Origin of the sequence: Mycobacterium shottsii, from assembly GCF_010728525.1 — a bacterium.
Taxonomy (GTDB): domain Bacteria; phylum Actinomycetota; class Actinomycetes; order Mycobacteriales; family Mycobacteriaceae; genus Mycobacterium; species Mycobacterium marinum.
Genome location: NZ_AP022572.1, coordinates 3,517,344 through 3,575,014, shown reverse-complemented (window position 1 = coordinate 3,575,014; position 57,671 = coordinate 3,517,344). Strand labels below are relative to the sequence as shown.

General features: G+C 65.0%; 48 protein-coding genes and 4 pseudogenes (2 of these 52 cut by a window edge). 18 read left to right on the top strand and 34 right to left on the bottom strand.

Annotated elements, in window-relative coordinates; translation table 11 throughout:
* Positions 1-1,416, bottom strand: partial view of a pyruvate kinase gene (gene pyk / locus G6N41_RS16465; RefSeq protein WP_198965144.1) — the 5' portion only. 3 nt of this gene lie to the left of the window's left edge; the window shows 1,416 of its 1,419 coding nt (coding positions 1-1,416); it begins with the start codon at positions 1,414-1,416; its stop codon lies beyond the left edge, outside the window.
* 509 nt (positions 1,417-1,925) lie between these two features.
* On the opposite strand from pyk, the gene G6N41_RS16460 reads away from it, so the two are divergent.
* Complete coding sequence (locus G6N41_RS16460) at positions 1,926-2,576, top strand: cutinase family protein (RefSeq protein WP_231609019.1); 651 nt, start codon at positions 1,926-1,928, stop codon at positions 2,574-2,576.
* Positions 2,577-2,597: 21 nt separating this feature from the next.
* Here the strand turns inward: G6N41_RS16460 and G6N41_RS16455 are convergent, their stop codons facing one another.
* The 3 genes and pseudogenes from G6N41_RS16455 to istA all read right to left on the bottom strand — a co-directional run bounded on the left by G6N41_RS16455 (position 2,598) and on the right by istA (position 5,452).
* Entirely contained in the window at positions 2,598-3,038 is a 441-nt protein-coding gene (locus G6N41_RS16455) for a DUF2752 domain-containing protein (protein ID WP_231389659.1), read from the bottom strand.
* A gap of 85 nt (positions 3,039-3,123) precedes the next feature.
* Positions 3,124-3,935, bottom strand: a pseudogene (istB, locus tag G6N41_RS16450) (IS21-like element helper ATPase IstB).
* Entirely contained in the window at positions 3,932-5,452 is a 1,521-nt protein-coding gene (gene istA, locus G6N41_RS16445) for an IS21 family transposase (RefSeq protein WP_198965143.1), read from the bottom strand. The pseudogene istB and the gene istA overlap by 4 nt, the downstream one beginning before the upstream one ends.
* Positions 5,453-5,733: 281 nt before the next feature.
* Here istA and G6N41_RS16440 point away from each other — a divergent pair.
* Positions 5,734-6,607 (top strand): annotated as a pseudogene (locus G6N41_RS16440) (IS5 family transposase).
* A 2-nt stretch (positions 6,608-6,609) separates the two neighbouring features.
* On the opposite strand, the pseudogene G6N41_RS16435 reads toward G6N41_RS16440, so the two are convergent.
* The 8 genes and pseudogenes from G6N41_RS16435 to G6N41_RS16405 all read right to left on the bottom strand — a co-directional run.
* Positions 6,610-6,921 (bottom strand): annotated as a pseudogene (locus G6N41_RS16435) (NINE protein); the annotation flags it as partial.
* A gap of 63 nt (positions 6,922-6,984) precedes the next feature.
* Entirely contained in the window at positions 6,985-7,383 is a 399-nt protein-coding gene (locus G6N41_RS28670; RefSeq protein ID WP_231608540.1) for a hypothetical protein, read from the bottom strand.
* A gap of 49 nt (positions 7,384-7,432) precedes the next feature.
* Entirely contained in the window at positions 7,433-9,226 is a 1,794-nt protein-coding gene (locus tag G6N41_RS16430; RefSeq protein ID WP_231608539.1) for a prolipoprotein diacylglyceryl transferase, read from the bottom strand.
* Positions 9,223-10,035 (bottom strand): tryptophan synthase subunit alpha, encoded by an 813-nt coding sequence (gene trpA, locus G6N41_RS16425; protein ID WP_198967890.1) that lies wholly within the window; start codon positions 10,033-10,035, stop codon positions 9,223-9,225. The genes G6N41_RS16430 and trpA overlap by 4 nt, the downstream gene beginning before the upstream one ends.
* Complete coding sequence (gene trpB / locus G6N41_RS16420) at positions 10,035-11,312, bottom strand: tryptophan synthase subunit beta (RefSeq protein ID WP_012394160.1); 1,278 nt, start codon at positions 11,310-11,312, stop codon at positions 10,035-10,037. Before trpB ends, trpA begins: the two co-directional genes overlap by 1 nt.
* Positions 11,313-11,347: 35 nt before the next feature.
* Positions 11,348-12,166 carry an indole-3-glycerol phosphate synthase TrpC gene (gene trpC, locus G6N41_RS16415; protein WP_198967889.1) on the bottom strand — a complete coding sequence of 273 codons (819 nt, stop codon included), beginning with the start codon at positions 12,164-12,166 and terminating at the stop codon, positions 11,348-11,350.
* 89 nt (positions 12,167-12,255) lie between these two features.
* Positions 12,256-12,903: a TIGR02234 family membrane protein gene (locus G6N41_RS16410; protein ID WP_020728707.1), complete on the bottom strand. Its 648-nt coding sequence runs from the start codon at positions 12,901-12,903 to the stop codon at positions 12,256-12,258.
* Positions 12,904-12,943: 40 nt separating this feature from the next.
* Complete coding sequence (locus tag G6N41_RS16405) at positions 12,944-14,482, bottom strand: anthranilate synthase component I (protein ID WP_198965142.1); 1,539 nt, start codon at positions 14,480-14,482, stop codon at positions 12,944-12,946.
* 50 nt (positions 14,483-14,532) lie between these two features.
* Here G6N41_RS16405 and G6N41_RS16400 point away from each other — a divergent pair, with 50 nt between their 5' ends.
* On the top strand, positions 14,533-14,991 hold the full coding sequence (locus G6N41_RS16400; protein ID WP_011739714.1) for a peroxiredoxin: 459 nt from the start codon (positions 14,533-14,535) through the stop codon (positions 14,989-14,991).
* Between the two features lie 26 nt (positions 14,992-15,017).
* Here the strand turns inward: G6N41_RS16400 and G6N41_RS16395 are convergent, their stop codons facing one another.
* Positions 15,018-16,100, bottom strand: coding sequence for a calcium:proton antiporter (locus tag G6N41_RS16395; protein WP_198967888.1), 1,083 nt, complete (start codon positions 16,098-16,100; stop codon positions 15,018-15,020).
* 243 nt (positions 16,101-16,343) lie between these two features.
* Here G6N41_RS16395 and G6N41_RS16390 point away from each other — a divergent pair, with 243 nt between their 5' ends.
* The gene (locus G6N41_RS16390) at positions 16,344-17,858 is read left to right on the top strand and encodes a serine/threonine-protein kinase (protein WP_198965141.1); all 1,515 of its coding nucleotides are present in this window, start codon (positions 16,344-16,346) and stop codon (positions 17,856-17,858) included.
* 5 nt (positions 17,859-17,863) lie between these two features.
* Here the strand turns inward: G6N41_RS16390 and G6N41_RS16385 are convergent.
* Both G6N41_RS16385 and G6N41_RS16380 read right to left on the bottom strand, forming a co-directional pair.
* Positions 17,864-18,048, bottom strand: a pseudogene (locus G6N41_RS16385) (IS30 family transposase); the annotation flags it as partial.
* Positions 18,049-18,169: 121 nt separating this feature from the next.
* On the bottom strand, positions 18,170-19,663 hold the full coding sequence (locus G6N41_RS16380; protein WP_198965140.1) for an amino acid permease: 1,494 nt from the start codon (positions 19,661-19,663) through the stop codon (positions 18,170-18,172).
* A 593-nt stretch (positions 19,664-20,256) separates the two neighbouring features.
* Here G6N41_RS16380 and cphA point away from each other — a divergent pair.
* From cphA to G6N41_RS16360, 4 genes are read left to right on the top strand one after another with little or no spacing between them, the layout of a single operon-like run.
* The gene (gene cphA, locus G6N41_RS16375; RefSeq protein ID WP_198965139.1) at positions 20,257-22,992 is read left to right on the top strand and encodes a cyanophycin synthetase; all 2,736 of its coding nucleotides are present in this window, start codon (positions 20,257-20,259) and stop codon (positions 22,990-22,992) included.
* Positions 22,989-25,193: a cyanophycinase gene (locus G6N41_RS16370; RefSeq protein WP_198965138.1), complete on the top strand. Its 2,205-nt coding sequence runs from the start codon at positions 22,989-22,991 to the stop codon at positions 25,191-25,193. The genes cphA and G6N41_RS16370 overlap by 4 nt, the downstream gene beginning before the upstream one ends.
* Positions 25,194-25,214: 21 nt before the next feature.
* Positions 25,215-25,559 carry a hypothetical protein gene (locus G6N41_RS16365; RefSeq protein WP_198965137.1) on the top strand — a complete coding sequence of 115 codons (345 nt, stop codon included), beginning with the start codon at positions 25,215-25,217 and terminating at the stop codon, positions 25,557-25,559.
* A 4-nt stretch (positions 25,560-25,563) separates the two neighbouring features.
* The gene (locus G6N41_RS16360) at positions 25,564-26,655 is read left to right on the top strand and encodes a succinylglutamate desuccinylase/aspartoacylase family protein (RefSeq protein ID WP_198965136.1); all 1,092 of its coding nucleotides are present in this window, start codon (positions 25,564-25,566) and stop codon (positions 26,653-26,655) included.
* 122 nt (positions 26,656-26,777) lie between these two features.
* On the opposite strand, the gene hisI is transcribed toward G6N41_RS16360, so the two are convergent.
* Genes hisI through hisD form a run of 8 tightly spaced genes read right to left on the bottom strand, consistent with a single transcriptional unit; the run spans position 26,778 to position 33,181 of the window.
* Entirely contained in the window at positions 26,778-27,113 is a 336-nt protein-coding gene (gene hisI / locus G6N41_RS16355) for a phosphoribosyl-AMP cyclohydrolase (protein ID WP_198965135.1), read from the bottom strand.
* A complete protein-coding gene (hisF, locus tag G6N41_RS16350; RefSeq protein ID WP_198965134.1) occupies positions 27,110-27,895 on the bottom strand; it encodes an imidazole glycerol phosphate synthase subunit HisF in 786 nt (261 codons plus the stop codon). The genes hisI and hisF overlap by 4 nt, the downstream gene beginning before the upstream one ends.
* Position 27,896: 1 nt before the next feature.
* Positions 27,897-28,709 (bottom strand): inositol monophosphatase family protein, encoded by an 813-nt coding sequence (locus G6N41_RS16345; protein WP_012394147.1) that lies wholly within the window; start codon positions 28,707-28,709, stop codon positions 27,897-27,899.
* Between the two features lie 6 nt (positions 28,710-28,715).
* Positions 28,716-29,450: a bifunctional 1-(5-phosphoribosyl)-5-((5-phosphoribosylamino)methylideneamino)imidazole-4-carboxamide isomerase/phosphoribosylanthranilate isomerase PriA gene (gene priA / locus G6N41_RS16340; protein WP_198965133.1), complete on the bottom strand. Its 735-nt coding sequence runs from the start codon at positions 29,448-29,450 to the stop codon at positions 28,716-28,718.
* An 11-nt stretch (positions 29,451-29,461) separates the two neighbouring features.
* Complete coding sequence (hisH, locus tag G6N41_RS16335; RefSeq protein WP_012394145.1) at positions 29,462-30,094, bottom strand: imidazole glycerol phosphate synthase subunit HisH; 633 nt, start codon at positions 30,092-30,094, stop codon at positions 29,462-29,464.
* Positions 30,091-30,723, bottom strand: a complete 633-nt coding sequence (gene hisB / locus G6N41_RS16330; RefSeq protein WP_198965132.1) for an imidazoleglycerol-phosphate dehydratase HisB — start codon at positions 30,721-30,723, stop codon at positions 30,091-30,093. Before hisB ends, hisH begins: the two co-directional genes overlap by 4 nt.
* The gene (locus G6N41_RS16325) at positions 30,720-31,868 is read right to left on the bottom strand and encodes a histidinol-phosphate transaminase (protein ID WP_198965131.1); all 1,149 of its coding nucleotides are present in this window, start codon (positions 31,866-31,868) and stop codon (positions 30,720-30,722) included. Before G6N41_RS16325 ends, hisB begins: the two co-directional genes overlap by 4 nt.
* Positions 31,865-33,181 (bottom strand): histidinol dehydrogenase, encoded by a 1,317-nt coding sequence (gene hisD / locus G6N41_RS16320; protein WP_198967887.1) that lies wholly within the window; start codon positions 33,179-33,181, stop codon positions 31,865-31,867. The genes G6N41_RS16325 and hisD overlap by 4 nt, the downstream gene beginning before the upstream one ends.
* 111 nt (positions 33,182-33,292) lie before the next feature.
* Here hisD and G6N41_RS16315 point away from each other — a divergent pair, with 111 nt between their 5' ends.
* A complete protein-coding gene (locus G6N41_RS16315; protein WP_198965130.1) occupies positions 33,293-33,703 on the top strand; it encodes a nitroreductase family deazaflavin-dependent oxidoreductase in 411 nt (136 codons plus the stop codon).
* 61 nt (positions 33,704-33,764) lie between these two features.
* Here the strand turns inward: G6N41_RS16315 and nadC are convergent, their stop codons facing one another.
* Genes nadC through nadA form a run of 3 tightly spaced genes read right to left on the bottom strand, consistent with a single transcriptional unit; the run spans position 33,765 to position 37,251 of the window.
* Positions 33,765-34,622, bottom strand: coding sequence for a carboxylating nicotinate-nucleotide diphosphorylase (gene nadC / locus G6N41_RS16310; protein ID WP_198965129.1), 858 nt, complete (start codon positions 34,620-34,622; stop codon positions 33,765-33,767).
* On the bottom strand, positions 34,622-36,196 hold the full coding sequence (locus tag G6N41_RS16305; protein WP_198965128.1) for an L-aspartate oxidase: 1,575 nt from the start codon (positions 36,194-36,196) through the stop codon (positions 34,622-34,624). The genes nadC and G6N41_RS16305 overlap by 1 nt, the downstream gene beginning before the upstream one ends.
* Positions 36,193-37,251, bottom strand: a complete 1,059-nt coding sequence (gene nadA / locus G6N41_RS16300; protein WP_198965127.1) for a quinolinate synthase NadA — start codon at positions 37,249-37,251, stop codon at positions 36,193-36,195. Before nadA ends, G6N41_RS16305 begins: the two co-directional genes overlap by 4 nt.
* 47 nt (positions 37,252-37,298) lie before the next feature.
* Here nadA and G6N41_RS16295 point away from each other — a divergent pair, with 47 nt between their 5' ends.
* Positions 37,299-38,006: an NUDIX hydrolase gene (locus G6N41_RS16295; protein ID WP_198965126.1), complete on the top strand. Its 708-nt coding sequence runs from the start codon at positions 37,299-37,301 to the stop codon at positions 38,004-38,006.
* 356 nt (positions 38,007-38,362) lie between these two features.
* Positions 38,363-39,703, top strand: a complete 1,341-nt coding sequence (locus G6N41_RS16290) for a lipase family protein (protein ID WP_198965125.1) — start codon at positions 38,363-38,365, stop codon at positions 39,701-39,703.
* Positions 39,704-39,748: 45 nt separating this feature from the next.
* Here G6N41_RS16290 and G6N41_RS16285 read toward each other — a convergent pair whose 3' ends face one another.
* The 7 genes from G6N41_RS16285 to G6N41_RS16255 all read right to left on the bottom strand — a co-directional run bounded on the left by G6N41_RS16285 (position 39,749) and on the right by G6N41_RS16255 (position 45,566).
* Positions 39,749-40,321 carry a DUF2567 domain-containing protein gene (locus tag G6N41_RS16285; protein WP_231609018.1) on the bottom strand — a complete coding sequence of 191 codons (573 nt, stop codon included), beginning with the start codon at positions 40,319-40,321 and terminating at the stop codon, positions 39,749-39,751.
* Positions 40,322-40,443: 122 nt separating this feature from the next.
* Positions 40,444-40,683, bottom strand: a complete 240-nt coding sequence (bsaP, locus tag G6N41_RS16280; RefSeq protein WP_407663826.1) for a biotin synthase auxiliary protein BsaP — start codon at positions 40,681-40,683, stop codon at positions 40,444-40,446.
* Positions 40,684-40,686: 3 nt separating this feature from the next.
* Entirely contained in the window at positions 40,687-41,736 is a 1,050-nt protein-coding gene (bioB, locus tag G6N41_RS16275) for a biotin synthase BioB (RefSeq protein ID WP_198965123.1), read from the bottom strand.
* Between the two features lie 152 nt (positions 41,737-41,888).
* Positions 41,889-42,398, bottom strand: coding sequence for a 2'-5' RNA ligase family protein (locus tag G6N41_RS16270; RefSeq protein ID WP_198965122.1), 510 nt, complete (start codon positions 42,396-42,398; stop codon positions 41,889-41,891).
* A gap of 1 nt (position 42,399) precedes the next feature.
* On the bottom strand, positions 42,400-43,080 hold the full coding sequence (gene bioD / locus G6N41_RS16265) for a dethiobiotin synthase (protein ID WP_198965121.1): 681 nt from the start codon (positions 43,078-43,080) through the stop codon (positions 42,400-42,402).
* On the bottom strand, positions 43,077-44,246 hold the full coding sequence (locus tag G6N41_RS16260; RefSeq protein WP_198965120.1) for an 8-amino-7-oxononanoate synthase: 1,170 nt from the start codon (positions 44,244-44,246) through the stop codon (positions 43,077-43,079). The genes bioD and G6N41_RS16260 overlap by 4 nt, the downstream gene beginning before the upstream one ends.
* Before the next feature lie 6 nt (positions 44,247-44,252).
* A complete protein-coding gene (locus G6N41_RS16255) occupies positions 44,253-45,566 on the bottom strand; it encodes an adenosylmethionine--8-amino-7-oxononanoate transaminase (RefSeq protein ID WP_198965119.1) in 1,314 nt (437 codons plus the stop codon).
* Positions 45,567-45,659: 93 nt separating this feature from the next.
* Here G6N41_RS16255 and G6N41_RS16250 point away from each other — a divergent pair, with 93 nt between their 5' ends.
* The 6 genes from G6N41_RS16250 (at position 45,660) to treZ (ending at position 55,827) form a co-directional block, all read left to right on the top strand.
* Entirely contained in the window at positions 45,660-46,103 is a 444-nt protein-coding gene (locus G6N41_RS16250) for a hypothetical protein (protein ID WP_198965118.1), read from the top strand.
* Between the two features lie 345 nt (positions 46,104-46,448).
* A complete protein-coding gene (ripD, locus tag G6N41_RS16245) occupies positions 46,449-47,216 on the top strand; it encodes an NlpC/P60 family peptidoglycan-binding protein RipD (protein ID WP_198965117.1) in 768 nt (255 codons plus the stop codon).
* Positions 47,217-47,323: 107 nt separating this feature from the next.
* On the top strand, positions 47,324-49,489 hold the full coding sequence (locus G6N41_RS16240) for an acyltransferase family protein (RefSeq protein ID WP_198965116.1): 2,166 nt from the start codon (positions 47,324-47,326) through the stop codon (positions 49,487-49,489).
* Between the two features lie 99 nt (positions 49,490-49,588).
* Positions 49,589-51,766, top strand: coding sequence for a glycogen debranching protein GlgX (gene glgX / locus G6N41_RS16235; RefSeq protein WP_198965115.1), 2,178 nt, complete (start codon positions 49,589-49,591; stop codon positions 51,764-51,766).
* Between the two features lie 3 nt (positions 51,767-51,769).
* Entirely contained in the window at positions 51,770-54,067 is a 2,298-nt protein-coding gene (gene treY / locus G6N41_RS16230; protein WP_198965114.1) for a malto-oligosyltrehalose synthase, read from the top strand.
* Positions 54,064-55,827: a malto-oligosyltrehalose trehalohydrolase gene (treZ, locus tag G6N41_RS16225; protein ID WP_198965113.1), complete on the top strand. Its 1,764-nt coding sequence runs from the start codon at positions 54,064-54,066 to the stop codon at positions 55,825-55,827. Before treY ends, treZ begins: the two co-directional genes overlap by 4 nt.
* Positions 55,828-55,839: 12 nt before the next feature.
* On the opposite strand, the gene G6N41_RS16220 is transcribed toward treZ, so the two are convergent.
* The gene (locus G6N41_RS16220) at positions 55,840-57,165 is read right to left on the bottom strand and encodes an aminotransferase class I/II-fold pyridoxal phosphate-dependent enzyme (protein WP_198965112.1); all 1,326 of its coding nucleotides are present in this window, start codon (positions 57,163-57,165) and stop codon (positions 55,840-55,842) included.
* A gap of 41 nt (positions 57,166-57,206) precedes the next feature.
* Here G6N41_RS16220 and G6N41_RS16215 point away from each other — a divergent pair, with 41 nt between their 5' ends.
* Positions 57,207-57,671, top strand: partial view of a pyridoxamine 5'-phosphate oxidase family protein gene (locus G6N41_RS16215; protein ID WP_198965111.1) — the 5' portion only. 180 nt of this gene lie beyond the right edge of the window; the window shows 465 of its 645 coding nt (coding positions 1-465); its start codon is at positions 57,207-57,209; its stop codon lies off the right edge, out of view.

Sequence of the window (57,671 nt, the reverse complement as noted above, 5' to 3'; positions counted from 1 at the left end):
GACGTCGTCCTCACCGATCCGGTGCACGTGAATCAGATTGGTCGAACCCACGGTCCCCGGCGGTGCACCCGCGACGATGACCACCAGATCACCACGCTTGTAGCGGCCGAGTTCTAGCAGCGATTTGTCGACCTGCCGGATCATGCCGTCAGTCGAGTCCATCTCCGGGACGATGAAAGTCTCGGTGCCCCAGGTCATCGCGAGCTGACTGCGCACCTCGGGCCAAGCGGTGAAGGCCAGCAGCGGCAATGGGGTATGCAGCCGAGCAAGCCGTCGCACGGTATCGCCGGACTGAGTGAAGGCGACCAACGCCTTGGCGTCGAGTCGTTCACCGATGTCGCGGGCCGCATAGGAGATCACTCCCCGCTTGGTGCGCGGCACATGGGTCAACGGCGGGGCCGCCGTCGAGTTCTCTTCAACCGCGCAGACGATGCGCGACATCGTCCGGACCGCAGCAAGTGGGTACTTGCCCACCGAGGTCTCACCGGACAGCATCAGGGCATCGGCGCCGTCAAGCACGGCGTTGGCGACGTCAGAGGCCTCGGCACGAGTGGGCCGCGAGTTCTCCATCATCGAGTCGAGCATCTGGGTCGCCACGATCACCGGTTTGGCGTTCTCCCGGGCGATCTGGATGGCCCGCTTCTGTACCAGCGGGACCTCTTCCAGCGGCAGCTCTACCCCCAGATCGCCGCGGGCCACCATGACGGCGTCGAATGCCAACACGATGGCTTCGAGATTGTCGATCGCTTCGGGCTTTTCCAGCTTCGCGATCACCGGAACTCGCCGGCCGATCCGGTCCATCACCTCATGCACGAGTTCCACGTCCGAAGGCGACCGCACGAAGGACAGCGCGACCATGTCGACACCCAGATTGAGCGCGAACGTGAGGTCGTCGATGTCCTTCCCCGATAGCGCCGGCGCAGATACATTCATCCCCGGCAGGGAGATTCCCTTGTTGTTGCTGACCGGGCCGCCTTCTACGACTGTGCAGACCACGTCGTTGCCGTCGATGTGATCGACGATCAATCCGACCTTGCCGTCATCAACGAGCACCCGGTCACCGGCCACGGCATCCTGGGCCAGCCTCTTGTAGGTGGTAGATACCCGGTCACGGCACCCTTCACACCCCTCGACCGTGATCCGGACCGTGTCCCCGTCAGCCCAATAGGTCGGGCCATCAGCGAAGCGGCCCAACCTGATCTTCGGGCCTTGCAGATCGGCGAGCACGCCAACCGCGCGCCCCGTGGCGTCAGAGGCAGCACGCACGCGCTCATATGCGGCTTCGTGATCCGGGTAGTCGCCGTGGCTGAAGTTCATTCGGGCGACGTCCATTCCGGCTTCGACCAGCTCTTTGACCAAGTCGTCCTGTTGCGTAGCCGGCCCGAGGGTGCAGACGATCTTTCCGCGTCTAGTCACGCCGTCAAAGCATAGTCGTGGTTGTGAGTCGCCGGTGTTTCGCAATGATATCGGCCCGGATTGGATCCGCGGATCATCAACCGTGGCTTCGCTCACCGCTAGTGCAACGGAGTCCTCTGGCGGGGCACCAAAACGCGCGGTGACCAAGGCACATCGTCACCGCGTCCACCGCCGCCAACCTCAGATGCGGGGCTGGTGGGGCGCTGGAAGTCTGCGCTGCCCGGGCAACTTTGGGATCCGGGCCAGCGTGGCGCGGGTAGACGCACGCGCGGGGCTTCCGCAAGCTGAACGCGAGTTTCATCTCAACGGCCTCGCGGGCAAGGGCGTGCGCGGGTCCGGCCGAGATGCCGGACACGCCTCTTGGAAAAGGTGCCGAACAATTGCCAGTTTGAGAAACTGGTCACATGGGCAACTACAGCGGCATGAATGCATCTCACATCGTCCGTTTCCTGGGGCCGGCGGTGATAACGGCTTGCGGCCTCAGCGCTTCCGTGTAATCTACCGTCGCCATTCCGTCTGCATCCGCCGAGCCATGCCCCGATGTCGAGGTGGTGTTTGCCCGCGGCACCGGCGAACCGCCCGGCCTTGGCCCCACCGGCCAGGCATTCGTCGACTCTCTGCGTTCGCACATCGGTGGGCGATCACTCGACGTGTACCCGGTCAACTATCCGGCCAGCGACAACTGGGACACCGGCCTGGACGGCATCAGAGATGCGGGCACTCATGTCGTTTCGATGGCGGGACAATGCCCCCAGACCAAGATGGTGCTGGGCGGCTATTCACAGGGCGCGGCGGTGATGGGCTTTGTCACCTCTGCTGCGGTGCCAGCGGGAGTCGATCCCGCGACCGTCCCCAAGCCGCTGCAACCGGATGTGGCTGAGCACGTCGCTGCGGTGGTCCTGTTCGGCATGCCGAATGTGCGGGCCATGGACTTTCTGGGTGAACCCGCCGTCGAAATCGGCCCTGCCTACCAGGCGAAGACCATCAAGGTCTGCGTCCCCGAGGATCCGGTTTGTTCCGACGGCCTCAATTTCGCCGCGCATAATGCCTACGCCGACGACGGGGCCGTGGTCGATCAGGGGGTGGCGTTTGCCGCCAGCCGACTCGGTGGAGACCCAGGCGGGCCGGTGCCGGCTCCGTCGTCCGGTTTCGGCAACTGAGGACAGTGCCCTCGACCGCGGTCAAGGACCATAGACGGCGGGCACCAGCGGAAATCCGGGCAGGTTGCGCAGCACCGTCCATACGATCATCGCTACCCCGACCACGATCATCGCCGCTAGCGGCAGCGATGTGCGGCCCCGGCGTCGGCGCAGCAGGGCCCACGCTCCCAGCACAGGGATCCCGACAAGCAGGAAGACGTTGTCGTTGATGCTGGCCACCAGGTCACCGTGCAACAGGTCATGCACCATCCGTAGGCCGCCACAGGCGGGACAATCCCAACCGGTGAGCCACTTGAACGGACACGCTGGGTAGGCCGAATTCGCGCCGTGCGGGTCGACCAAACCGATGTAGCCAAGGGCCGCGGCCAACAATCCGGCCGACGCTACGGCGCCATAGCGGCCGGGGCGCTGGCTATGTACATCGCGCCGCCCCGGCTCAGCGGAGCCCTGACTAGGTTCCATCACGCAACGGGCGACCCCATGTCAATGGCCAAGTTGAAGTATCCGCTGGTGGCCAGATAGAAGTATCCACCCCGGGCGGTAGTTCCTAGGTTGGTGTGGGTTGCTCCTTCCGGTGCTGGGCGTCCTTCATGCGGTAGGAGTCGCCGTCGGTGATGACGAGGGTGGCGTGGTGTAGCAGGCGGTTGAGGATGCTGACTGCGGTGGTCTGCTCGGGCAGGAACCGGCCCCATTGTTCGAAGGGCCAGTGTGACCCGATGGCCAGGCTGCGGCGTTCGTAGGCGCCGGCGACCAAGCGGAACAGCAGTTGGGTACCGGTGTCATCGAGTGGGGCGAAGCCGAGTTCGTCCAAGATGATCAGGTCGACCCGCAGCAGCGATTCGATGATCTTGCCGACGGTGTTGTCGGCCAGGCCGCGGTAGAGGGTCTCGACGAGATCAGCGGCGGTGAAGTAGCGGACCCTGAGCCCGGCGTGGATCGCCGCGGTCCCCAACCCGATCAGGGTGTGGGATTTGCCGGTGCCGGCCGGGCCGATGATCGCCAGGTTCTGTTGGGCCCGTATCCATTCCAGACTTGACAGGTAGTCGAAAACCTTCGGCGGGATCGACGAGGCGGCCACGTCGAAGGACTCCAACGTTTTCGAGACGGGGAACGCGGCGGCCTTGAGCCGGTTGACGATGTTGGAGGCATCCCGGGCGGCCAGTTCGGTCTCGACGAGCGTGCGCAGCACTTCCTCAGGAGTCCAGCGTTGGGTCTTGGCGGTCAGCAAGACCTCGGTGCGCTGCGCCGCACCGCGGCCAACTTCAACCGCCGCAGCCCGGCATCCAGATCAGCGGCCAGCGGCGGCAACGACGGCGGCGCCACGGGTTCGACGGCAGTCGTTGGTGATGTCGTGGTCATGAGATCACCTCGTCATCGGCTCCGACGGGTCCGATCTTGTAGGCGTCCAGGGAACGCATCGGGGCGACCGGTAGGTCCAGAATCAGCGCATCCCCGGCAGGGCGGGGTTGTGGGGTTCCGGTGCCCGCGGCCAGGATGGAGCGCACGTCGGCGGCCCGGAACCGGCGAAACGCCACCGCCCGGTGCAGCGCCGCGATCAGCGCGTCGGTGCCGTGGGCGGCCCCCAGGGCGAGCAGGATCTCCAGCTCTGCGGCTAGGCGGGTGTTGCCGATCGCCGCGGCGCCGACGAGGAATGCCTCGGCGTCCGCGCCGAGGGCGCAGAACTGCTTCTCCACGCTGGTCTTGGGCCGCGGGCCCCGACTCGGTGCCAGCCTTGGCCCGTCGTAGTGCTCATCGAGGATCGACGCTGAGCCTGGGGCGACCAGTTCGTGTTCGGCCACGATCATCCCGGTAGCCGGTTCGACCAGGCAGACCGCGCCGTGATCGACCACCACCGCCACGGTGGTGCCGATCAGCCGGGTGGGTACCGAGTAGCGGGCCGAGCCGTAGCGCACACAGGAGAGTCGGTCGACCTTGCGCAGCACCGTGGGCGCCCCGATCTGTAAGCGCAACGATGGAAGTGGTTGCAGTACTTGGCGTTCGGAGACCAACCGTTCGTCGGGAATCGCCTGAATCTCCGAGTGCGCCAGGGCATTGACCTCGTCGCACCACGCCGCCGCAGCGGCGTTGGCGGCCCGGATGTCGATCGGCACGCCGTCGACAGCGGACTGGGTCAGCAGCGGCACCGCCAGGTCGCGTTGGGCATAGCCGCACAGGTTCTCCACGATGCCCTTGGATTGTGGGTCGTTGGCGTGACAGAAGTCCGGGGCGAACCCGTAATGGGTGGCCAGTCGGATGTAATCCGGGGTCGGGACGACCACATTGGCGACTACCCCGCCTTTGAGGCAGGCCATCCGATCAGCCAGCACCCACGCCGGGACCCCGCCGATCGCCGACAGGGTTTCGGCGATCAACGCCAGCGTGGTCGAGGCCTTCTGGTCGGCGGCGAAACGCACGAATCGCCACCGGGAGAATGCCAGCACCGCGCAGAACAGGAACAATCCCGGTGCCGCTTGGGCCCAGTCGATCACCAGGTACTGCCCTGGTGACCATACCGCTGGACGGCGCCCGCAGTGATTGGCGCTGCGCCACAACGTCTTCGCCTCGGCAACAAGACGCCGGAAGTTGCGATCCGAGCCTTGGTAGCCTGCGGTGCGGGCGATCGGCAGCAGCCGCTTGGCCGAGATCCGGCCTCCAGATTTCTCGACACGTTCGGCGACCAGCTCGGCCACCGAATCGTAGTTGTGCCCTCGTTCGGCCCGCCGTGCCGGCGGTATGCCGGCCTGGTCGGCCTCGAATTTGTCGATGATCTTCTTGACGGTGCGATGCGTGGTGCCGCACGCGTCGGCGGCGGCCCGGTACGACCCGAGCTGTTGATCGGCAGAAATGATGTCCATGCGGTCCTTCACAGACTTCAATGGAACTCCCCGGTGGTGATGGCCATTGGTTGGCGCCTTCACCGTCACCATCGGGGCCCACAGTTCCTGATCGACACGACGAACACGGGGTGGATACTTTTATCTGGCCAAAACTGGATACCTCGACTTGGCCACCAGTGGCTACTTTTTCATGGCCACGGACAACCCACGGGTCGCTGACTTTGTCGGTCAATATCAGCACCGCGTCAATGACATCCCAGACCAAGGCGCCTAGGGCGTGTCTGCTTAATGTGAATGGCGTTTTGGCTGATGCTGTTTGGGTGATGCGGACGCATGCGATTTCTGATGATTTGTGGTCGCTGATCGTGGCGGTGTTGCCTGCGGGGCGGCGGCGTGGCCGGCCGTGGAACGATCATCGACGTACTCTGGAGGGCATTATCTGGCGTTACCGTACGGGATCTCCGTGGCGTGACCTGCCCGAGCACTTCGGTCCCTGGCAATCGGTGGCCGAGAGGCATCTACGCTGGTCGGTCGATGGCATCTACGCGCGGATCTTCGCGGCGATCGCCTCTGACCTCGACGCCGAGGACGCCGACCTGGGCGCACTGTTGTCGGTCGATTCGACCAGTGTGCGCGCCCACCGACACGCAGCCGGAGCGCGCTCCGGGCGCCGCACAGGGGGATCTGTCGAATTACAAGAAATATCTCGATGAGCCCGATGACCACGCCATTGGGCGTTCCCGCGGCGGGCTGACTACCAAGATCCACGCCTTGACCGACCAGCTGTGCAGTCCGGTCACCCTGGCACTGTCGGCCGGTCAAGCCGGTGATAATCCGATGCTTTGGCCATTGCTGGCCGCCCGGCGCAGCAACTCATACGCCCCGTTTCACCTGCTGGCGGACAAGGCGTACTCCTATGACTCGACGCGGGCACAGCTGCGCCGGCTCAAGATCGCCCATACCATCCCCGAGCGCAGCGACCAGATCACCCGCCGCAAAGCCAAAGGCCGCAACAGAGGACGGCCTCCGGGGTTCTCAGGCCGAATTTACAAGCACCGTAACACCGTCGAGCGAAGCTTCAACCGGCTTAAACACTGGCGCGCGGTCGCCACCCGCTACGACAAATACGCCCTGACCTACCTCGGCGGTGCCACCCTGGCCGCCATCACCACCTACCACCGCGTCCGCAATTAGCAGACAGGACCTAGGCCACACGTCAACCAGCCCACAAGTAATTGCGCGATACCCATCCCGGTGTGACCCATGTAGATCCGGCCGATGCCCGCGATTCCGAACAGCCCCAGTAGCTGCAGCAACCCCGCAACCGTCTTCGACTTATCTGAAAACGGCTGGCCGGTAACGGGATGCCGGCCAAAAGGCGCCGCTGGGTCGTAGTAACTGCGGGGCGCCGAGTAGTCCGGATAGTACGGCGGAGGAAATGGCGGTGGGTATCCCGGTTGCTGTCCGGGACCAGCGCCGCCGCCGACCCACGACTGGTCAGTCACCATTTCAGCATGCCAGATCCGATGAGCTGGTGCCCGAGCCGCTCGCCGAACTTGGCGGCCTGACGGCTACCGGCGCGAACGACGCATCCGGTTCCTCAGCCGGCCACGCCAACCTTGCCGGGTTCGGCCGGTATCGCCGTCCACCGCCGCGCTCGGAGGCGGGCCCTCGCCGTCTCCAGCCGAGGTTTGGTCGAAGCCCTGCTCGATAGTTTGGCTCTGCTCCAGCTCACTTTGGGTGTCGGATTCACCGGACGAAGTGTCCTCGGCTGAGTCCTTCGGTGCGGACTCGTCGGCTCCGGGCTCCTCGGAGTCTACGGCGGGCTCGGGCGACTCATCGCCGGATTCTTCGGCTTCAGTTGCCGTGGCGTCAGCGTCCTCGGCCGCGACAGCGTCGAGATCGTCGCTCGCCGGCTCGGCGGGCTCGCCATCACCCTCGTCGGCGTCCGTCGCTTCAGCGGCCGCCACCGCCTCCGCTTCGGGCTCTTGGGGTTCGATCTCTTAGATATTCGATCTCTTAGATATCTGCTTGCTCGACCACGACCTCGGGTTCTGCCGCGGTGGAGTCGTCGTCTGGCTCAGCATCGGCCTCGCCTGCGTCGTCAACCCCCGTTTGGCCACCATCTATGGCCTGCGCTGTCTTGTCCTCGGCCTCAGACCCCTCGGCCTCAGCGACCTCTGCTGCCTCTTTTGGCTCGTCCTCGCGCGCCTCAGCCTCTTCGGCCTCATCGGCCTCGTCGACCCCACCCTCGATCTCCTCAGCAACCTCTACCTCACCCGCCTCAGCCTCTTCAGGCTCAGCCGCCTCCTCAACCTCAGCCTCTTCAGGCTCAGCCGCCTCCTCAACCTCACCGTCGACCGCCTCAGCAACCTCTACCTCACCCACCTCGGGTGCCTCGGCCTCAGCCGCCTCCTCAACCGCTTCTACCTCAACCTCACCCGCCTCATCGGCCTCCTCAGCAGCTTCTACCTCACCCAGCTCAGGCACCTCTGCCTCAGCAGCCGCCTCAACCTCACCCTCGACCGCCTCAGCAACCTCTACCTCGCCCTCCTCAGCCGCCTCAACCTCACCCTCGACCGCCTCAGCAACCTCTACCTCGCCCGCCTCAGCCGCCTCGACCTCACCGTCGACCGCCTCAGCGACCTCCTCAGCAGCCTCTACCTCACCCACCTCAGGCACCTCAGCCTCAGGCGCCTCAGCCTCAGCAGCCGCGCCAACCTCACCCTCGAGCGCGTCGGACGCTTCGGTATCGGCTGTCGACTCATCTCCAGCGACCGCCGAACCAACGGTTTCTGGTTCGGCGACTTCGGCCGCCTCGGCCGTTTCTGCCAGTCCGGTTGGCTCGTCGCCTTCCCTATCGCCAGCTAGCGCAGCGGCCGTCGAGTCAGCGGTCGCGACCTCGCCGGCAGGTTCGGGTTCGGGCACTTCGTCAGCAGCGGCGGCCGTACCACGCGCGCTCGCCGGATCCTCGCGGCCTTTGGGCGCCAAGATGATGTAGACGACTGCGCCGATGAACACGAACGTCGACGTGAAAGAGTTGATTCGGATGCCGGCGATGTGTGTGGCGGTGTCGTCGCGCAACAACTCGACGCAGAACCGCCCGACGCAATACAAGGCCACATAGGACGCGAACAATCGACCGTGACCGATTGCGAAGCGGCGGTCCAGATAGATCAACGCGGCGAATACCAGCAGGTTCCAAATCAACTCGTAGAGGAACGTCGGTTGCACCACGACCGCGACCTGCCCGGTCGAGACGCCGTCGAGCGAATGAACGTCGACGAATCCGGAGGGATCACGACGATAGAAAATCTCCAGGCCCCACGGCACCGTGGTCTCGCGGCCGTACAGCTCCTGGTTGAAGTAATTCCCGAGCCGACCGATCGCTTGGCCCATCACCACGCCTGGTGCGACCGCGTCCAAGAAGGCAGGCAGTGGAATTCCGCGACGACGACAGCCGATCCAGGCTCCAACGGTGCCCAGGGTCACTGCACCCCAGATACCGAGGCCGCCATCCCAGATGCGCAGCGCCGCGCCCAACCCGGCGCCGCCTTCGCCAAAGTATGTCTGCCAGTCGGTGCTCAGGTGGTACAGACGCCCGCCGATCAAACCAAACGGGACCATCCACAAAGCGATGTCGTAGATCACCCCGCGCTCACCGCCGCGTGCGGCGAAACGCCGGTCACCGATCATCAGGCCCATAACGATCCCGATGATGATGAAGAATGCGTACGCGCGAATCGGCAGTGGCCCGAGATGCCAGACGCCACGCGGCGGACTGGGGAAATACGCAAGTACGGTCGCCGTCATGGCGAGTTCCTCTGGCGAACGCCAGCGGCAAGTTCCTCCGTCAGTGAGCTCAAACTCGGCAATCCGTCGCCCAACGCCGATACCAACGCCGATCCCACGATGACACCGTCGGCGTAGCGGCCGATCTCGGCGGCCTGTTCCCGCGACCGCACCCCCAAACCAACACCGACGGGTATGTCAGACACCGCCTTGACCCTCGCCACCAGATCGGGCGCAGCGTTCGACACAGCGTCGCGCGCGCCGGTCACCCCCATGGTCGACGCGGCATATACAAACCCCCGTGACGCCGCGACGGTGTTGGCCAAGCGTTCGGGTGTTGACGACGGCGCCACCAGAAAGATGCGGTCCAGCCCGTGCTCATCGGAGGCGGCAAGCCACTGTTGGGCCTCGTCGGGGATGAGGTCGGGAGTAATCAGCCCGTGCCCGCCGGCGGCCGCCAGATCCCGTGCGAATGCATCGACCCCGTACCGCAGCACCGGATTCCAGTACGCCATCACAACGGCACGCCCGCCGGCCTTGCTTATCGATTCGACCGCGGTCAACGCGTCCCGGACTCGCACTCCCCCGCTCAGCGCCGCCTCGGTAGCCCGCTGGATAGTCGGGCCATCCATGCCCGGATCCGAGTAGGGAACGCCGACTTCGACTATGTCGCAACCTGATTCGACGAGCTCAGTCATCGCTCGCACCGATGTGTTCACGTCGGGGTAACCGGTGGGCAGATATCCGATCAACGCCGCGCGATTTTCCGCGCGGCACGAATCGAAAAGCGGTCCCAGCCTGCTGGCTTCGCGTTGTTCAACAGTCATGATCAAACCGACTTGTTCGCGCTGCCGCCAGGCGTCAGCAGACCGAACCATTTGGCGGCCGTTTCGACATCCTTGTCGCCCCGCCCCGACAAATTCACCACAATCACCGCACCCTTTCCCAGCTCACGACCCAGCTTGAGAGCACCGGCCACCGCATGGGCGGATTCGATGGCGGGGATGATGCCTTCCATCCGGCATAGCAGGCCGAATGCCTCCATCGCCTCGGAATCGGTAATCGGCTGGTAAGTGACGCGCCCGATGTCCTTGAGCCAGGCATGTTCGGGGCCGACCCCGGGATAGTCCAGACCCGCTGAGATCGAATGGGATTCGATGGTTTGACCGTCTTCGTCCTGCAGCAAGTAGGAGAAGGAGCCCTGGAATGCTCCGGGCGAACCACCGGCAAACGTCGCCGCGTGCCGACCCGTCTCGACGCCGTCGCCTGCCGCCTCAAATCCCACCAATCGAACATCGGGATCGTCGAGAAATGCATGAAAGATCCCGATTGCATTGGATCCTCCGCCGACGCATGCCACGACCGCATCAGGCAGCTTGCCCGCCTGACCTTGGATCTGCACACGAGCCTCCATGCCGATGATCCGCTGAAAATCGCGAACCATGGTCGGGAAGGGATGGGGCCCAGCCGCGGTACCAAAGCAGTAGTAGGTGCGATCGGCGTTGGTGACCCAATCCCGGAATGCCTCATTGATGGCGTCTTTGAGGGTTTTTGAACCGGTTTCCACGGCGACGACCTCGGCTCCGAGCAGCCGCATCCTGGCTACGTTGAGCGCCTGACGCGCGGTGTCAACGGCCCCCATGTAGATGACACATTCCAGGCCCAGCAGCGCACACGCGGTGGCCGTAGCCACACCATGCTGTCCGGCGCCGGTCTCGGCGATCACCCGGGTCTTCCCCATCCGGCGGGCCAGCAATGCCTGACCGAGCACATTGTTGATTTTGTGAGAGCCGGTGTGGTTTAGGTCTTCTCGCTTCAGGAAGATTCGAGCTGAGCCAGCGTGCTCGCTGAGCCTGGTGGCTTCGTACAGCGGCGACGGCCGACCGGCGTAGTGCGTTTGCAGCCGATCGAGCGTGTCCAGGAAGTCCTGGTTTACCCGCTCTTTCTCGTACGCGACGGTGACCTCTTCGATCACCGCCATGAGCGCCTCTGGGACGTAACGGCCACCGTAGGCGCCGAAATGCCCGCCTGAATCGGGATCGTGGGAGGTCCGTTCTGCAATCGCGGAACTGGTCCGCGGCAGGTCCGGGCGAGATAGGTCAGCCATCACCGAAGCTCAACGGGCACGGTTGTCATCCCCGGTTAGCGGGCTGGTTTTGGGCAGGACGGATGGGTGCCTGCGGTGACCAGATCAGCAACCGCCGCCCGTGGGTCACCACTCTTGACCAGGCCTTCGCCGACCAACACGGCGTCTGCGCCAGCACCGGCATACGCCAGCAGATCATTGGTGCCGCGCACGCCGGACTCGGCAATCCTGATCACGTTGCTGGGTAATCCCGGAGCGATTCGCGCGAAGCAGTCCCGGTCCACCTCCAAGGTGGTGAGATCGCGCGCATTGACGCCGATGACCTTGGCCCCAGCCTTCAATGCCCGGTCCGCCTCCTGCTCGGTGTGCACCTCAACAAGCGCGGTCATCCCCAGCGATTCGGTCCGGTCCAGCATGGACACAAGCGCCGACTGGTCCAACGCGGCGACGATGAGCAGCAGCATGTCCGCACCGTGCGCCCGCGCCTCATGGATCTGATAGGGCTGAACCACAAAGTCTTTGCGCAATAACGGAATAGAGACTGCCGCGCGCACCGCATCGAGATCGTCGAGCGAACCCTGAAAACGCCGGCCCTCGGTCAACACACTGATGATGCGCGCGCCGCCATCCTCATAGGGACGCGCCAGCTTGGCGGGGTCGGTGATGGGCGCCAACGAGCCAGCAGATGGGCTGGCACGCTTCACCTCGGCGATGACACCAATACCCGGCTGACGCAGGGCGGCCATCACGTCCAGTGGCGGCGGCGCCGCCGCGGCGGCGGCCTTGATCTCGGTCATGCCGACAAGCGCCTCGCGCGCGGCAACGTCGGCCCGGACTCCCTCGAGAATGGAGTCAAGCAATGTTGCCGGACTCATGACTGTCGTTTCCTTCCGATTTAAACCAGGCTCTACAGCCGATTTACGACGACGTCCATGAAGGGTAGCGACCGTCGACGCACCCTTGTTCACCGACCCTCGGTGTCTGGCTCAGGCGGCCGATCGGTAGGGTCCCGGCCCTCGTCCAGAGCATCCCAGATCGTGCGCTCCGACACGTCCAATTCCGCGCTCTTCGACGCCTTTTCCGTCGCCATAGCCGCGTCCTGGGCACGCGCCACGGAACGACGGGAAGCGGGCGACGCGTACTTTGTGGCGTCGTCGCCGAGTGATTCGACGATCGATGCCGAGCGCATCAACAACGCTGCCGCGGCCAGAGTGCACACGGCAGCGCCCACCGCGAGTCCCGCCCCCACGTAGTGCCTCCCGCTGCCCACCAACGTGATCACCGAGACTTGAGCGAGCTCGGCCCCACGCAGTGCGACATCGGGAATCACCCACAAACTGACACCGAGATATCCGACCGCGAGGCTCACTATCGCCAGCAAGGCCGCTAGCCCCCGCAGGGGCCAGCCACGCACTGCCAGCGCCGCGACCGCGGCGGCCAACATCAGAAGCGCCATGGGCAGCAGCGCGGTGGACCACGTCGCGCCCGACAGGGTCACCTCCTTGGGCGGGCCGAGTCCGTCGAATGACCGGATGACAACCCACCCCAACCGCGAAGCAATCCACAGCACGCCGGCCGAGATCACCAGCAACAACTGGGCGATCCCGATCATCAGTCGGCTGTTCCGCCGCGCCCGGTGGTCATTCCCGGTATCAGTCACTGCACGCCGCATCCGGACGGGCCAGGGTCTCAGCGGCCGCAATCGCATTCAGTACCGCCCGCGCTTTGTTTCGCGCTTCGTTGTATTCGTAGGGCCCGTTGGAGTCGGCCACGACACCACCACCGGCTTGGACGTACGCCGTGCCGTTACGCATCAGCGCGGTGCGGATAGCGATTGCGAAATCAGCATTCCCGGCGAAATCGAGGTAGCCGACCACACCGCCGTACAAACCACGGCGAGTTTTCTCCATCTCTTCGATCAGCTCCATGGCCCGGACTTTGGGAGCACCAGACAGCGTCCCGGCCGGGAAGCACGCGGTCACCGCATCCAAAGCGCTGTGGCCCGCATCGAGCAGACCTGTCACGGTGGAGACCAGGTGCATGACGTGGCTATAACGCTCGATGTGGCTGTAGTCCTCAACGCGAACCGTGCCCGGTATACACACCTGTCCAAGGTCGTTGCGCCCCAGATCGACCAGCATCAGGTGCTCAGCCAGTTCTTTCTGGTCGGCCAGCAACTCCTTCTCCAGGAGCTGATCCTCTTCGTCGGTCTCACCACGCCAGCGGGTTCCGGCGATCGGGTGAGTCGTTGCGCAGCCGTCATGAACGGTGACCAACGCCTCTGGGCTTGACCCAACAATCGAAAACTCAACCGAGCCATGGTCATTCGGAACCTGAATCAAGTACATGTAGGGACTCGGATTGGTGACCCGCAGGATTCGGTAGACGTCGATCGGGTCCACCGTGGTGTCCATCTCAAAACGCTGCGACGGCACCACCTGAAAAGCTTCGCCGGCAGCAATCTCTTCCACCAGGTGCTCGACGATCGCGCCGTACTCCTCGACGGTGCGCTGAGCACGGTAGTGGGGCTCCGGTCGGCTAAAAGTGGCCACGGACGACGGCAAAGGCTGACTCAGGGCAGCGGTCATCACATCCAGCCGGGCGATGGCATCGTCATAGGCCCAATCGACTCGCTCGTCGGCGCCATCCCAATTCACCGCATTGGCGATCAGCGTGATCGTGCCTTCGTGGTGGTCGACCGCCGCCAAATCTGTGGCCAGCAACAACAGCATCTCGGGAAGCTGCAAATCATCCACGGCCAGGTTCGGCAGACGCTCGAGCCGGCGCACCATGTCGTAGGCGAAGAACCCGACCATGCCGCCGGACAGCGGAGGAAGCCCCGGCATCGCGCCCGTGGCAAGCACCTCCAAGGTGGACTGCAAGGCGCACAGCGGGTCCCCACCGGTCGGAGCGCCCTCGGGCGCGGTACCCAGCCACACCGCTTCGCCGTCCCGCACGGTCAATGCTGTTGGCGCCCCGGCACCGATGAACGACCACCGCGACCACGACCGGCCATTCTCCGCCGACTCGAGTAAGAAAGTTCCCGGCCGGCCGTCAGCCAGCTTCCGGTACGCCGACAGCGGAGTTTCACTGTCGGCCAACACCTTGCGCGTGACGGGAACCACCCGATGTTCCGCGGCCAATGAGCGGAAATTTTCACGAGTAATCGTGGTTGCAAGGTCTGCGCGCATCGGCCTATCCAATCAGACGCGCCGTCCGGCCCGAGCGTAGCCTGACGGCCATGAAAATTGGTGACACCGTGGCCGACTTCGAGCTTCCCGATCAGACGGGAAAACAACGCAAGCTCAGCGCTCTACTTTCCGACGGGCCGGTGGTTCTATTCTTCTACCCCGCGGCGATGACCCCGGGGTGCACTAAGGAAGCCTGTCATTTCCGCGATTTGGCCGCCGAATTCACCGCAGTCGGCGCGAGCCGCGTCGGTATCAGCGCCGACTCCGTGCAAAAGCAGGCCAAGTTCGCCGACATGCAGCATTTCGACTATCCCCTGCTGTCAGATGCCGAAGGCACCGTCGCCGGCCAGTTCGGCGTCAAGCGAGGACTGCTCGGCAAATTGATGCCGGTCAAACGCACGACGTTTGTCATCGACACCGATCGCAAAGTTCTCAACGTGATCTCCAGCGAATTCAGCATGGACACCCACGCGGACAAGGCTCTAGAGACCCTCCGCGCCCGCGCATAACGCCCCGGCGACGCGCCCACGCGCTCTCAGGGGCTGACCGCAAGAAAGATGTATGCGGCCAACACCACCAGATGCAGTTCGCCCTGTAGCCGCGTCGCCCGACCAGGCAAGACGGTGAGCGCACTGACGACAACGGTCAGCACCAACAGCACCAGCTGCAGAGCTCCCAGGCCCAGCAAGAGCGGGCCGCTAAGCCAGATGGAAGCCAGCGCGATGGTCGAAATGGTGAGACCGATGCTAGCCATTGCAGAGCCGTACGCCAGGTTCAGGCTGATCTGGAGCCTCCCCTGACGCGCCGCGCGCCCGGCGGCAAGCGTCTCCGGCAGCAGCACCAACGTTGCGATGATCACGCCGACGAAGGACTGCGGAAAACCAGCCGCCACCACCATCCGCTCGATGATGGGCGACTCCATTTTGGCCAGTCCGACCACGGCGACCAAGGCAACCAACAAAAGCGCAAGACTCGTCATCGCCGCCCGGGTACTCGGCGGATCGGCGTGCCGGTCATCGTCGACGGCGCCTTTTTGCGCCACCGGCAGGAAGAAGTCCCTATGGCGGACGGTTTGGGTGAAAACAAACAGCAGATAAAGCGCCAGCGAGGCGACCGCGGCAAAACCGAGCTGGCCAGGTGAAAACTCGGGACCCGGCTGACTAGTGGTGAACGTGGGCAGCACCAGGCTCAGGGTCGCCAAGGTAGTCACCGTGGCGAGCGCGGTGCCGCTGCCATGGGCGTTGAACAACGTCACGCCGTAGCGCTGCGAACCAAGCAGCAATGACAGCCCAGCAATCCCATTAGTAGTGATCATCACCGCAGCAAACACAGTGTCGCGTGCCAGTGTGGCCGCCTGGTGCCCGCCAGAAGCCATCAGGGTGACAATCAGAGCCACTTCAATGACCGTTACCGCGACCGCGAGCACCAGTGAACCGAATGGCTCACCGACCCGGTGCGCGACAACCTCGGCGTGATGCACGGCGGCCAGCACCGCCCCTGCGAGCAGCACTGCTTCCAGCAGACCCACCACGGGGCCGATGTGCTGGCCCCAGGAAAGTACCAACGCGACAAGCGCAAGCAGCGGGGCCACCACGATCCACGACAGGCGTTTCCACATCAACTGCCATTGTCGCTGAGGGCTCCAAACGGCCGAGCACCCCCCAAGGCCGCTGGTCAACTCCGCAGCCTGTGTATTGTGCTGCGACGCGACACCCCCCGAGCATCGGGGCACCAACGTGATTGGTGAACTTCAAGATTGCTATCCGGCTTCTGGCCGGCAGCCACAGCCCCGGCCTGGGAGTCACCACTGCTCTGGGTAGTTTCCCGATGGCCGCCTCGACGCGATCAGTAGCATGCTCACATGCCGACAAGCGCTGGCCACAGCGAAGGCCTCCAAGAAGGTGAGCTGTTCGCCGGGTACACCATCGTGCGCCGGTTAGGTGCGGGCGGAATGGGTGAGATGTACCTGGCGCAGCACCCCCGACTGCCCCGGCGCGACGCACTCAAGATCCTGCCCGCCGAGTTCACCTCCAGCCAGGAGTTCCGTCAGCGCTTCAACCGCGAGGCCGACCTCGCCGCAACCTTGTACAACCAGCACATAGTCGGCATCCACGATCGCAGCGAATTCCACGGACAACTCTGGATCTCCATGGACTACGTGGAGGGAACCGACGCCGCTCGACTACTGAACACCCAGTACCCGACCGGAATGCCGTATGCCGAGGTGGTGGAAATCATCGCGGCGGTGGCCGACGCGCTTGATTACGCCCATTCACAGGGCTTGCTCCACCGCGACGTAAAGCCGGCCAACATTCTGCTGGGCGAAGCCAATCACCGACGCCGAATAGTGCTTGCCGATTTTGGGATCTCTCGCGAAGTCGGCGCGATCAGTGGGCTGACCGCGACCAATATGTTGATGGGAACCACCGCATACTGCGCCCCCGAACAATTGCAGGGCGCGCCTCTGGATGGACGCGCCGATCAGTATGCACTCGGCTGCACCGCGTTTCACCTGCTGGCCGGTTCTGCCCCATTCCAACACACCAATCCGGCGGTGATCATCACCCAGCATCTGTCCGCACCACCGCCACTAATCAGTGCGCGCCGCCCCGAATTGGCACATCTCGATGGCGTCATTGCCAGAGCTCTGGCCAAGAACCCCGCAGAGCGTTACCCCACGTGCTCGGATTTCGCGGCCGCGCTGGCCGGTCAGCACCCTTTAGCCCCACCAGTCGCGCCGAACCCCGTCGCATTCGGGTCCGCGCCGACACAGGTGATCGCGACACCACCTGCAGCGGCGCCGACCGCACACGGGAGGCGAATCAAGCCCGCGACCCTGATTGCCGGGCTGGTCGCCGTCGCATTGGTCGCGGTCGCGGCGGTACTCGGTATTCAGCTGTTGAGCGACCGATCCAGCAGTGCGGATCGCGGTGCCGCATCCTCATCGGCACCCCCGGGCGTCGGCGCGAGACCGCCGTCAAAGCCAACCCTTCAGTTGTCTGACCACGTCACCGACCAGTCGGCGGTATTGACTCCGGCCGAGCGCGTGGTCATCGCGCGAGCGGTCACCAAGCTCTACAACCAGCGCGGCATCGGCCTCTGGGTGGTCTACGTCAAGGATTTCGGCGGCCTCACGCCAGCGAAGTGGGTCGAGAACACCATGCGCGCCAACGGCTTTGCCGACACTGAGGCGATGCTCGCGGTGGCCACCGAGACGCCGGAATTCTCCTTCCGGGTCCCGGCCGCGGTCAGTTCCGGACGGGTGGTTGCTATCGAGGTGATCCGCCGTCAGCGCATCGAACCGGCCGTGTCCCAGCGCGAATGGACTCGCGCGGCGCTGGCCGCAGCCGAAGGCCTCGCCAACCTTTCCCCCTAGCTACTTCAGCCGCAAAAAGCGCGCGCGTGTGGGTTGCGGGCTTCGGCCGACGTTTTCCAGCCGAGTGTCTTTCTGGGCCTGATGTTGTGGGCGTGAGCGACTGCTTCGATGTCTTCAGCGGATCATCGGGATAGATCGGAGCCTTCGGGAAGTACTGGCCCAGTGCGCCGTTGGTGTTCTCATTGGTGCCACCTCACCGCCGCCCGCACGGCCATAACCTGGCGGCTGGACAGGTCAAGGCCCGTGGAAGCCTGTACAGATCTTCCTTGCGTCGAGGGCGGCTGTCGGCTAGCGCCACACCCTCACCGTCGTTAGTGCTCCCGCTGCGCCAGAACGTCACTGTCGTCGGCATCGGCTGGCATGGCACCGATCACGCCGTCACCGCCATCGTTCAACGCACTGTGATGGCGGCCCCAGACGAAGTAGAACACCAGCACCACCGAGACCCATATGGAGAACGCCAACCAGGTGTACCAGGGCAGGCCGAACAGGATGTACCCACACGCCAGGACCGACAACACCGGTGTCACGGGGTAGAGGGGCACCTTGAATCCACGCGGGAGATCGGGTTCACGCACCCGCAGGATGACGACACCGACGGACACGACGATGAACGCGACCAGGGTGCCGATGGACACCACGTCCGCCAGATAGCTCAGCGGGACGAAGCCAGCAAGAATGCAGATCACCACCGCGACGATGATGGTGTTGTACACCGGTGTCATGTTGGGTGGGCGGACCTTGGCGAACACTGGGGGCAGAAGACCGTCCCGGCCCATGGCGAACAGGATTCGAGTCTGGCCGTACAGGACCACAAGTGTGACCGAGAATATGGAGATCACTGCGCCGGCTGCCAACACCGTGCCCCAGTAGTGGCCTGAGACCACTCTGTCGAGGACGGTGGCCAGGCCAGCTTGCTGGCCCTCGAAATCCCGCCAGGGCTGCGCGCCGAGTGCGGCCACGGTAACCACCACGTAGACCGTTGTCACGGTCACCAACGCGGCCATGATCGCCAAAGGCATGGTCTTCTGAGGATCCTTGACTTCGTCACCGGCGGTGGACACCGCATCCAGGCCGATGTACGAGAAGAAGATCGTGCCTGCCGCCGCGCCGATTCCGGCGACACCGAAGGACGCGAACTCAGCGAACCGATCGGCGTCGAAGGCCGTTAAGGCGATGACGGCGAACATCACCAGAACGCTCAGCTTGATCAGCACCATGATGGTGTTGACCTTCGCCGACTCGCTGGCTCCGCGGATGAGAAGGACGGCGCACAACCCGACCAATACGACAGCGGGAAGGTTGATGATTCCCGGGGATGCGTCACCCCACGGCGCAGCGGAAAGCGCCTGGGGCAGATGATGGCCGAAGAAATTGTCAAGCAGCTTGTTGACGTACTGACTCCAACCCACCGCAACCGCGGCGGTGGACACGCCGTATTCGAGCAGCAGGCAGGCCGCCACACCCATTGCGACCAGCTCGCCGAGAGTGGTGTAGGCGTAGGAGTAGGTTGACCCCGAAACCGTTACGGCTGAGGCGAGTTCGGCATAACAGACCGCGGCAAGTCCTGCCGCGATTCCGGCGATCACAAATGAGGCAACAACCCCAGGACCGGCTTCTGGAACCGCCTCGGACAGCACGAAGAAGATGCCTGTGCCGACGGTGGCACCTACCCCAAACAGCGTGAGTTGGAACGTGCCGATACTGCGTTTCAGTTGATCGGAGGCGCCGTGAGCCACGGGCGCCCCGATCACGGGCCGTCGGCGCAGCATCTGCTGGATCAGGCCGATTGTCGGGGCCGCCATGCGCTCCTCCTTGATTGGGTCCAAGCTGATTGTCGGCCCTAACCGCTACGCTTGACTGTCGAACGATTGCGCTCAACCCACCCGCGAAGGCCCGACTAATTGAAACAGTCGAATGGAATGGTTCGTGGGCTAACCCAGTTAAGCCGCGCAGCAGGACCGGCGGTTCCTGCGATGAAATCTGCCGCCGCCAAGCCGATGGCAAGACTCGCGCAGGCAATACACAAGAATGCGCGGGGCCACGATGTCGGGATTTCCGAGCAAAAACTAGCGAGCACGTTTGATCGGCGTTATCGATCCAGATACCGCAATAACCGCTGTAGCGACCTGCCAGTGGTAGCGCGGGAATACGGCCACAGCCGTGCCCCAGACTCTCCGGGCGGCGACCACCGAGCCAACACTCGGCCCCGGTCCGGTCGGGTTGCCGGCGTTGGCCGGTCACCCTCTCCCCTCACCCATAAGGAGCCAGGTTCCCTGTGATGCTCCGGTTCTGCGGATGAGCGTTCCGCATGTTGGACTATGCTCCACTGCGTTGCGCGGCTCTGTCTGACCGCGTTCTCGTGTGCAGACACCCGACGCTTGATGAGGATGCCCCATTGAATATCGATTCCATTTCGGTCTATGTCGGTCCGAACGTTCATGCGCTGGAGGCGGTAATCCGGCTCCAAGTGGACGTCAAGCCGAGCTATGCGGAAACCCTCAGGGGCCTGGGGGCGGGCGTGATCGACAGACTGGCAGCGGTGTTGCCGGGGCTTGCGCTCGAACATGCCGAGTGGGGTGCCGCATTGCACACCGGCGCGGGGCTTTCCATCGGCGATCTGGTCGCAAGGCTGGCTTTGGCGCTCGAGCATGCCGCTGGCATTGACGGCACACTGGCGTGGTCGAGATCGACGGACGATCCCGATATTGTCGAGGTGTTCTACAGCTATGGCAATGAAGACATCGGTATCGAGGCCGGCGAGGTTGCCTGCGACATGCTCGCGGCCATTGCCCGCGCCGACTCCGATGATCAAGAGGCTCCCGACCTCGACAAGAACGTCGAGGATTTCCTGACCTATGCCGACAGGCGTTCTCTGGGGCCCTCCGCCATGGAATTGGTGCGTGCGGCCCAGGCCCGCGACATTCCGGTCTACCGGCTCAACGACGCCAGCCTGATCCAGATCGGCCAGGGCAAGTACCAGCAGCGAATCGAGGCGGCGCTGACGTCGAAGACCTCGCATATCGCCGTCGAAATCGCCTCTGACAAGAATCTCGCCAACAACCTCCTTGCCGATCTCGGTCTGCCCGCGCCGAGGCAGAAGCTGGTCTACAGCGTGGACGAGGCAGTGGGGGCGGCCGAACGCATCGGCTATCCCGTGGTTATCAAGCCGCTCGACGGCAATCATGGCCGGGGCGTCACCGTCAACATCACGTCCGAGGACGGCATCGCCGAGGCCTTCGAGACCGCCGATGCCGAGGGATCGGCCGTGTTGGTGGAGACCATGCTGCGCGGCGACGACCACCGGCTTCTGGTGGTCAATGGCCAGCTCGCCGCCGCCGCGCGCCGGGTGCCGGGTCATGTGAAGGGCGACGGGCGCCACACCGTTGCCGAGCTGGTGAATATCGTCAATCAGGACCCTCGCCGTGGCGTCGGGCATGAAAACGTGCTGACCCGGCTCGAACTCGATGACCAGGCGACGCGCTTGCTCGAGGAAAAGGGCTATACCGCAGAGACGGTCCCCGCCGAGGGCGAGGAAGTGCATCTGCGCAAGACCGCAAATATTTCGACGGGTGGAACGGCGGTGGATGTCACCGACACGATCCATCCCGACAACAAGCTGATGGCCGAGCGGGCAATCCGAGCAATCGGGCTCGATGTCGGCGCCGTAGATTTCCTGACCACCGATATCACCAAGAGCTATCGCGAGACCGGCGGCGGCATCTGCGAGATCAATGCGGGACCAGGCCTGCGCATGCATATCGCGCCCTCCGAGGGCACGCCGCGCGAGGTGGGCGGGGCGATCATGGACATGCTCTTCCCGCCCGGAACCCAGGCGCGCGTTCCCATCGCCGCCTTGACCGGAACGAACGGCAAGACCACGTGCTCGCGCATGCTGGCGCACATCCTGAAAATGGCGGGTCATGTCGTGGGGCAGACCTCGACCGACGCCGTGCTGATCGACGGCAACGTGACCGTCAAAGGCGACATGACCGGGCCCGTCTCCGCCAAGATGGTGCTGCGGGATCCCTCGGTCGACATCGCAGTCCTGGAGACGGCGCGCGGCGGCATCGTCCGCTCCGGCCTGGGCTACAACTTTTGCGATGTAGGCGCGGTGCTGAACGTCGCGTCCGATCATCTGGGGCTCGGCGGCGTCGACACGCTGGATGACCTGGCCCGGGTGAAACGCGTCGTCGCCGAAGTCACGCGCGGCACGGTGGTGCTGAACGCCGACGACGAACAGACGCTGAAAATGGCGGCCTTCTCGCCCGCCAGGCAGGTCATGTATGTGACACGCAACCCGGAGCATGAACTGGTGCGCGAACATATCCGGCTCGGCAAGCTTGCGGTCGTTCTCGAGCAGGGCGTGAACGGCGACCAGATCGTGATCTACGACAACGGCACCCAAATGCCGCTGATGTGGACCCAGCTCATCCCGGCGACACTGGAGGGCAAGGCACTACACAACGTCGAAAACGCCATGTTCGCCACCGGCATGGCCTATGCGCTCGGCAAGACACTGGATCAGATCAGCGCCGGATTGCGCACCTTCGACAACAGCTTCTTCCAGAGCCCAGGCCGGATGAATGTCTTCGATGAACACGGATTCCGGGTGATCCTCGACTACGGGCACAACGAGGCGGCAGTAGGGGCCATGGTCGACCTGGTCGACCGGCTCAAGCCGCGCGGGCGCCGGATCGTCGGCCTCACCTGCCCGGGCGACCGGCGCGACGAGGACGCGACGGCGATTGCGGCGAAGGTCGCCGGCCATTTCGACACCTATATCTGCCACCGCGACGACAATCTGCGCGATCGCGAGCCAGACGAAGTGCCCGAGCTGTTGCGCGACGCCCTGATCGCCGAGGGCGTCGCGCCCGACGCGATCAGCATCATCGGTGAGGAAGAAAAGGCCCTCGACGCGGCGCTCGAGCAGGCGCAGCCCGACGATTTGGTGCTGTACTTCTGCGAGGCGATAACGCGCTGCTGGAAGCAGATCATCCACTTCACCCCGAAATTCACCGCGCCCGAACCGGAGTCCGTCGCAAAGCGTCTGGCGACGTCCATATTCGACGTTCCCGATGGCTTCGCTCTCACGTCGGATGATCGAGGTGTGCTGATCGTTCCGGCGAAATGACACGGCAGATCAGCAGAATCTCACTCACTGACCGTGGGAGCGCCACCCCGAAACTGGCAATCATCGGCGGCCGACTGGAGGACGACAATGCCGCCGTCTATCACGAGATGCACCGTCTGGCAGGCGGAAGGATCGTCGTCTTCCCGACGGCCTCGTCGGTGCCCGATGAGGTCGGAGCCGAAGCGGTCGGTGTGTTTCGCGCCTATGGTTTCGATGCCGCCCTGGCCGGGGTTTACGGCGCCGGGGCGGCGGCGGCCGCGCAGGACACGGCGATCGCCGATCTCGTCGAGGACTATGGCAGCGTCTATTTCACCGGCGGCGACCAGGCCCTGATCACCGGGGCGCTGGCGCCGAAGGGCAAGGAAAGCCGGGTGCTGAAGGCGATCCGCACAGCGCAGCTCAACGGTGCGATGGTCGCCGGGTCGAGTGCTGGGGCCGCCATGATGTCCGATGTGATGATCTCCGGCGGCACATCGCTGGAAGCTGCGACCTACGGTGTCGTCGATGACCCGGACGAGCCCGGAATGCTGCTGGAGCCGGGGCTCGGCTTCTTTCCCTGGGGCATGGTCGACCAGCATTTCATCAAACGCGGCCGATTCGGCCGGTTGGTCGTCGGCATGCAGTCGTCCGGCGCCAAGCGCGGCTTCGGCATAGACGAAAACACCGCGTTGTTCATCGAGGGCACGAGTGCGCGGGTGATCGGCGAATATGGCGCCTTCGTGCTCCATCTCGAGGAGGCGAAAGTCGATCGCCGCCGCAAGCTGATCGAAAACATCGGTTTCAGCTATGCCGACGACGGTGACAGCTATGACCTGGAAACGGGTGAGGTCCTCCCCGGTCCGGGCAAGCGGCCGGTGACCCAGCGCGACATCACCTACCGGGCCCCCGCCCGCTCGCTTCGAAACGTCTTCGCCGCCTATACCCTCTACGACCTCACGGCGCGGCTGGTGCTGGGGGACCCCGAGGCCTATCCGGCGGATCGGGCGCGCGCGATAGAGCCCAAGGCGGGTTGCGCCACCAGCGTCGAAATATCCCGCCAGGGCGGCCGTGCGGCCGCCTACATTCCCGGAGCCGGGCGTGATTTCCGCATGACGGCGGTGGATTTTCGGGCCAGCATGCGCACCCGCCAGCTCAATGCGGCGCAACTGGCGGAGAACCGGTGGGCGGCGCTGTCCCGCGACTACGGTATGAAGCCGGGACAGCAGGCGCGCATGATGATGCTGGGCTCGGCGCCACTCGACCGCGGCAGTCCGCTGCTTGCGGAACTGGCGGCGCAGTGTGAGGGGCCGGTCGGTGTGCTTGCCGCCGCGTCCGCCGAGCCCAACGCGGCCGCGCGCGAGTACATCGGCGCCTTGCGCGGCCACGGCGTCGAGGCCACCGATCTGCGCGTCACCATCGACAATGTTGATCGCCAGATGCGCGAGGAAGCGTTGGTCGAGCAGATCGCCGCCCTGCGCACCATCATCCTGACCGGCGGTAACCAGATCAGGCTGGTGGAATCCTTGCTCTACCGTGGCGATGTCACGCCGCTGCTGACCGCCATTGCGCGGGCGCGGGCCGCCGGCGCCATGATCGTCGGGGTCGGCGGTGCCGCCTCGGCGCTGTCCGGTTTCATGATCGGTGGCGGCACGTCCTACGAGGCGCTGCGCTTCGGCATCGCCTCGGATATCGGACGGCACGGATTGGTGATCCAGGAAGGGTTGGGGTTTTTCGGCGCCGCCATCGTCGACCAGAAACTGTCGTCCTCGCTTCGTCTCGGCCGCCTCGCCGTCGCCTGCGCCGAGGAAAGCGTGCGCTTCGGGCTCGGTCTTCTCGAAGACAGCGGGGTCATCGCCAACCACGACAACACCCAGCTCACCGCGATCGGCGCGCGCGGCGCCGTCCTGGTCGAGCTCGATCCGCTCAAGACCGAGCTGGCTGGGGACGATTTCATCGCGCCCGACACCAAGCTGTGTTTTGCCGGTCCAGGGGATGTCATCGATATGGTGACCGGGACCGTCACCCGGGCGGCGCCGGCCAACGCGTCCGCCGCCGCGCTGGACACGCTGGTGGACGCACTGATCAAGGATTGCGTTGGCGATGCCGGCCCGGTAACCGCGCCCGGTGCCACACACGAAGCGAATATTGCCTTGCGCTATCGCTCACACGATGATGGCACCGGCCATCTCGATATCGAAAGCATCCGTGATCGGCACGGATGAAAATCAATAGAAAGGACAGACATGTATTTCGATGGGACCACCCTGACCACACTGCTTTCCGATACGGAGAAAGCGGCTGCAAACGCCCCCGTCATTGCCGCCGCAGGGCCGCGCTACACCTCGGCGCTCGCCGTCATCGAGGCCGCCATGGAGCTGCCGGAATTGGGTGAGGCCGGCGTGACGAACTTTCTCGATGTGCAGGGAATCGAACTGCGCGACATGCCCCCCGGTCATCGTTTGATCGCAGGGGCGCTGGCGACGGAAGGCAAGCTGAACGATCGCCTGAATGCCGCCTGCGCGGCCTATTTCGAGACAGAGGTGTTCGTGCTTCCGGCCGGTGAGCCAGCTGCTCCGCCGACGGAGTGAGAACGTGCTGCGCCAGACCCACGAACTGCCGGGCTCGCCACATCGACTGACTGTGCTCAGCTTCGGTGCGGCGGGTACGGGCAGGAAAGCCTATTTGCAGGCCGGCCTGCATGCCGACGAGTTGCCCGGCATGCTGGTCTTGCGCATTCTGGCCGGGCATCTGGCCGAAGCGGAAGCTCGCGGCGCGCTCCATGGTGAAATCCTGCTGGTGCCGCAGGCAAACCCGATCGGCCTGACACAGACCGAAACCAGCTTCCTGTTCGGTCGGCTCGAAAGCGGCACCGGGGAAAACTTCAACCGGAACTATGCCGATCTGTCAGACCTTCCAAGCCTGTCACTGGGACCGGACGCGGCGGCGAACGTCGAGACGATCCGGGCCGCGATGTCCGCGCGGCTTGCGGCGATGCCCCCGGATGGAGCCTTGGCGCAGCTGCGCCACAGATTGCTGACGCTCGCCCATGACGCCGACCTCGTGCTCGATCTTCACGCCGACAACGAGGCTGAGCCGCACATGTATGTCGGCCCGGCGCTGTGGCCGGCGGCCAAGGACATCGCCGCCGCGATCGATGCGCGAGCGGTGCTTCTGGCAGAGGTGTCGGGCGGTCGCCCCTTCGATGAGGCCTGCGCCGGTCCGTGGTGGGCGCTGGCCGCGAACCATCCCGGTCTGCCCATTCCGCCGGCCTGCCTGGCCGCCACGCTGGAAATGGGCTGCAATGACGATGTCGATCCCGAACGTGCCGCCGATCAAGCCATGGCGCTGCTGCGCATGTTGGCCGGACGCGGCTTTGTCGATGGGCCGGGCGGGCAGCCGGCTTTGTCCTGCCGCGCCACGGCGTTGACGGCCATGGCGCAGCTGCGCTCGCCGGTCACGGGGCTCGTCGCCTATCGCCGCCGGCTGGGAGATCTGGTCCGCAAGGGCGATCTCGTCGCCACGGTGATCGACCCGCTTGGCGAGGAGACGGAATTGCGGGCCGAGACCGACGGGCGGCTCTTTGCTCGCCATAGCCAGCCTTATGCCTGGCCGGGACGGGTGATCGGCAAGATCGCGGGCGAGATTCCGCTGGAGGGCAGAAGGGGCAATTTACTTTCGGATTGATGCAGGTCGCGCGGAATGTGTCGCGGCAGCCCGATCCGGCGGGCCTTCACTTCCCTTGCGTCACTTCACTGTTCGCCGGAAGGCTGGCCGGTGCTGTTTCGGCTCGGCGGCACCTTCCCCGTTCAAAGCAGCACGGTGGCGTCGAAGCAGGTGTGGTCACCCGTGTGGCAGGCCCCACCCACCTGATCGACGGTGAGCAGCACCGTGTCACCGTCGCAGTCCAACCGCACAGAGTGCACATACTGGGTGTGTCCAGAGGTCGCTCCCTTGACCCACTGTTCGCCGCGAGATCGCGAATAGTAGGTCGCTTTACGGGTTTTCAAGGTTCGATCCAAAGCATCGTCATCCATCCAGGCGACCATCAACACGTCCCCGCTGCCACGCTCCTGGACCACGGCGGTGAATAATCCGTCGGCGTTGCGCTTCAGGCGGGCGGCGACGTTTGGGTCAAGAGTCATCGCACGGTGATCCCTTCTGCGGCCATCGCGGCCTTGACCTGGCCGATCGTCAGCTCCCGGAAGTGAAAGACACTGGCCGCCAATACCGCGTCAGCGCCGGCGGCAACAGCGGGAGCAAAATGGTCCACGTTCCCGGCGCCGCCGCTGGCGATCACCGGAACCGTGACCGCCGCGCGAACCGCGCGCAACATTGCCAGGTCGAATCCCGCCTTGGTGCCGTCAGCATCCATGGAATTCAACAAGATCTCCCCTACTCCAAGGTCGGCGCCGCGGGCGGCCCATTCCACGGCATCGATACCGGTGCCACGGTGGCCGCCGTGAGTAGTGACCTCCCAGCCCGAAGGTGTCGGGGCGCAGCCAACCGGCACCTTGCGCGCATCCACGGACAACACGATGCATTGGGACCCGAATTGCGTTGCCATGTCGGCCAGCAGGTCAGGGCGAGCGATCGCGGCCGTGTTCACCGAAACCTTGTCGGCCCCCGCACGTAGCAATAGATCGACATCAGCCACGGTACGCACCCCGCCGCCAACCGTGAGCGGAATGAACACTTGCTCCGCGGTGTGGCGCACCACTTCCAACATGGTGGCCCTGCCCGACGACGACGCGGTGACGTCGAGAAAGGTAAGTTCGTCGGCTCCCTCGGCGTCATATGCGGCCGCAAGTTCCACAGGATCGCCCGCATCCCGCAGATTCTCGAAATTGACCCCCTTGACCACCCGTCCGGCGTCAACATCCAGGCACGGGATGACGCGCACCGCAAGGCCGGTATCCGTGTACATATCAGTAGTCCTCCGGGTCGCCTGTCTTACGTACGATCTCAAGGATCTCTTCGTGGACTCCCGGCGCCGCGGCCAGCACCGAACGCGAGGTTGGGGTCCACGGATCACCGGTCAAGGTCGTGACGGTGCCTCCCGCGGCCCGCACCTGCGCGACTCCCGCAGCATGATCCCAAACCTGACCGCCGAAACTAATTGCACCGCCTAGGATCCCGTCGGCTACATAAACAAGGTCGATGCCGGTGGACCCATGGATACGCAACCGCGATGACACCCGACTGAGGTTCTCCAGCACCGCAAGCCGATAACGCCCCGGAAAACGGCCCCGGGAGTCGGCGCTGAATGTGCCTACACCCATGAGGCTCTCCGACAACTTCGCGGGAGCCAGCGATGCCTGCGGGAGGCCATTTCTCAGCAACGGGCCACCTGCCACCGCGGTGTAGCGCTCGCCGATGAACGGTAACCAGGTCAGGCCGGCCACCGGTTCACCCTCGTGCAGCAGGCCGAGCAATATGGCGGCCATCGGCGAGCCGGCGGCATAGTTGAAAGTGCCGTCGACCGGGTCGAGCACCCAAACCCAGGGCGAATCCACATCGGTACCACCGAATTCTTCGCCGTGTACCCCGATTCCGGTAGCAGCTTCCAGCGCCGCAACGACTTGTCGCTCAATCGCGAGATCCACCTCTGTGGCAAAGTCGTTGCCCTTCTTGGGAACTGCCGAATCGGCACGGTGGCCGCCGAGGAACCTCGGCACCGCGGCATCCAAAATTGCCGACGCCTGCTCAACCAAGGTGACCAACCGTGCAGCCAAATCCATTGCGGTCTACTCCCGTACCGCGGTCAGCGCCTGCGGCAAGGTGAACCTTCCGGCGTAGAGCGCTTTACCCACGATGGCACCCTCGACCCCCTGGCCCGTCAGGGTTGCGATCGCACGTAAGTCATCCAGGCTGGAAACACCGCCGGATGCGATCACCGGCGCCTCGGTACGACCGGCCACACCTGCCAGCAGTTCGAGATTGGGGCCTGCCAACGTGCCATCTTTGGTCACGTCGGTGACGACGTAGCGTGAACATCCTTCGCTATCCAGGCGCTGCAGCACCTCCCACAGATCACCGCCGTCGGTTTCCCACCCCCGGCCGCGCAGTCGATGCTTGCCGTCCAAGATTTGGACGTCGAGTCCGACCGCCACCTTCTCACCATGCTCGGCGATCATCCGGGCGCACCATTGTGGGTTTTCCAGCGCCGCGGTACCCAGGTTCACCCTGGCGCAACCGGTTGCCAGTGCCGCGGCCAGCGAGTCGTCGTCGCGAATACCCCCGGATAGCTCTACCGCAACGTCGAGTTTGCCCACCACCTCCGCGAGTAGTTCGCGGTTGCTCCCTCTGCCGAATGCGGCGTCGAGGTCGACCAGGTGAATCCACTCCGCGCCGTCGCGCTGCCAACCCAGCGCGGCATCCAGCGCCGAGCCGTATTCCGTTTCACTGCCGGCCTTGCCTTGGACCAATCGCACGGCGCGACCCTCGACCACGTCGACAGCGGGCAACAATATCAATGGCACAGTCTCTTCCTTCACAAGTTTTCTACCCAGTTGCTCAGTACGGCCGCACCGGCGTCCCCGCTCTTCTCCGGGTGGAACTGGGTTGCGGCCAGCGGGCCATCCTCGACCGCGGCCAGGAAAGGTACCTGATGGGTGGCCCATGTCAATCGGGCTCCGGACGACCCTTCCCAGCGCTGCGCGGCGTAGGAGTGCACGAAATAAAACCGGGCCTTGGGCTCCAAGCCTTTGAACAGCACACTGTCCGCGGGAGCGGTCACGACGTTCCAGCCCATGTGCGGGATCACCGGGGCGTCCAGCCGGGTAACGGCACCCGGCCACAGGCCACACCCCTGAGTTTCCACCCCGAACTCCACCCCGCGGGCGAACAGAATCTGCATGCCGACGCAGACTCCGAGCACCGGACGCCCCGCGGCAACCCGCGCGGCGATGATGCGTTCACCGCCGATCTTGCGCAGACCGGTCATGCAAGCCTCGAACGCGCCAACCCCCGGCACCACCAGTCCGTCCGCGGCCATCGCAGCCTTCTCGTCGGCGGTCACGACGGTGTCGGCACCAACCCGCTGCAAGGCGCGCTGCGCCGACCGCAGATTGCCGGAACCGTAGTCGAGCACGACCACCGATTTTGGCCGCGGCGTGCCGCTCATAGAACGCCTTTGGTGGACGGCACGCCCGATACCCGAGGATCCGGCTCGACGGCTTGGCGCAACGCCCGGGCAACAGCCTTGTACTGCGCTTCAGTGATGTGGTGTGGATCGCGACCGTAGAGCACCCGAACGTGCAGCGCGATGCGGGCATTCATGGCCAGCGACTCGAACACGTGCCGGTTGATCACGGTGTGGTAAGGCACCGAATTCCCGGCAATAGTGTTGTGCTGCAGGTGATCCGGCTCTCCGGTGTGCACACAGTATGGGCGCCCGGACACGTCCACCGCGGCGTGGGCCAGTGTCTCGTCCATCGGAATGAAGGCGTCTCCGAACCGCCGGATGCCTTTCTTGTCACCCAGGGCCTGCCCGAGCGCCTGGCCCAGCGCAATCGCGGTGTCCTCGACGGTGTGATGCGCCTCGATCTCAACATCACCCTTGGTACGCACCGTCAGATCGAAGCTGGCGTGACTGCCCAGCGCCGTGAGCATGTGGTCGAAGAACGGCACACCGGTGTCGACGTCGACTTGTCCGGTGCCATCCAGATCCAGGTCGATGACGATGTCGGATTCGCGGGTGCGCCGCTCGATGCGCGCCCGACGGACGGCGGTGCCTGTTTCGGTGGCTGTCATGGTGCTCCTACGGGGCTTGCTGCAGCTGGGGCCAGGTCGGTGGCAGCGATCCGCGCACTCGCCCGCAGAAACGCATCGTTTTCGTCGGCCAGCCCGGTAGTTGCCCGCAAGTAGCCTGGTATACCGACGTCACGGATCAAGACACCCTGGTCGAGGTATCGCTGCCAGGCGGCCGGGGCATCGGCGAATTCGCCGAACAGCACAAAGTTGGCATCGCTTGGTATCACCCTAAAGCCCATGCCGGCCAACTTTTTTGACACACGCTCACGCTCGGCTACCAACGTCGCGACACTGCCCAGGGTGTCCTGAGCGTGCCGTAGCGCGGCTCGCGCTGCCACCTGAGTTACCGACGACAAGTGGTAAGGCAGCCTCACCAGCAGTAAGGCATCAATCAATGCCGGCGTAGCCACCAGGTAGCCGAGCCGCCCGCCGGCGAACGCGAACGCCTTGCTCATGGTGCGGGAGACGACCAGCCGGGTCGGGTACTCCTCGATCAATCCCACCGCGCTGGGCTGCGAGGAAAACTCGCCGTAGGCCTCGTCGACAATCAGAATGCACGGGACCACGTCGAGCAGCCTGCGCAGTTCCGTCAGCGAAACGCTCTGTCCAGTGGGGTTGTTGGGACTGGTAATGAATACGACATCCGGTCTGCGGTCGGACACGACGGCGATGGCAGCGTCGATGTCAAGGCCAAAGCCATCGGCCCTGGCTGTCTCGACCCATTCCGTGTGAGTGCCGTCGGAGATGATCGGGTGCATCGAGTACGAGGGGACGAAACCGATGGCGGTGCGGCCCGGCCCGCCGAATGCCTGCAGAAGTTGCTGCAGAATCTCGTTGGAACCGTTTGCGGCCCAGACGTTCTCGAAGCCGATGCGGGTACCGGTCTGGGCGGTCAGGTAATTAGCGAGGTCGGTACGCAGGGCCACGGCGTCGCGGTCGGGATAACGGTGCAAGTCGACCGCCGCCTCACCCACCGAACGCACCACATCGTCAACGAGCGCCTGAGTGGGCGGGTGCGGGTTCTCGTTGGTGTTCAGACGTACCGGAACCGCCAGTTGTGGCGCTCCGTAAGGCGATTTGCCACGCAGATCCTCACGCAAGGGCAGATCGTCCAGGGTGGGCCGTGGCCAGGGCGCGCTGGTCATCGTTCGAACCTCCGCCTTACCGCTTCCCCGTGCGCCGGCAGATCTTCGGCCTTGGCGAGGGTAAGCACATGCCCCGACACGTCTTTGAGAGCCGCCTCGGTGTAGTCGACAACGTGGATGCCACGCAGGAAGGTCTGCACCGACAGGCCGCTGGAATGCCGCGCAAATCCCGCGGTCGGCAACACATGGTTGGACCCCGCGCAGTAGTCACCGAGGCTCACCGGCGCCCACGGCCCAACGAAGATGGCGCCAGCCGAACGTATCCTGCTGGCGACTTGTGGCGCGTCTGCGGTCTGGATCTCGAGGTGCTCAGCCGCATAGGCATTCACCACCTTGACGCCGGCATCGAGATCGTCGACCAAGATGATCGCCGACTGGCGACCCCCCAACGCGGTTGTCACTCGCTCGTGATGCACCGTCGTCGCCAACTGAGCAGCCAGTTCGGCATCGGTGGCGTCGGCGAGGTGCTCACTCGGGGTAACCAGCACACTGGCAGCCATCTCATCGTGCTCGGCCTGACTGATCAGATCCGCGGCAACGTGTGCGGGGTCGGCTGTGTGGTCGGCCAGGATCGCGATTTCGGTCGGCCCCGCTTCGGCGTCAATGCCTACCTGCGAACGGCACAGCCGCTTTGCGGCCGTGACGTAGATGTTGCCCGGCCCGGTGATCATGTCGACCGGCGCCAACTCGTGACCGTCGACGTCGGTGCCGCCATAGGCCAGCAAGGCAACCGCCTGTGCCCCTCCGACCACCCATACCTCGTCGACTCCCAACAGGCGGGCCGCGGCCAGAATGGTCGGATGCGGCAGCCCGCCATGGCTGGCCTGGGGCGGGCTGGCGACCACGAGCGAATCCACCCCCGCCGCCTGCGCGGGCACCACGTTCATCACCACACTGGACGGGTAGACCGCGTTGCCCCCCGGCACGTACAAACCGACTCGCTCGACGGGGATCCAACGCTCGGTCACGGTAGCTCCCGGGCCGAGCGTCGTGACGACATCGGTTCGGCGCTGATCGGCGTGCACCGCCCGGGTCCGCTCGATCATCACCTGCAGCGCGTCGCGAACGTCTGGGCTGAGCTCGTCCAGCGCCGCTGCCAGCGCGGCCTGGGGCACCCGGACGGCCGCGGGCCGCACCCCGTCGAACGACTCACAGAATTCCAGCGCGGCCTGCGCCCCGCGTTCGGCCACCGCCGCCACAATCGGCCGGACCTTCGGCAAGACCGCCTCCACGTCGGCTCCGCCACGCGGTAGAGCGGCCCGCAACCCGGCGGCAGTCAACTCTGCTCCCCGTAGGTCAACACGGGCCAACAGTGAACGCGGTGTACTCACGCCAACCATTGTCCCAGAGCAACTCAAGTCGAATTCCGACCGGTACAGTGCCGGTAGAGCCGCCCAGGTACGCACTTGCGAAAGGGAGCCAACATGTCGGCAAAAGACCACCCGAACAACGCTCCCGGCGTGCCGATGGTGTTCCCGCCCTGGTTCGAGCTTTTCCAGATCAAATACATCAATCGCGCACTCAAACCCATTGCGCGCTACCTTCCGGGTACGGCCACCATCACGCACCAGGGCCGCAAATCCGGCAAACCCTACAAGACAATCGTGACGGTGTACCGCAAGGGCAATGTGTTGGCCATTGCGCTGGGTCACGGAAAAACCGACTGGGTGAAAAACGTTCTGGCCGCGGGCGAAGCCGATATTTTCTTTACCCGCCGTCAGGTGCACATCGTGAATCCGCGAATTCTGCCGGCCGGCTCCCAAAGCGATGAGCTGCCGATGATGGCGCGTGTGCAATTGCGCCGCATCGGAGTATTCTTCGAGGATATCGCCTGAGGCCCGCACGCTGCCACAGCAACGGCAGCGCCGGCACGCGGATAATCCCGTCAGCCAGGGCTCACATGTCCAAACCGATGTCGAGCACCCGCACCGAATGGGTCAGCGCACCGACTGCGAGGTAGTCCACACCTGTCGCCGCATAGGTCGCCGCGGTGTCAAGGCTGAGGCCGCCCGAGGACTCGAGCAAGACGGTGGGCGCCCGCGAATCCCGCCGCTGCACCGCCGTCTGAGTCTGCCAAACCGGGAAATTGTCCAGCAGGATCAGTTCGGGATTCTCGGGCAGTACCTCGTCAAGCTGTTCGAGGGAGTCAACCTCGACTTCACAGGGCAGATCGGGCGCCGCAGCCCGCACGGCCCGCAATGCTTCAAGCACCGATCCGGCGGCGGCGACATGATTGTCTTTGATCAGCGCGGCATCACCGAGACCGAGCCGATGGTTGACTCCGCCGCCAACGCGAACCGCGTACTTCTGCAAGGCCCGCAGGCCGGGCAGGGTTTTGCGGGTGTCGCGAATCCTGGCCTTCGTTCCGTGCACCGCCTCTACCCAGGCTGCCGTTGCCGTCGCGATCCCCGACAAGTGGCAGACCAGGTTCAACATGGTGCGTTCGGCGGTCAGCAGACCTCGCGTTTGCGCCCGGATCGTCAGCACCGGCTCGCCGGTCTGCAACCGGGCGCCATCGTCGACACGGCCGAGCACCTGATAGCCGTCTTTACCGATGACCTCATCGAGCACCATCAGCGCGACGTCCACACCGGCGATCACTCCGGCCTCCCGGGGAACCATTGACGCTGTCGCGGTCGCATCAGCCGGCACCGTCGCGATCGTGGTGACATCGGGCCCGTAGCAGAGATCCTCGTCGAGGCCGCGCCGAATGGTCTCGCGGACCGCGTCGCGTTCTTGATCGGTAAGCGTCATCAGCCCACCACCGCCAACGCCTCCACACAAACCGAGTCCTGGTCGCCAGCCAATCGGACCACGATGCCGCGTCCCTGCTCAGGCACCACGTCCGGGTACTCGGCGCGGTGGTGGCAACCGCGACTTTCGTTGCGCGCCAGGGCACCAGCACCCACGACGCGGGCGGCGAGCGCCAGGGCCACATCTTCGAAGTCATTGCGGTCGGCAATGCCACGAGTCGGCCCGTCCAGCATCTCGGCCAGCCGGTGCAACCCGGCGGCATCGCGAACCACCGACGCGTCGCGACTCATCGCCCGCTGCAGGTCATCACGGCGGGGCGCGGTATGCGCAATCGGCTCGGGCATCGTCGCATGCGCAAGCCCGGCGGCCGCCGCATGCGCGGCCGCGCCCTTGCCGGCCCGGCCACCGACCACCAGTCCTTCGAGCAAGCTGTTGGACGCCAGCCGGTTGGCACCGTGCATGCCGGTGCGGGCCACCTCGCCTGCCGCGAACAAGCCTGGCAGCTCGGTGTTTCCGTACACATCGGTAATGACGCCGCCGCAACTGTAATGGGCTCCCGGGACCACCGGTATCGGCTGCAGAACGGGATCGATGCCAGCCGCCCGACACGAGGCGGTGACGGTCGGGAACCGCGACTCGAAACCCTTGATACTACGCGCGTCCAGGTAGGCGCATGGATCTCCGTTGGCCTTCATCCGCGCGTCAATGGCCGCCGCCACCACATCACGAGGCGCCAAGTCTCCCAGCGGGTGAACACCGGCGGTAATCGACCGGCCCTGCCGGTCAAGCAATCTCGCGCCTTCTCCGCGAATTGCCTCGGTGATCAGCGGACGACGGCCACCACTGCTCCCGTCGAACAGCATGGTCGGGTGGATTTGGATGAATTCGAGATCGCTGACCGCGACGCCGGCCCATAGCGCCAGCGCGATTCCGTCACCGGTGGCGCCATCGGGGTTGGTGGTCGCGCTGTACAACTGCCCCAGCCCACCGGTGGCCAAGATCACCGACGGCGCGCTGATGATGCCCACACCGTTCGGGTTGAGCACCAACACTCCCGTTACCACGGTGTCGTCGTGCAGTATTCGCAGCGCCACGTGGCTGGCGCGGATGTCCAGCAGACCAGCGGCTTGATCGAGTGCGCGCTGGACTTCGGCACCGGTCGCGTCGCCTCCGGCATGCACGATGCGCCGCCGCGAGTGCCCACCTTCACGCGTGAGAGCCCAACGACCGGTTGATGTTTCGTCGAACTTCGCGCCATCGCCGACCAGGTCGGTCACCGCGCGGAACCCGTCAGCGACGATCGAGTACACGGCTTCGAGATCGCACAGCCCGGCACCCGCGGTCACGGTGTCGGCCACGTGCGCATCGACCGAATCGTCGCCGCCCGGCAGTACCACCGCTATACCGCCCTGCGCGTAGTGGGTTGCGGTGGCTCCAACGGTGTCGGCGGCCTTGTTGAGCAGGACGACGCTGCGGCCAGCGCGATGAGCGGACAGTGCGGCGGCCAGACCGGCCACACCGGTGCCGATTACGACGACCTCGGCCGCATCCCGCCAAGTGGGACTCGTCCTCATTCGCCACCACCGGGCTGGCCGATTTCGATCATCCGCTGGACACTGAGCCGGCCCGCCGCCGCCACGTCGGGATCGACATGAACTTCGTCGGCCCCTTCGACCAGGCAACGCAGCAAGGCCGCGGGAGTGAACATCTTCATGTACTTGCACGACGCCCGGTCGTTAACCGCTTGGAAGTCGACCTGCGGTGCGGCCCGGCGCAGTTGATGGAGCATCCCGACCTCGGTGGCCACCAGCACCTTGCGCGCGCGGGTCTCGTGCGCCGCGTCGAGCATCCCACCGGTGGACAGGATCTTTACCCGCTCCGCGGGGACGGCACCTTCTCCGGCCAGGTAGAGCGCAGAGGTGGCGCACCCACACTCGGGGTGCACAAACAGTTCAGCATCGGGGTTGGCGCGAGCTTGCTCACTCAGTTCATCGCCGTTGATCCCGGCGTGTACATGACATTCACCGGCCCAGACGTGCAGGTTTCCGCGGCCGGTCTCGCGCCGCACGTGGGCGCCCAGGAACTGGTCGGGGCAGAACAGCACCTCGCGGTCCGGATCGATAGACGCGACCACGTCGACGGCGTTCGACGAGGTGCAGCAAATGTCGGTGAGCGCTTTCACTTCCGCGGTGGTATTGACGTAAGAGACAACGACAGCGCCCGGGTGCTCGGCTTTCCAGGCCCGCAATTCGTCGGGACTAATGGAGTCGGCCAATGAACAGCCGGCTCGTTTATCGGGAATCAATACCGTCTTGTTCGGGCTCAGGATTTTCGCGGTCTCGGCCATGAAGTGCACCCCGCAGAACACGATGGTACCTTCGGGCGCCTCGGCAGCGATGCGCGACAGCGCCAGCGAGTCCCCCACATGGTCGGCTACGTCTTGGATGGCCGGCAGCTGGTAGTTGTGCGCCAGCAGCGTAGCTCCTCGTAACTGCGCCAACCGGCGAACTTCCGCGACCCACTGTTGGTCACCGTCGACCCCGACGTAGCCCAGCGGCGAATCGCTGATGCGGTCGGTCATACCACTCACGTCACAAGCGAGCGTGTCCATGCTATTCAAGACCGTCACGGCGGCTCCTTTCACGCCCAGGTGGTTTTCGACTTACAATCGAAAACATGCCCAATAGTAACACCGCTCATGAAGTTCTGGCTGCGGTCTTTCAGGTTCCCCAGATCACAGCGGCATCTCGAGGGGGGAAACCGCAGCTTAACGTGCTGCTATGGCAACGTGCGCAAGATCCACAGAAAGGCGCCTGGTCACTACCGGGCGGGCGGCTGCGCAGCGACGAGGACTTGACCACCTCGGTGCGTCGCCAGCTCGCGGAGAAGGTTGATCTGCGCGAGTTGTCCCACCTAGCGCAACTCGCGGTGTTCTCGGATCCGCACCGGGTGCCGGGCGACACCCGCGTCATCGCGTCGACATTCCTCGGCCTGGTCCCCTCCCCGGCCACTCCCGAGCTGCCGGCCGACACGCGCTGGCATCCAGTGAATGCACTGCCCCCGATGGCATTCGATCACGGCCCGATGGTGACCCACGCCCACGCTCGACTGGCGGCGAAAATGTCGTATACCAATATCGGATTTGCCTTGACACCTAAAGAATTCGCACTCTCCACGTTGCGTAACATCTACGGGGCGACACTGGGCTATCAGGTCGATACGACGAATCTGCAACGGGTCCTGGGCCGCCGAAAGGTGATCACCCAAACCGGCACCTTCGCGCAGTCCGGCCGCAGCGGCGGCCGCCCCGCCGCGATGTACAGGTTTACCGATTCCCAGCTCAGAGTCACCGACGAGTTCGCGGCGCTGCGCCCTCCAGGCTGAGGCCGGCCGGGTTCAGATAGCGATCAACCACCATTTTTTCGTCACCGCCAAATACCCGAGCTCGATTCCGAATACCCAGCCTGTAGTGGCATTTTGGCGGGCCCTAGGGTGCCGTTGCGAAACAATCGACATTGCCGATCCAAGCCCGGTGCAAATTGTGACCGGGACCACGCCATGTCAATGTCAATTTCGCGGTTGAATCCTGTAGCTTGTATGACAATACTAAGAGATCGTTAAGAGATGCTGGCGCCGTTCGGCTGGCGGCACAGAACCGTAACTGGCTTACTGCGCTGCCATCCCATCTGGTTCGGGATGGATCGTGCGCGAGAATGCCGAAGGTCATGAAGGGAGCCTTAATGGTGAAGCTCGGCAGTCTGGCAGACGCGCGCGCCGCCGAATGGATCGGCCGGCCGCCGCATGAGGAACTGCAGCGCAAGGTACGTCCCCTGCTGCCGAGTGACGATCCGTTTTATGACCCGCCCGCCGGCTACCACCATGCCGAACCGGGTAAGGTGTTGCGCTCGCGCGAGGTCGAGCTGGCGTTTCTGGGCTTGATCCCGCAGTCCATCACCGGCACTCAACTGCTGTACCGGACCACGGACATGTACGGCAATCCCGAGGCCACCGTGACCACGGTGATTCTTCCCGCCGAAGTTGCGCCCGGACAGACCTACCCGCTGCTCTCCTACCAGGGCGCGATCGACGCCATGTCCTCGCGCTGCTTTCCCTCCTACGCGCTGCGCCGCGGAGCCAAAGCGATCGGCTCATTGACCCAGTTGGAGCTGCTGCTGATCACCGCCGCCGTTGCCGAGGGGTGGGCGGTCTCAGTACCTGACCACGAAGGTGTCCGGGGGCTTTGGGGAACGCCCTACGAGCCGGGCTACCGGGTCCTGGACGGTATCCGGGCGGCCCTGAGCGCCGAACGTCTGGCGCTGCCGCAATCGGCGCCGATCGGATTGTGGGGCTACTCGGGCGGGGGCCTGGCCAGCGCATGGGCTGCCGAAATGTGCGGCGAGTACGCGCCTGAGCTCAACATCGTCGGAGCCGTGCTGGGTTCGCCGGTCGGCGACCTGGGTAATACCTTCCGTCGGCTCAACGGAACCCTGCTTGCGGGCCTGCCCGCAATGGTGGTGGCCGCCCTCGGACACGCCTACCCGGGGCTGGACCGGGTGATCAAACAACATGCCAACGAAGATGGGATCGAGTTGCTCGAGCGGCTTGAGCAGATGACCACCGCCGAAGCGGTCATCCGGATGGCCAACAACGACTTGGGCCACTACCTGGACGAGCCGCTCGACGATGTTCTGTCCACACCAGAAGTTGTGCACGTCTTCGACGACATCAAACTGGGCGCCGCCGTGCCGGCACCCCCGGTGTTGATCGTGCAGGCCGTCCACGACTATCTCATCTCCGTCGATGACATCGACACGCTGGCCGAGTCCTATTCGACGGGTGGTGCCAGGGTTACCTACCACCGGGATGCCTTCAACGAGCACATGATGTTGCACCCGCTGTCCGCCCCGATGACGCTGCGCTGGCTCACCGACCGATTCGCAGGCCTGCCGCTGACCAAACACGTCATTCGAACCACGTGGCCGACGATGTTCAACCCGATGACTTATGCGGGCGTGGCACGATTGGCCGTCATCGCCGCCAAGATGATCACCGGACGCAAGATTCATCGCCGCCCGCTGTAAGGCCGCCCACCGTGGATTGTCCACTTTGAGCCGCACCGAAATCCGTTACGGCACCGGCGCTTCGGGGGCTTTTGCGGGTGCGGCCGGCCGGGGCTCGACCGGCGGGTAGCCGCCCAGATCATCACGCACGGTTCCGGCCGCCATCAGTGCGTACACCAGTGACCCGACGGCCGCGGGCAACAACAGGGTGGCCGCTATCAAAGACGCGTGGCGGGCGAAAAACACCGGCGGCGCCTCAATCACGTATGTCAACGAGTGATCGCCGCTGGCCAGCGGCACCGTGTCGAAATCCAACGCGCCATAGCGCCAGTACACCAGCAACGCACCGACGGCGGTTGCCGCCGCCGCGGCGCCCACCAGCCCGGCCGCAAAGGCGGCCACCATCGCGGGCCCTCTGTGTTCACGCCACTGCCAGATCAGCACCGCCGCCACCACGGCCACCACACCCAACAGCCCGAGCATCAAGAACGGTGCGACAAAGAAATTCTCTGACTCGCTACCCAAGTAATCGCGCACACGCTCGCCCGTCCGGGTGACGGCGACCACGGCATGAACGGCCGGAGCCACCCAGGCCCAAAGTCCGCCAACCAACAGGCCAACCGCGGTAAGACCGAGCATCACGGTGGTGATTGCGCGGGTTCGCGACGTTCGAGGGCCACCGGAATCCGGCAGCCCCACCGCGTCGACGGGCGGCTGCGCCTCGTGGGACGTGGTGGGAACAGCAGGCACCGATTCCTCGGTCACCGACGCGTCTCCAACTCCGAAGAGTCCACCTGCCCGTGCCGCGAGCATCGCGCCCACCAACCATCGGGACGAATCTGCACGATCATCCGCCGTCCGCATTCGGCACAGAACCGCGGCGGCTCCAGACCTAACTGGGCCGCTGTGGGCGTGGTCGTACCCGCCAGTTCGCCGGTGTAGACGTTGTAGACGCCGGCAGTGACCGGAACACCGAGACTTCCCAACACAATGTCCTTGATTTCCTACAAACTTGCGTTGAGCGCCTTCAACGGCATCTGTAGGTCTTCCAACAGTTCCAGGTCAGCTTCGGCCGGACGGCCGAGCGTGGTCAGGTAGTTTCCGACGATCACCGCGTTGATGCCGCCCAGAATCCCACGCTTGGCGCCCAGGTCGCCGAGGGTGATCTCGCGGCCACCGGCAAAGCGCAGCATCGTGCGCGGTAGCGCCAATCGGAACGCACCAACCGCCTTGAGCGCTTCGCCGGCCGGCAGCACCTCGAGGTCACAGAAGGGGGTGCCGGGGCGGGGGTTGAGGAAGTTCAACGGGACCTCGTCGGGGTCCAGCTCGGCCAGGTTGGCGGCGAATTCGGCGCGCTGCTCCAGCGTCTCCCCCATACCGAGGATGCCGCCGCAACACACCTCCATGCCGGCGTCGCGCACCATCGTGAGCGTCTGCCAGCGCTCCTCCCACGTGTGCGTCGTAACGACGTTGGTGAAGTACGAGCGAGCGGTCTCCAGGTTGTGGTTGTAGCGATGCACACCCATCGCCGCGAGCTGTTCCACCTGCTCGGCGGTCAGCATGCCCAGCGAGCAGGCGACGTTGATTTCGACTTCGTTTCGAATCGCCTCGATGCCCGCGGCGACCTGGGACAGCAGCCTGGCATCGGGACCGCGGACCGCCGCCACGATGCAAAATTCGGTAGCGCCGGACTTGGCCGTCTGCTTGGCCGCCTCGACCAGGCTGGGGATGTCCAACCAGGCGCTGCGTACCGGCGAGCTGAACAGGCCCGATTGCGAGCAGAAGTGGCAATCCTCCGGGCAGCCACCGGTCTTTAGGCTGATGATGCCCTCGACCTCGACCTCGGGGCCGCACCAGCGCATCCGGACGTCATGGGCCAGCGCCAGCAGTTCTTCCAGGCGGTCCTCCGATAGCTGCAGGACCTGCAGGACCTGCTCCTGATTCAAGCCCTCCCCACGCTCCAGCACCTGCTGCCGCGCCACGGCCAGAATGTCTGGTTCGGTCACGCCATCCTGGCCGGCGTCATTGCTGGGTCGAGTAGCCGCCTGAGTCACCAAGTACTCCCCTGGTCTTCGTCAAAATCTGTGGTCTGGCCCGAGCCTGTCGAGCACAGAACTGCCAACTTAGGGTAGCCGTGCACGGCTGCACAAACCTGACGCGGTAGCCCACCGCGCGCTGTGCTGTGATTTCACCTTGCTGAGCACCGTCATGTGATCGGTTGCTCAGCGCGTTTGTTCCCTTCCCAGCGGCGCAGGCCGGCGAAACTGCCATTGATTTGTGCGGGGCGGCCGGCAATCCGCAGTGCCCGCCCCAGCTGGGCCCCACCGACCCGCCGGGCCAGGGTGACATGGCCGGTCCAATGCCCGGGCAGGCTATTCGGCATCGGCGCCGGGTCCAGATAGGGAGCACACAACCGGTGTACCTCGGAGTGCAGTGCCAACAGCTCGGCTGTTGGCACCACCAGGCGTGCGAAGACCACGCTTGCCCGGCCGAACAAGACCGGCGCACCGATCGCACAACTCAGGCGAAGTGTTGCGGCAACCGGGCTCAGCAGCTCGTCCACCTCGGAGCTGATCCGATCGGCGACGGCTATTGTCACGTGCGGACGGCTCGCCGGCGCCTGGCTGGGGATCCCGGCACCGGCCAGCTCCTCCCAGATGCGGCGGACCGCGGCCTCGGTGTCGCGGTCAAAGACCAGCTCGATCGAATGCACCATCTCAACCGACCAACGTGGCTACCCATTCGCGGTCGAACGCGCCCGCACTCATGACCGCGAAGTCCGCAACGCTGAGCTGCGCGGCTCCGGCGGAAAGCACGGCCCGCATGGGAGCCAAGCGAGCCAGGGCGTCCCGATTCGAGGATTCCACCAATCCGGGATGCGCCGGCCAACTGCCGAGCACCAGACCGGAGCATGAAACCTTCTGCGCCGCAAGCGCTTCCAGGGTCAATGCGGTGTGATTGAGCGTGCCCAGTCCCGCGGCGACCACCACCAGCATGGCGGCACCCAGATCGACGGCGAGGTCCCGCAGCGTGCCGCCGGAGTCGGCGAGCTCGACGAGCAATCCGCCTGCACCTTCGACGAGCGTCAACCGGCCCGGACGGTCCAGACCCCGAATGTGCTGCACCAACTGATCGCGGCTGGGCAGCGGCTGCCCGGCCTGCTCCGCCGCCGCGACAGGCGCCATCGGCAACGGGTAACGCGCCAAGCCGACCAGCTCGGTTACCCCGGATAGCCGACCTATCTCGGACAGATCGTCGTCGCCGTTGCCGGTGCCAGTCTGAACGGGTTTGCACACAACCACGTCGATACCCGCTTGGTTCGCCTGGGACGCCAGCGCCGCGGTGACGACCGTCTTGCCGACCCCGGTGAAGGTGCCGGTGACGCACAGGACGGTCAACGGCGTGCCGCGGCAGGGCCGAGAAGAACGTCGGTCAGCACCCGCCGGGCCAGCTCCATCTCGTCAGGACTCAACGACGCGCGCGCCGTCAGTCTCAGCCGTGATGTCCCGGCGGGCACCGTCGGGGGCCGGAAGCACCCCACTTTGACACCGGCGTCCAGACAGGCCGTCGCGGCGGCCAGCGCCACCTCCGGGCCGCCCAGCAGCACGGACACCACCGCGGACTGCGGCGTCTCGGGCACGTCGCAGATGTCGGCGAGTTCACGGGCGTTCTGCAACACCGCGTCGGGCCGCCACTGTTCGGCCTTGAGCACACCCAGCGCGGCCCGCGCCGCGCCCGCTGCGGCCGGCGCCAAACCGGTGTCGAAGATGAACGGCCGGGCCGCATCGATGAGGTGCGCACGCACCGCGGCCGGCCCCAGAACGGCACCGCCCTGGCTGCCGAGAGCTTTCGACAGCGTCGTGGTCAGCACCACATCGGGCGCACCCGCCAGCCCCAGCTCGTGCAACAGCCCGCGCCCGCCACCGCGAACGCCCAGTCCGTGCGCCTCGTCGATGACGAGCAGGGCCCGGTGCCGGCGGCAGGCGGCGAGCAACTCACGAAGCGGGGCCAAGGTGCCGTCGGCGCTGAACACCGAGTCGGTGATGACCATGGCCCGTTGCTCGTCGCGCGAGGCCAGCGCCGCGTCCACCGCAGCAACGTCGCGGTGCGGCGTCACGACCACCCGAGCGCGCGAAAGGCGGCAGGCGTCCACCAGGGACGCGTGCGAGTACGCATCGGAGACCAAGAGCGAACCCGGCCCGGACAGGCCGACGACGGCTCCCAAGTTCGCCGTGTAACCCGACGAAAACAACAGGCCCGCGGCAGCGCCGACGTATTCGGCGAGTTCGGCTTCCAACTGCTGGTGCAGCTCGGTGTCGCCGGTGACCAGGCGCGAACCGGTGGCGCCTGCGCCCCAGATGCGCAGTGCCTGGACACCGCCTTCAATCACGTCGGGGTGCTGGGACAGCCCCAGGTAATCGTTGGACGCAAGGTCCAACTCGGTACCGACGGGAGGACGCGGGCGCAGCGAGCGACGCAGCCCAGCATCGCGGCGCTGCCGTTCGACAGCGTCCAGCCAGGCCAGCGGCGACGTCTCAATCGGAATCTGTGTGGGGGCGCCCATGAGCCTTCAGCCTACGAGACGCGCGACCTCGACCATCGCGGAGCTGATCTGCGCGATCTCATCCGGGGCGCAGATGTATGGCGGCATCGCGTAGACCAGGTTGCGAAACGGACGCAGCCAGACACCGTGCTCTAGGGCAACTGGGGTGGCGACAGACAAATTGACCGGTCGGTCGCATTCGATCACGCCGATCGCGCCGCGTACCCGCACGTCGGTCACCCCTGGCAATGCCCGAGCGGGTTCGAGTCCGGTGGTCAAACCGGAAGCGATCCCGGCGACCGTGCCTCGCCAGTCCTGTTCGAGCAGCAGCTCGACGCTGGCCACCGACACCGCGCAGGCCAGCGGATTCGCCATGAAGGTCGGTCCGTGCATCAGCGCGCCGGCCGCACCGGCGCTGATGGTGTGCGCGATGTCCGTCGTGCACAACGTGGCGGCCAGACTGAGATAACCACCGGTGAGCGCCTTGCCGACGCACATGATGTCCGGGCTCACCCCGGCATGGTCGGCAGCGAAGAGTTCGCCGGTGCGACCGAAGCCGGTGGCGATCTCGTCGAAGATCAAGAGCACCTCATGGCGCCGACAGAAATCTCGCAGGTCAGCCAGATAGCGCGGGTCGTGGAAGCGCATCCCGCCCGCTCCTTGCACCACCGGTTCGACGACGACGGCCGCCAATTCGGCGGCATGCTGTGCCAGTTGCGCTTCGAACGCCGCGCTGTAGGCGGGGTCGTAATCGTGTGGGACGTGCGGCGCGAACACTTGCCGGGCCAGGATGTCGGTCCATAGCGAGTGCATCCCGCCCTCGGGGTCGCAGACGCTCATCGGCGTGAAAGTGTCGCCGTGGTAGCCGCCACGCCAGGTCATCAGGCGGTGCTTTCCCGGCCGGCCACGACTGCGCCAGTACTGCAGCGCCATCTTCACCGCGACTTCCACCGACACCGATCCGGAGTCGCTGAAAAAGACCGTTTCCAAACCGGCCGGGGTGATATCGACGAGCAGTTTGGCCAGCCTGGCCGCCGGTTCGTGGGTCAACCCACCGAACATGACGTGGCTCATCGTGCCCACCTGGGCGCTCACGGCCGCGTCCAGCACTGGGTGCCCATGCCCGTGGACCGAGGTCCACCAGGAGCTCATCGCGTCGAGCACCTCGATCGGCTGGCCATCGTGGATCAAGGTCAGCCAGGCGCCGCGAGCCGAGACCACTACCAGGTTGGGTGCGGCCGTGGTGCCAATGGTGCTGTAGGGGTGCCACACGTGGGCGGCATCTATCGCACCGATTTGCTCGGGCGTCAAACCGCCCCTCGATGTGTCGGCGGCAGACATGGAATCCGAGGGTAACCGAGCCGAACGCGGCCGTACCTGGGCCCGCGCGGCTGCGGGTCGCACAAAGCCCGGACATGGGGAAGCATGCATGACATGGCTTTGCCGAACCAGCACGACCACACGACCGGTTCAGACGCCGACGCAACGCCGATCCCCGACCACACCGAGGATCGGCCACCGCAGATCCTCACGCTGCGCATTGCTCCACTGGATGTGATCCTCACGGTCGCGTTCTTGGGCGCGCTACTGGTTGTGGTGACCACGACCAGTTGGCCTTCGCAGCTATTCGCCTTCTCCCAGAACGTGTGCATTTCCGAGGACTGCCCCCCTGTGCCATTCGCCGTCAACTACTATATCTATCCGGTCATGTGGGGCGGCATCGGCGCGGCCGTGGCCGCAGCCGTGATCGGCCCGCTGGTTTCCATGGTGAAGGGCTGGTACATGTCCTTCTGGCCGATCATCGCCATCGCCGTCATCACGGTCACTTCGGTGATCGGGTACGCACTGACCGGCTTCAGCGAAACCTACTGGCACTGATCGACACGGCTCCCCGAGCGCGGCCAGCAAGGCTGCTGAGACCGAAATCACAACCGCCGATAGGCCACTGACCAGCACAGTCACTGTCCGGTCACGTTAAGACAAAAAATGACCTGGGGACCTGGCGAGCGAACACATCCGTTGTCAAAGTGGCTGTAGTGACTGATGTGAATACAGCGACCTAACCGACTGGTTCACGTTTCCAACTGTCATGCAACGGCGTTAGGTCTCGACGTAGCGGCCATCGCGCGAGTCATGGAACAGCGGCGGACGCGCGAAGTCACCGCGCTGAGGCACAGGAGGCCCACCAGAGGGCCTGGGAGAGCCTAGGAGATTGGAATCCCGATGAAACGCATCTACGCCTTCGCGATCGGTTTGGTGATGATGGCGGCCCCGATGGCGGCCGCCGCGGGCATCGCGGCCGCCGACCCCAGTGTCCGGCCGGTGGACTACCAGCAGGCAACCGAGGTCGTGGTCGCGCGCGGACTTTCGCAGCGCGGCGTGCCGTTCTCCTGGGCCGGCGGCGGTATCACGGGTCCGTCCCGCGGCAAGGGGACGGGCATCTACACCGTCGGATTCGACGCGTCGGGGTTGATCCAATACGCCTACGCCGGCGCTGGGATCAAGCTGCCGCGCTCCTCCGGTGAGATGTACAAAGTCGGCCAGAAGGTCCTGCCGCAGCAGGCCCGCAAGGCCGACCTGCTCTTCTACGGCCCCGAGGGCACCCAGAGCGTGGCGATGTACCTCGGAAACGGGCAGATGTTGGAGGTGGGCGACGTCGTGCAGGTCTCGCCGGTACGCACCACCGACATGATGCCTTACCTGGTCCGGATCCTCGGCGCTTCGCAAGCGCCGTTGCAGCAGACACCGCTGCCGCAGACCCCGCTTCGACAGGCACCGCTGCAGCAGGTGCCGACTCAGCAGGTGCCGACTCAGCAGGCACCGCTGCAACAGGCACCCGCCCAACAGTTGCCGACTCAGCAGGCACCGACCCGCCAGGCGCCGACCCAACAAGTCCCCCTACAACAGCTGCCGACCCAGCAATCCCCAGTTCAGCAGGCACCGACACAGTTGGTGCCGCTGCAGCCGGCTCCGGCCACCACCGCGCGGTAACCGACCGTCAACCTGGGTAGTTCCCAACCCACGCCACCTGCATCTCTCGCTGACATCGCTGCTCAGCGAGGGAAGCAGGTGGCTTTTCGGTAAATTGTCAGTCGACCATGCAGACGCTGACACCGCCCACATCACCGACCGCCGCCGCGGCGCCGGTCGCTATGGGGACCCGAAAAACCGGCTTTTACCGCCATGATCTGGACGGTTTGCGCGGTATCGCGATCGCCCTCGTAGCCATATTCCACGTTTGGTTCGGCCGGGTTTCCGGCGGAGTGGACGTCTTCTTGGCGCTATCGGGGTTCTTTTTCGGCGGCAAGATTCTGCGCACCGCCCTGAATCCGAGTCTGAAGCTCTCACCGATAACTGAGCTGATCCGGCTGATCCGCCGGCTGCTGCCGGCCATGGTCGTGGTCCTAGCCGCCTGTGCGTTGCTCACAATCCTGGTTCAACCGCAGACCCGATGGGAAGCGTTCGCCGACCAGAGCCTGGCCAGTCTGGGCTACTACCAGAACTGGGAACTGGCCAACTCTGCCGCGGACTACCTGCGCGCCGGCGAAGCGGTCAGCCCGCTACAGCACATCTGGTCGATGTCGGTGCAGGGCCAGTTCTATCTGGCCTTCCTGCTTTTGATCGCCGGGTGCATCTTTTTGTTCCGGCGTCTGCTGGGCACCCATCTGCGGACCATGTTTGTGGTGCTGCTCAGCGCGCTCACGATCGCGTCCTTTGTTTATGCGATCATCGCCCACCAGGCCTACCAGCCGACCGCGTACTACAACAGCTTTGCGCGGGCCTGGGAGCTGCTCCTGGGGGCGCTGGTGGGTGCGCTGGTGCCCTACATTCGCTGGCCGATGTGGCTGCGCACCATCGCGGCCACCGTGGGGTTGGCGATAGTCCTGTCGTGCGGCGCCCTGATCAACGGCGTCCAAGAATTTCCTGGCCCATGGGCGTTGGTACCAGTCGGCGCGGCGATGCTGATGATCATGGCTGGGGCCAACCGGCAGGCCCATCCGAGCACCCGCGACCGTCTTCCGCTACCCAATCGACTGCTGGCCGCCGGGCCACTGGTGACGCTCGGCGCGATGGCCTACTCGCTGTACCTATGGCACTGGCCGCTGCTGATCTTCTGGCTCTCCTACACCGGCCACCGGCACGCAAACTTCATCGAGGGTGCAGCGATACTGCTGGTATCAGGAGTACTGGCATTTCTGACCACTCGCCACGTCGAAGACCCATTGCGGTATCGCGCGCCGTCGGGCACCGCCGCCGCAGTCAAGACGCAAGCGATTCCCTGGCAGCTCCGGTTGCGCCGGCCGACCATCGCGATGGGGTCGGTCGTGGTGTTGCTGGGCGTCACCCTGACCGCTACGTCGTTCACCTGGCGAGAGCACGTGATCGTCGAACGCGCCTCCGGCAAAGAGCTCCGGGGACTCAGCGCCAACGACTATCCCGGAGCACGTGCCCTGACCGACCATGTCCGGGTGCCCAAACTGCGGATGCGCCCCAACGTGTTCGAAGCCAAAGGCGACTTTCCCGCTTCCACTCGAGACGGCTGCATCAGTGACTTCGTCAATCCGGCGCTGGTCAATTGCACCTACGGCGATGTGGACGCTTCCCGGACCGTCGCGCTCGCCGGAGGTTCGCACGCCGAACATTGGCTTCCGGCACTGGATCTGCTCGGGCGTCTGCATCACTTCAAGGTGGTGACGTACCTCAAGATGGGCTGCCCGCTGTCAACCGAAGAAGTCCCGCTGATCATGGGCAACAACGCCCCGTACCCGCAGTGCCGCGAGTGGGTGCAGAAGACGATGGAGAAACTGGTCACCGACCGTCCCGACTATGTGTTCACCACGTCGACACGGCCGTGGAACATCAAGCCGGGCGACGTCATGCCGGCCACCTACATCGGTATCTGGCAAACATTTGCCGACAACAACATTCCTGTCCTCGCGGTTCGGGACACTCCCTGGATGGTCAAGGACGGCCAGCCGTTCAAACCGGCGGACTGCCTGGCCAAGGGGGGCGATGCGCAGTCCTGCGGAATCAAGCGCTCTGATCTGCTGTCGGACTACAACACCACGTTGGATTTCGTAGACCGGTTCCCGAACCTCAAACCGATCGACATGTCAGACGCGATATGTCGGCCCGACTACTGTCGCGCGGTCGAGGGAAATGTGCTGATCTACCGTGACGCTCACCACATGACACCCACCTATGCCCGCACCATGGCCCCCGAACTCGGGCGGCAGATCGCAGCAATCACCGGCTGGTGGTGAGATCCGCCCTCGCCTGTCCGGCCGCGCCGGCCCGACAGGGCGCCGGGCTTGTCAGCGCGAAATACGCGGACCAACCCCCAACGCGGATAAGGTCATACGATGTCGCCGAACAACGCCGTGGACTCTGGCGTAACGCCACCTCCGCTGCCCACCGTATGGCCGGGCAGCGCGTATCCACTGGGAGCCACCTATGACGGCGCCGGCACCAACTTTTCGCTCTTTTCCGAAATCGCCGACCGGGTCGAGCTCTGCCTGATCGCCGACGACGATAGCGAATCGCGGATCTCTCTCGAGGAGGTCGACGGATACGTCTGGCACGCCTATCTCCCCAACATCAGCCCCGGCCAGCGCTACGGCTTTCGGGTCTACGGGCCATTCGACCCCGCGGCCGGGCACCGCTGTGACCCGAGCAAGCTGCTGCTCGACCCGTACGGGAAGGCGTTCGACGGCGATTTCACCTTCGGGCAGGCGCTGTTCTCCTATGACATGAAGACTGTCGACCTGGGCTCGGCCGACCCCGGTATCCCTCCCATGGTCGACTCCCTGGGTTCCACCATGACAAGTGTGGTGATCAACCCGTTCTTCGACTGGGGTTATGACCGGGCTCCGATGATTCCCTACCACGAGACCGTCATCTACGAAGCCCACGTCAAAGGCATGACCCAGACCCATCCGGACATCCCCGAGGAACTTCGCGGCACCTACGCTGGGCTGGCCCACCCGGCGATCATCGACCACCTGAAGTCCCTCAATGTCACCACCATCGAACTGATGCCGGTGCACCAATTCATGCACGACTCGCGACTGCTGGACCTAGGCCTACGGAACTACTGGGGCTACAACACCTTTGGATTCTTCGCCCCGCACAACCAATACGCAGCCAACCGCCAAGCCGGCAGCGCGGTGGGAGAGTTCAAGTCCATGGCGCGCAGCCTGCACGAAGCAGGCATCGAGGTCATCCTCGACGTCGTGTACAACCACACCGCCGAAGGCAATCGCCTCGGCCCAACGATCAACTTCCGCGGTATCGACAACTCCGCGTACTACCGGCTGGTTGACTCCGACCTGCGCTGGTACAAGGACTACACCGGCACCGGCAACAGCCTCAACGCCCGCCACCCCCACGTGCTGCAGCTGATCATGGACTCGCTGCGCTACTGGGTGATCGAGATGCACGTCGACGGATTCCGCTTCGACCTGGCCGCGACTTTGGCCCGCGAGTTGCACGACGTGGACCGACTGAGCGCGTTTTTCGACCTGGTGCAGCAGGATCCGGTGGTCAGCCAGGTCAAGTTGATCGCCGAGCCGTGGGACGTCGGCGAAGGCGGCTACCAGGTCGGCAACTTTCCCGGTTTGTGGACGGAGTGGAACGGGAAATACCGCGATACTGTGCGTGACTACTGGCGGGGCGAGCCCGCAACCCTTGGCGAATTCGCTTCCCGGCTGACCGGGTCGTCGGATCTCTATGAGGCGACCGGTCGACGGCCGAGCGCCAGCATCAACTTCGTCACCGCTCATGATGGGTTCACCCTCAACGACCTGGTCTCTTACAACGAAAAGCACAACAGCGCCAACGGCGAAGACAATCGTGACGGGGAAAGTCACAACCGCTCCTGGAACTGCGGCATCGAGGGCCCCACCGACGATCCCGACATCGTGGCGCTGCGCTACCGCCAAATGCGCAACTTCTGGGCCACCTTGATGGTCAGCCAGGGCACACCGATGATTGCCCATGGCGACGAAATCGGGCGCACCCAACAGGGCAACAACAATGTCTACTGCCAGGACTCCGAAATATCGTGGATGGACTGGTCATTGGTTGAAGCGAATGCCGACCTGCTGGCATTCGCCCGCAAGGCGACCACGTTGCGCCGAAACCATCCGGTCTTTCGTCGGCGACGGTTTTTCGAGGGTGAGCCGATCCGAACCGGCGACGAGGTGCGAGACATCGCCTGGCTGTCCCCGAGCGGCCAGGAGATGTTGCACGACGATTGGAACCGCAGCTTCCACAAGTGCGTTGCGGTGTTCCTCAACGGTGAGGCGATCACCGCACCCAACGCCCGCGGTGAACGAGTCGTTGACGAATCATTTCTGTTGTGCTTCAACGCCCATGACGAAACGGTGGAGTTCGTCATGCCGCACGATGACTATGCCAACGAATGGACGGTGGAGCTGGACACCAACCATCCAGCCGGCGATGCCGACGCGGTGGTGAAGGCCGAAGACACCGTATCTGTGCCCGGCCGTTCGCTGATCTTGCTGCGTAAGACCGCGTAGCCCATGGGCTTTCCCGTCCTGTCCACCTACCGACTACAGCTGCGCGGCCCATCAAGCGGATTCGGATTTACTTTCGCAGACGCCGAGAATGTGCTGGATTACCTCAGCGAGCTTGGTGTTTCCCATCTTTACCTGTCCCCTATCCTGACCGCCGTAGCGGGGTCCTCCCACGGCTATGACGTCACCGACCCGACCACGGTGTCAGCCGAGATCGGCGGCCCCGACGGCTTGGCGCGGCTATCCGCGGCGGCGCGGGCTCGCGGCATGGGCCTGATTGTGGACATCGTGCCCAACCACGTGGGTGTCGATCGGCCGCAACAGAACATGTGGTGGTGGGATGTGCTGCGTCACGGCCGCAACTCCGAGTATGCGGGGTATTTCGACATCGACTGGGATCTCGACGAGCACGGTCGAATCGTGCTGCCGGTGCTGGGTTCTGACGCAGACGTGGCCGACCTGTTGGTCGACGGGGACCTGCTGCGGCTGGGCTCGCTGGCATTCCCCATCGCTGCGGGTACCGGCACCGGCACCGGAGCCGAGGTGCATGAGCGCCAGCACTACCGATTGGTGGGCTGGCGACGCGGACTGTGCGGTTATCGCCGGTTTTTCTCGATCACCTCGTTGGCCGGGCTACGCCAAGAGGATCGCACGGTTTTCGATGCCAGCCATGTCCAGATCGCACGTTGGTTCGCCGACGGACTCGTCGATGGTCTTCGTATCGACCACCCCGATGGGCTGTCCGATCCCTGCGGCTATCTTCAATGGCTGCGCGAACTGGTCGGCCAGCAGGCCTGGATTGTGATCGAGAAGATCCTGGCCGCCGACGAGGCGTTGGAGCCCACGCTGCCGGTGGCCGGCACAACGGGCTATGACGTGCTACGAGAGCTCGGCGGACTCTTCGTCGACCCGGCGGGAGCGGCAGAGCTCACCGCGCTGGTCGAGTCCAGCGACGTGGACTACCAGGCCATGGCGGCACTGTTGGCCGATCTCAAGATCCGGGCGACAACCGACACCCTGTCCAGCGAATTGAGCCGGTTGAGACGAAGCATTGCCGCGACGGCCGGCCGGGATCATCCGCTGCTGGGTGAGGCGGTGGCCGCGTTGCTTACCCATATCGGCGTCTACCGCTGCGATTACCCCGGGCTGGCCTCGATCATGCCGACCGCGATCGCCGAAACCTGTATTGCGGCAACCGAATTAGGCCCGCCGCTGCAGCTGGCGGCGACGGCTTTGGCCCACGGCGGCGAACCCGCCGGCCGGCTGCAGCAACTGTGCGGCGCGGTGACCGCCAAGGCCGTCGAGGACTGCTTGTTCTACCGAGACGCCCGGCTGGTGTCACTCAACGAGGTGGGTGGCGAGCCGCACCGGTTTGGAGTCAGCGCCGCAGAGTTTCATCACAGTGCGGCCACCCGCGCCCGGATGTGGCCGCAGACCATGACGACGTTGACCACCCACGACACCAAGCGCGGCGAAGACGTGCGAGCGAGAATCAGCGTGTTGTCCCAGGTTCCGTCACTATGGGCGGAATTCGTCGCCCGCGCCGAAAGCCAAGCCCCCTCCCCTGACCGGGCAACGGGACAGTTCTTGTGGCAGAACATCTTCGGCGTCTGGCCGGTCACCGGGGAAGTCAGCGAGCAGCTGCGCGACCGGCTGCACGGCTACGCGGAGAAGGCGATTCGGGAAGCGGCTTGGCACACCAGCTGGAACGACCCGGACTCCACTTTCGAAGACGCGGTACACCGGTGGCTGGACGTCGTCCTGGATGGTCCGGTGGCCGGGCAGCTGACCCAACTCGTGGATCGCCTCAATCCCCATGCCGCCAGTGACGCGCTGGGCCAGAAGCTGCTCGCGTTGACCGTGCCCGGGATACCCGACGTTTATCAGGGCACCGAGCTGTGGGAGGACAGCCTGGTCGATCCGGACAATCGGCGCCCCGTCGACTACGCCGTCCGCCGAGCCGCGCTGCGAGAGTTGCGGCATCCCAAGATCCGGGTCGTAAGCACGGCCCTTCGAATGCGGCGTTCCCGCCCGGAGTGCTTCCTGCGCGGCGCCTACATTCCGGTGCTTGCCAGTGGCACCGCCGAAGATCACATCGTGGCGTTTCGCCGTGGCGAGGACATCCTGGTCGCGGTGACCCGCTGGACGGTAGGACTGCAAGAAAATGGCTGGGGTGACACGGTATTGCCGTTGCCGGAGGGGTCCTGGACCGACACTCTCACCGGCGCATTGGCAAGCGGGCCGGCATCCGCCGCCGAACTGTTCTCTGAGCTGCCGGTCGTCCTGTTGGAGCGCCAAGCATGACTGAATTCCGGGTGTGGGCGCCCAAACCCGAATTGGTGCGGCTAGATGTCGAGGGCGGCGTGTACCCGATGAGGCGCACCGACGACGGCTGGTGGCACACCGCGATCGAGACTGCGCCAGCTGCCCGCTACGGATTTCTGCTCGACGATGACCCCAAGGTGCTGCCCGACCCCAGATCTGCCCGCCAGCCCGATGGGGTGCATGCCCGCTCCCAGCTGTGGAACCCCGCCGCGGCCACCTGGACCGACGACGCCTGGACCGGTCGCTCCGTGACCGGCGCGGTGATCTACGAGCTGCATGTCGGCACCTTCACCGCCGCGGGCACATTTGACTCCGCCATCGAGAAGCTGGACTACCTGGTCGATCTCGGGATCGACTTCGTCGAGCTGATGCCGGTGAACTCCTTTGCCGGCACTCACGGCTGGGGATATGACGGTGTGCTCTGGTACAGCGTCCACGAGCCCTACGGCGGCCCCGCCGGCCTGGTCCGGTTCGTCGACGCGTGCCATACGCGCGGTCTGGGAGTGCTGATCGATGCGGTGTTCAACCATCTCGGGCCTTCGGGAAATCATCTGCCCCGATTCGGGCCTTACCTGTCCTCGGCGAGCAACCCGTGGGGGGAAGGCATCAATATCGCCGACGCCGACTCGGACGAGGTTCGCCGCTACATCATCGGCGCCGCGCTGCGCTGGATGCGCGAATTCCATGCCGACGGTCTGCGGCTGGACGCCGTCCACGCGTTGGTGGACACCACCGCGGTACCCATCCTCGAAGAACTGGCCACCGAGACCGACTGCCTGTCAAAGCAAGTCGGTCGCCCGCTGTCGCTGGTCGCCGAGAGCGACCTCAACGATCCGCGGCTGATCACCCCGCGCGATGGTGGTGGCTACGGGATCACCGCGCAATGGGACGACGACATCCATCACGCGATTCACACAGCGGTTTCCGGGGAACGCCAGGGTTACTACGCGGACTTCGGCGCCAATTCCGATTCGATGGCCACGCTGGCACACACACTTCGTCGGGGCTTCTTCCACGCCGGTACCTATTCGTCGTTCCGGCGCCGCCGCCACGGACGTCCGCTGGACACGGCCACGATTCCGGCCACCCGTCTGCTCGCCTACACCTGCACCCATGATCAGGTCGGCAATCGTGCGCTTGGCGACCGCCCTTCACAAAACCTGACCAGCGGCCAGCTGGCCATCAAAGCCGCATTGGTACTCGGTTCGCCCTACACGGCGATGCTGTTCATGGGCGAGGAATGGGGGGCCAGCAGTCCTTTTCAGTTCTTCAGCTCGCACCCCGAGCCCGAGTTGGCGGTTGCCACCGCGCAGGGACGCAAAGCGGAGTTCGCCGAGCACGGATGGGATGCCGACGAGATCCCCGATCCCCAAGATCCGCAGACTTTTCTGCGCTCCAAACTGGTTTGGGGCGAAGGCGACTCAGGCGAGCATGCCCAGCTGCTGCGCTTCTACCGCGATCTGATCGAGTTGCGACACCACGAGACAGACCTGGCCGATCCGTGGCTGGACCACCTGGTGATCGACTATGACGAGCAGCAGAGCTGGATCATCATGCGCCGCGGCCGGTTTGGCATTGCGTGCAATCTCGGTACCGAGGCGACGACGGTGCCGCTATCCGGTGCGCTGGTGCTGGGTTGGGGTGAGCCGAACACCAGCGACGCCGGCACCGAACTAGCCGGGCATTCGGTTGCGGTGCTGCGCTGTGACCAATTGACCGCGCCCGCCGAGCCCGCCTGAGCGTCGTCGCCGCTAGACGGTGGGTCGCCCGGTGCGCTGTATCGCCTCGGCAATCGCATCGGCAAGAGGCTCGATCTCTTCGGCGCTTAGACCCGCAATGGTGACCCGCATCCCCGGCGCGCTACGGATCCGGAACCGCGCGCCCGGCGCAGCGGCCCAACCCCGGTTCAGCAGGCGGGTAATCGCCGCGGTTTCGTCGGGGACGGGAATCCAGACATTGAGCCCGGACTGGCCATGTGCGGCGACACCACGGGCGGACAGCGCGGCGCACAACCGGCCGCGGGCGTCTGCGTAGCGCTCCTGCGCCTGGCGAATCAGCCCGGTAGCGACATCGTCAGCGAAGAGCCGCACGGCGAGATCCTGCAGAATGTGGCTCACCCAGCCCGGCCCTAGGCGCAGCCGCCCGTGCACCCGCTCGACCGTGCGCTGGTCCCCGGCCAACACGGCAAGCCGTAGATCCGGCCCATAGGCCTTGGCCGCCGACCGGACGAAGGCCCAGTGCTGCGTCGCCCCGGCCAGGGTGTGCAGGGGTACGCCGGCGATGCCGGCGCAATGATCGTCCTCAACCAGCAGCACCTCCTCAGCACCCTGGCTCAACACCTCACGCAGCTCCTCGGCCCGGGCCGCCGACAGCGCCGCTCCGGTTGGGTTTTGCGCGCGACTGGTGACCACGACCGCCCTCACCCCGCGGCCCAGCGCCCGCTGCAGGTCAGCAACCAGCGGACCGTCATCGTCGACGCCCATCGGCTCAACGGGAAGCCCAAGCGCGGCAAGGAGATCCAGGAGGTTTGCCCAGCCCGGGTCCTCGACGGCAACCCGGTCCCCCGGGCGCAGATTCGCGCTCAGCGCTCGCTCGATACCGTCCAGCGCACCGTTGGTCACCGCGAGATGGTCGGCGGCTACACCGTCGGCGGCCAAAGCGGCTCGAGCGTGGTCGACCAGCTCCGCTGACATTGCCGGATCACCGTAGAGCAACGGCGACACCGAACCGTCCGGCCATCCGACGGCGGCCAGCGGCAATAGCTCGGGGGCCGGGTTGCCGGTCGAGAGATCTCGCGCGCCGGCAGGCACCCCAAGGTCAAGCGAGGACCGGGGCGTGGATGCCGGCCGGTCTCGCACCCTGGTCCCGCGCCGTCCCGCGGTTTCGACCGTCCCGCGATCGCGCAGCAGGCGGTAGGCCGCCGCCACGGTGTTGGGATTCACACCCAGCTGACCGGCGACTTCGCGGATCGACGGCAGAGCGTCGCCGGGCGCCAAGCCGCCCTGGGAGATGGCCGATTCAATGCTGGCCGCTATGGACTCGGCGCCACCACCCGCTATCCTGTATTGTACTGGCATAGTTATAATTATATATTATTATATAGTGAACGGGCAACCACATGACCTCTTCCTACGGCCCGACGGCACGCACCACTCCCACCCGCTACCGGGAGCGAGCACGCTACGACAGCGAGACCGTCCATCGGATCCTCGACGAGGCCTTGATCTGCCACTTGGGATACATCCGGGACGGCGAGCCGGTGGTCTTGCCAACCACCCACACACGCCGCGGTGAAACGCTCTACATCCATGGGTCCACCGGCAGCGGCCCAATGCTCGCGGCAAAAGTCGCCGAGCTGCCCCTCTGCGTCACCGTCACCCTCGTGGACGGGCCGGTGCTGGCCCGCTCGGCAATGCACCATTCCCTGAACTACCGCTCGGTGATGGTGTTGGGCACCGCGCGTGTGGTGGAAGACCCGGACGAGAAGCTGCTGGCCTTGCATGCGCTACTCGACCACATCCAAGCCGGGCGCGCCGCGGACTGCCGGGGCCCGAACCCGCGTGAACTAGCCGCCACCATGGTG

Coding starts and splice junctions, on each gene's coding strand:
- G6N41_RS16455 (WP_231389659.1), bottom strand. CDS start 3,038: ATGGAACCTAGTCAGGGCTCCGCTGAGCCGGGGCGGCGCGATGTACAT.
- G6N41_RS16430 (WP_231608539.1), bottom strand. CDS start 9,226: ATGACGGCGACCGTACTTGCGTATTTCCCCAGTCCGCCGCGTGGCGTC.
- trpB (WP_012394160.1), bottom strand. CDS start 11,312: ATGGCTGACCTATCTCGCCCGGACCTGCCGCGGACCAGTTCCGCGATT.
- trpC (WP_198967889.1), bottom strand. CDS start 12,166: ATGAGTCCGGCAACATTGCTTGACTCCATTCTCGAGGGAGTCCGGGCC.
- G6N41_RS16410 (WP_020728707.1), bottom strand. CDS start 12,903: ATGATCGGGATCGCCCAGTTGTTGCTGGTGATCTCGGCCGGCGTGCTG.
- G6N41_RS16405 (WP_198965142.1), bottom strand. CDS start 14,482: ATGCGCGCAGACCTTGCAACCACGATTACTCGTGAAAATTTCCGCTCA.
- G6N41_RS16400 (WP_011739714.1), top strand. CDS start 14,533: ATGAAAATTGGTGACACCGTGGCCGACTTCGAGCTTCCCGATCAGACG.
- G6N41_RS16395 (WP_198967888.1), bottom strand. CDS start 16,100: ATGTGGAAACGCCTGTCGTGGATCGTGGTGGCCCCGCTGCTTGCGCTT.
- G6N41_RS16390 (WP_198965141.1), top strand. CDS start 16,344: ATGCCGACAAGCGCTGGCCACAGCGAAGGCCTCCAAGAAGGTGAGCTG.
- G6N41_RS16380 (WP_198965140.1), bottom strand. CDS start 19,663: ATGGCGGCCCCGACAATCGGCCTGATCCAGCAGATGCTGCGCCGACGG.
- G6N41_RS16370 (WP_198965138.1), top strand. CDS start 22,989: ATGACACGGCAGATCAGCAGAATCTCACTCACTGACCGTGGGAGCGCC.
- G6N41_RS16365 (WP_198965137.1), top strand. CDS start 25,215: ATGTATTTCGATGGGACCACCCTGACCACACTGCTTTCCGATACGGAG.
- hisI (WP_198965135.1), bottom strand. CDS start 27,113: ATGACTCTTGACCCAAACGTCGCCGCCCGCCTGAAGCGCAACGCCGAC.
- hisF (WP_198965134.1), bottom strand. CDS start 27,895: ATGTACACGGATACCGGCCTTGCGGTGCGCGTCATCCCGTGCCTGGAT.
- G6N41_RS16345 (WP_012394147.1), bottom strand. CDS start 28,709: ATGGATTTGGCTGCACGGTTGGTCACCTTGGTTGAGCAGGCGTCGGCA.
- hisH (WP_012394145.1), bottom strand. CDS start 30,094: ATGAGCGGCACGCCGCGGCCAAAATCGGTGGTCGTGCTCGACTACGGT.
- hisB (WP_198965132.1), bottom strand. CDS start 30,723: ATGACAGCCACCGAAACAGGCACCGCCGTCCGTCGGGCGCGCATCGAG.
- G6N41_RS16325 (WP_198965131.1), bottom strand. CDS start 31,868: ATGACCAGCGCGCCCTGGCCACGGCCCACCCTGGACGATCTGCCCTTG.
- G6N41_RS16315 (WP_198965130.1), top strand. CDS start 33,293: ATGTCGGCAAAAGACCACCCGAACAACGCTCCCGGCGTGCCGATGGTG.
- nadC (WP_198965129.1), bottom strand. CDS start 34,622: ATGACGCTTACCGATCAAGAACGCGACGCGGTCCGCGAGACCATTCGG.
- G6N41_RS16305 (WP_198965128.1), bottom strand. CDS start 36,196: ATGAGGACGAGTCCCACTTGGCGGGATGCGGCCGAGGTCGTCGTAATC.
- G6N41_RS16295 (WP_198965126.1), top strand. CDS start 37,299: ATGCCCAATAGTAACACCGCTCATGAAGTTCTGGCTGCGGTCTTTCAG.
- G6N41_RS16290 (WP_198965125.1), top strand. CDS start 38,363: ATGGTGAAGCTCGGCAGTCTGGCAGACGCGCGCGCCGCCGAATGGATC.
- G6N41_RS16285 (WP_231609018.1), bottom strand. CDS start 40,321: ATGCTCGGTCTTACCGCGGTTGGCCTGTTGGTTGGCGGACTTTGGGCC.
- G6N41_RS16270 (WP_198965122.1), bottom strand. CDS start 42,398: ATGGTGCATTCGATCGAGCTGGTCTTTGACCGCGACACCGAGGCCGCG.
- G6N41_RS16260 (WP_198965120.1), bottom strand. CDS start 44,246: ATGGGCGCCCCCACACAGATTCCGATTGAGACGTCGCCGCTGGCCTGG.
- G6N41_RS16255 (WP_198965119.1), bottom strand. CDS start 45,566: ATGTCTGCCGCCGACACATCGAGGGGCGGTTTGACGCCCGAGCAAATC.
- G6N41_RS16250 (WP_198965118.1), top strand. CDS start 45,660: ATGGCTTTGCCGAACCAGCACGACCACACGACCGGTTCAGACGCCGAC.
- ripD (WP_198965117.1), top strand. CDS start 46,449: ATGAAACGCATCTACGCCTTCGCGATCGGTTTGGTGATGATGGCGGCC.
- G6N41_RS16240 (WP_198965116.1), top strand. CDS start 47,324: ATGCAGACGCTGACACCGCCCACATCACCGACCGCCGCCGCGGCGCCG.
- glgX (WP_198965115.1), top strand. CDS start 49,589: ATGTCGCCGAACAACGCCGTGGACTCTGGCGTAACGCCACCTCCGCTG.
- treY (WP_198965114.1), top strand. CDS start 51,770: ATGGGCTTTCCCGTCCTGTCCACCTACCGACTACAGCTGCGCGGCCCA.
- treZ (WP_198965113.1), top strand. CDS start 54,064: ATGACTGAATTCCGGGTGTGGGCGCCCAAACCCGAATTGGTGCGGCTA.
- G6N41_RS16220 (WP_198965112.1), bottom strand. CDS start 57,165: ATGCCAGTACAATACAGGATAGCGGGTGGTGGCGCCGAGTCCATAGCG.